General features: G+C 69.3%; 74 protein-coding genes and 1 pseudogene (1 of these 75 cut by a window edge). 66 read left to right on the forward strand and 9 right to left on the reverse strand.

The window, feature by feature from the left end:
- Positions 1-1,015, forward strand: partial view of a protein kinase gene (locus ABZT12_RS02410; RefSeq protein ID WP_356375929.1) — the 3' portion only. The gene continues 473 nt to the left of window position 1, outside the view; the window shows 1,015 of its 1,488 coding nt (coding positions 474-1,488); its start codon lies beyond the left edge, outside the window; it ends in the stop codon at positions 1,013-1,015.
- 17 nt (positions 1,016-1,032) lie between these two features.
- On the opposite strand, the gene ABZT12_RS02415 is transcribed toward ABZT12_RS02410, so the two are convergent.
- Together ABZT12_RS02415 and ABZT12_RS02420 are read right to left on the reverse strand one after the other, a co-directional pair.
- Positions 1,033-2,379 carry a hypothetical protein gene (locus ABZT12_RS02415; RefSeq protein ID WP_356375932.1) on the reverse strand — a complete coding sequence of 449 codons (1,347 nt, stop codon included), beginning with the start codon at positions 2,377-2,379 and terminating at the stop codon, positions 1,033-1,035.
- A 190-nt stretch (positions 2,380-2,569) separates the two neighbouring features.
- A complete protein-coding gene (locus tag ABZT12_RS02420) occupies positions 2,570-2,698 on the reverse strand; it encodes a DLW-39 family protein (RefSeq protein ID WP_356375935.1) in 129 nt (42 codons plus the stop codon).
- Between the two features lie 348 nt (positions 2,699-3,046).
- On the opposite strand from ABZT12_RS02420, the gene ABZT12_RS02425 reads away from it, so the two are divergent.
- Together ABZT12_RS02425 and ABZT12_RS02430 are read left to right on the forward strand one after the other, a co-directional pair.
- On the forward strand, positions 3,047-3,403 hold the full coding sequence (locus ABZT12_RS02425) for a DUF6344 domain-containing protein (protein WP_356375938.1): 357 nt from the start codon (positions 3,047-3,049) through the stop codon (positions 3,401-3,403).
- Between the two features lie 2,055 nt (positions 3,404-5,458).
- A complete protein-coding gene (locus ABZT12_RS02430) occupies positions 5,459-6,076 on the forward strand; it encodes a nuclease-related domain-containing protein (protein ID WP_356375941.1) in 618 nt (205 codons plus the stop codon).
- Here ABZT12_RS02430 and ABZT12_RS02435 read toward each other — a convergent pair whose 3' ends face one another.
- Complete coding sequence (locus tag ABZT12_RS02435) at positions 6,077-6,835, reverse strand: GntR family transcriptional regulator (RefSeq protein ID WP_356375944.1); 759 nt, start codon at positions 6,833-6,835, stop codon at positions 6,077-6,079. It lies immediately after the preceding gene.
- A gap of 191 nt (positions 6,836-7,026) precedes the next feature.
- Here ABZT12_RS02435 and ABZT12_RS02440 point away from each other — a divergent pair, with 191 nt between their 5' ends.
- The 11 genes from ABZT12_RS02440 to ABZT12_RS02490 all read left to right on the forward strand — a co-directional run bounded on the left by ABZT12_RS02440 (position 7,027) and on the right by ABZT12_RS02490 (position 13,562).
- Entirely contained in the window at positions 7,027-7,356 is a 330-nt protein-coding gene (locus ABZT12_RS02440; RefSeq protein WP_356375947.1) for a hypothetical protein, read from the forward strand.
- A gap of 2 nt (positions 7,357-7,358) precedes the next feature.
- Positions 7,359-8,705: an FtsK/SpoIIIE domain-containing protein gene (locus ABZT12_RS02445; protein WP_356375950.1), complete on the forward strand. Its 1,347-nt coding sequence runs from the start codon at positions 7,359-7,361 to the stop codon at positions 8,703-8,705.
- Positions 8,706-8,790: 85 nt separating this feature from the next.
- The gene (locus ABZT12_RS02450) at positions 8,791-9,003 is read left to right on the forward strand and encodes a hypothetical protein (protein ID WP_356375953.1); all 213 of its coding nucleotides are present in this window, start codon (positions 8,791-8,793) and stop codon (positions 9,001-9,003) included.
- Between the two features lie 195 nt (positions 9,004-9,198).
- Positions 9,199-9,837, forward strand: coding sequence for a DUF2637 domain-containing protein (locus ABZT12_RS02455; protein WP_356375957.1), 639 nt, complete (start codon positions 9,199-9,201; stop codon positions 9,835-9,837).
- A 19-nt stretch (positions 9,838-9,856) separates the two neighbouring features.
- Positions 9,857-10,039, forward strand: coding sequence for a mobile element transfer protein (locus tag ABZT12_RS02460; protein ID WP_356375960.1), 183 nt, complete (start codon positions 9,857-9,859; stop codon positions 10,037-10,039).
- 15 nt (positions 10,040-10,054) lie between these two features.
- Entirely contained in the window at positions 10,055-10,330 is a 276-nt protein-coding gene (locus tag ABZT12_RS02465; RefSeq protein ID WP_356375963.1) for a hypothetical protein, read from the forward strand.
- Between the two features lie 93 nt (positions 10,331-10,423).
- Positions 10,424-10,606 (forward strand): hypothetical protein, encoded by a 183-nt coding sequence (locus ABZT12_RS02470; RefSeq protein WP_356375965.1) that lies wholly within the window; start codon positions 10,424-10,426, stop codon positions 10,604-10,606.
- 5 nt (positions 10,607-10,611) lie between these two features.
- Complete coding sequence (locus ABZT12_RS02475; protein WP_356375968.1) at positions 10,612-10,821, forward strand: hypothetical protein; 210 nt, start codon at positions 10,612-10,614, stop codon at positions 10,819-10,821.
- 4 nt (positions 10,822-10,825) lie between these two features.
- Positions 10,826-12,220, forward strand: coding sequence for a replication initiator protein RepSA (repSA, locus tag ABZT12_RS02480; RefSeq protein WP_356375971.1), 1,395 nt, complete (start codon positions 10,826-10,828; stop codon positions 12,218-12,220).
- Positions 12,217-12,405, forward strand: a complete 189-nt coding sequence (locus ABZT12_RS02485; protein WP_356375974.1) for a helix-turn-helix domain-containing protein — start codon at positions 12,217-12,219, stop codon at positions 12,403-12,405. The genes repSA and ABZT12_RS02485 overlap by 4 nt, the downstream gene beginning before the upstream one ends.
- On the forward strand, positions 12,405-13,562 hold the full coding sequence (locus tag ABZT12_RS02490) for a site-specific integrase (RefSeq protein WP_356375977.1): 1,158 nt from the start codon (positions 12,405-12,407) through the stop codon (positions 13,560-13,562). The genes ABZT12_RS02485 and ABZT12_RS02490 overlap by 1 nt, the downstream gene beginning before the upstream one ends.
- A 270-nt stretch (positions 13,563-13,832) precedes the next feature.
- On the opposite strand, the gene ABZT12_RS02495 is transcribed toward ABZT12_RS02490, so the two are convergent.
- The 3 genes from ABZT12_RS02495 to ABZT12_RS02505 form a co-directional block, all read right to left on the reverse strand.
- Positions 13,833-15,023, reverse strand: coding sequence for a site-specific integrase (locus tag ABZT12_RS02495; protein ID WP_356375981.1), 1,191 nt, complete (start codon positions 15,021-15,023; stop codon positions 13,833-13,835).
- A gap of 247 nt (positions 15,024-15,270) precedes the next feature.
- Positions 15,271-15,501 carry a hypothetical protein gene (locus ABZT12_RS02500; RefSeq protein WP_356375984.1) on the reverse strand — a complete coding sequence of 77 codons (231 nt, stop codon included), beginning with the start codon at positions 15,499-15,501 and terminating at the stop codon, positions 15,271-15,273.
- Positions 15,502-15,689: 188 nt separating this feature from the next.
- Positions 15,690-16,118: a transcriptional regulator gene (locus ABZT12_RS02505; RefSeq protein WP_356375987.1), complete on the reverse strand. Its 429-nt coding sequence runs from the start codon at positions 16,116-16,118 to the stop codon at positions 15,690-15,692.
- Positions 16,119-16,341: 223 nt separating this feature from the next.
- Between ABZT12_RS02505 and ABZT12_RS02510 the strand changes: the two genes are divergently transcribed.
- From ABZT12_RS02510 to ABZT12_RS02745, 48 genes and pseudogenes are all read left to right on the forward strand, one after another.
- Positions 16,342-16,848, forward strand: coding sequence for a hypothetical protein (locus ABZT12_RS02510; protein ID WP_356375990.1), 507 nt, complete (start codon positions 16,342-16,344; stop codon positions 16,846-16,848).
- Between the two features lie 51 nt (positions 16,849-16,899).
- Positions 16,900-17,268 (forward strand): hypothetical protein, encoded by a 369-nt coding sequence (locus tag ABZT12_RS02515; protein ID WP_356375992.1) that lies wholly within the window; start codon positions 16,900-16,902, stop codon positions 17,266-17,268.
- A gap of 93 nt (positions 17,269-17,361) precedes the next feature.
- Positions 17,362-18,354, forward strand: coding sequence for a hypothetical protein (locus ABZT12_RS02520; RefSeq protein ID WP_356375995.1), 993 nt, complete (start codon positions 17,362-17,364; stop codon positions 18,352-18,354).
- Complete coding sequence (locus ABZT12_RS02525) at positions 18,351-19,013, forward strand: hypothetical protein (protein WP_356375998.1); 663 nt, start codon at positions 18,351-18,353, stop codon at positions 19,011-19,013. The genes ABZT12_RS02520 and ABZT12_RS02525 overlap by 4 nt, the downstream gene beginning before the upstream one ends.
- Positions 19,010-19,516 (forward strand): hypothetical protein, encoded by a 507-nt coding sequence (locus ABZT12_RS02530; protein WP_356376000.1) that lies wholly within the window; start codon positions 19,010-19,012, stop codon positions 19,514-19,516. The genes ABZT12_RS02525 and ABZT12_RS02530 overlap by 4 nt, the downstream gene beginning before the upstream one ends.
- Positions 19,513-19,752 (forward strand): hypothetical protein, encoded by a 240-nt coding sequence (locus ABZT12_RS02535; protein ID WP_356376003.1) that lies wholly within the window; start codon positions 19,513-19,515, stop codon positions 19,750-19,752. Before ABZT12_RS02530 ends, ABZT12_RS02535 begins: the two co-directional genes overlap by 4 nt.
- Positions 19,753-19,962, forward strand: a complete 210-nt coding sequence (locus tag ABZT12_RS02540; protein ID WP_356376006.1) for a hypothetical protein — start codon at positions 19,753-19,755, stop codon at positions 19,960-19,962.
- 71 nt (positions 19,963-20,033) lie between these two features.
- A complete protein-coding gene (locus ABZT12_RS02545; RefSeq protein WP_356376009.1) occupies positions 20,034-20,627 on the forward strand; it encodes a hypothetical protein in 594 nt (197 codons plus the stop codon).
- Positions 20,624-21,172, forward strand: coding sequence for a hypothetical protein (locus tag ABZT12_RS02550; protein ID WP_356376011.1), 549 nt, complete (start codon positions 20,624-20,626; stop codon positions 21,170-21,172). The genes ABZT12_RS02545 and ABZT12_RS02550 overlap by 4 nt, the downstream gene beginning before the upstream one ends.
- Positions 21,173-21,323: 151 nt before the next feature.
- Positions 21,324-21,548, forward strand: a complete 225-nt coding sequence (locus ABZT12_RS02555) for a hypothetical protein (RefSeq protein WP_356376013.1) — start codon at positions 21,324-21,326, stop codon at positions 21,546-21,548.
- Between the two features lie 23 nt (positions 21,549-21,571).
- Positions 21,572-22,966: a hypothetical protein gene (locus ABZT12_RS02560; RefSeq protein ID WP_356376015.1), complete on the forward strand. Its 1,395-nt coding sequence runs from the start codon at positions 21,572-21,574 to the stop codon at positions 22,964-22,966.
- 37 nt (positions 22,967-23,003) lie between these two features.
- A complete protein-coding gene (locus ABZT12_RS02565) occupies positions 23,004-23,339 on the forward strand; it encodes a hypothetical protein (RefSeq protein ID WP_356376017.1) in 336 nt (111 codons plus the stop codon).
- Positions 23,324-23,734, forward strand: coding sequence for a hypothetical protein (locus ABZT12_RS02570; protein WP_356376018.1), 411 nt, complete (start codon positions 23,324-23,326; stop codon positions 23,732-23,734). The genes ABZT12_RS02565 and ABZT12_RS02570 overlap by 16 nt, the downstream gene beginning before the upstream one ends.
- Entirely contained in the window at positions 23,731-24,105 is a 375-nt protein-coding gene (locus ABZT12_RS02575) for a hypothetical protein (protein ID WP_356376020.1), read from the forward strand. Before ABZT12_RS02570 ends, ABZT12_RS02575 begins: the two co-directional genes overlap by 4 nt.
- Complete coding sequence (locus ABZT12_RS02580; RefSeq protein ID WP_356376022.1) at positions 24,102-24,272, forward strand: hypothetical protein; 171 nt, start codon at positions 24,102-24,104, stop codon at positions 24,270-24,272. Before ABZT12_RS02575 ends, ABZT12_RS02580 begins: the two co-directional genes overlap by 4 nt.
- Before the next feature lie 114 nt (positions 24,273-24,386).
- Positions 24,387-25,325 carry a hypothetical protein gene (locus tag ABZT12_RS02585; protein WP_356376024.1) on the forward strand — a complete coding sequence of 313 codons (939 nt, stop codon included), beginning with the start codon at positions 24,387-24,389 and terminating at the stop codon, positions 25,323-25,325.
- A 161-nt stretch (positions 25,326-25,486) separates the two neighbouring features.
- Complete coding sequence (locus tag ABZT12_RS02590; protein WP_356376026.1) at positions 25,487-25,855, forward strand: hypothetical protein; 369 nt, start codon at positions 25,487-25,489, stop codon at positions 25,853-25,855.
- A gap of 159 nt (positions 25,856-26,014) precedes the next feature.
- A complete protein-coding gene (locus ABZT12_RS02595; protein ID WP_356376028.1) occupies positions 26,015-26,398 on the forward strand; it encodes a hypothetical protein in 384 nt (127 codons plus the stop codon).
- Between the two features lie 184 nt (positions 26,399-26,582).
- Entirely contained in the window at positions 26,583-26,981 is a 399-nt protein-coding gene (locus ABZT12_RS02600) for a hypothetical protein (RefSeq protein ID WP_356376030.1), read from the forward strand.
- Positions 26,982-27,094: 113 nt separating this feature from the next.
- The gene (locus tag ABZT12_RS02605; protein WP_356376032.1) at positions 27,095-27,814 is read left to right on the forward strand and encodes a site-specific DNA-methyltransferase; all 720 of its coding nucleotides are present in this window, start codon (positions 27,095-27,097) and stop codon (positions 27,812-27,814) included.
- 188 nt (positions 27,815-28,002) lie between these two features.
- Positions 28,003-28,302, forward strand: coding sequence for a MerR family transcriptional regulator (locus ABZT12_RS02610; RefSeq protein WP_356376034.1), 300 nt, complete (start codon positions 28,003-28,005; stop codon positions 28,300-28,302).
- 32 nt (positions 28,303-28,334) lie between these two features.
- Entirely contained in the window at positions 28,335-28,598 is a 264-nt protein-coding gene (locus tag ABZT12_RS02615) for a hypothetical protein (protein WP_356376036.1), read from the forward strand.
- A gap of 64 nt (positions 28,599-28,662) precedes the next feature.
- Complete coding sequence (locus ABZT12_RS02620; RefSeq protein WP_356376038.1) at positions 28,663-28,956, forward strand: HNH endonuclease signature motif containing protein; 294 nt, start codon at positions 28,663-28,665, stop codon at positions 28,954-28,956.
- 14 nt (positions 28,957-28,970) lie between these two features.
- Positions 28,971-29,303, forward strand: coding sequence for a hypothetical protein (locus ABZT12_RS02625; RefSeq protein WP_356376040.1), 333 nt, complete (start codon positions 28,971-28,973; stop codon positions 29,301-29,303).
- 233 nt (positions 29,304-29,536) lie between these two features.
- Complete coding sequence (locus ABZT12_RS02630) at positions 29,537-30,979, forward strand: pentapeptide repeat-containing protein (RefSeq protein WP_356376043.1); 1,443 nt, start codon at positions 29,537-29,539, stop codon at positions 30,977-30,979.
- Positions 30,980-31,160: 181 nt separating this feature from the next.
- On the forward strand, positions 31,161-31,700 hold the full coding sequence (locus tag ABZT12_RS02635; protein ID WP_356376046.1) for a helix-turn-helix transcriptional regulator: 540 nt from the start codon (positions 31,161-31,163) through the stop codon (positions 31,698-31,700).
- The gene (locus ABZT12_RS02640) at positions 31,663-33,219 is read left to right on the forward strand and encodes a terminase (RefSeq protein WP_356376049.1); all 1,557 of its coding nucleotides are present in this window, start codon (positions 31,663-31,665) and stop codon (positions 33,217-33,219) included. Before ABZT12_RS02635 ends, ABZT12_RS02640 begins: the two co-directional genes overlap by 38 nt.
- 10 nt (positions 33,220-33,229) lie before the next feature.
- Entirely contained in the window at positions 33,230-33,397 is a 168-nt protein-coding gene (locus ABZT12_RS02645; protein ID WP_356376052.1) for a hypothetical protein, read from the forward strand.
- 3 nt (positions 33,398-33,400) lie between these two features.
- Positions 33,401-34,576 (forward strand): phage portal protein, encoded by a 1,176-nt coding sequence (locus ABZT12_RS02650; protein ID WP_356376055.1) that lies wholly within the window; start codon positions 33,401-33,403, stop codon positions 34,574-34,576.
- Positions 34,573-35,376, forward strand: coding sequence for an HK97 family phage prohead protease (locus ABZT12_RS02655; protein WP_356376057.1), 804 nt, complete (start codon positions 34,573-34,575; stop codon positions 35,374-35,376). Before ABZT12_RS02650 ends, ABZT12_RS02655 begins: the two co-directional genes overlap by 4 nt.
- A gap of 136 nt (positions 35,377-35,512) precedes the next feature.
- Positions 35,513-36,934, forward strand: a complete 1,422-nt coding sequence (locus tag ABZT12_RS02660) for a hypothetical protein (RefSeq protein WP_356376060.1) — start codon at positions 35,513-35,515, stop codon at positions 36,932-36,934.
- 64 nt (positions 36,935-36,998) lie between these two features.
- The gene (locus ABZT12_RS02665) at positions 36,999-37,349 is read left to right on the forward strand and encodes a hypothetical protein (protein ID WP_356376063.1); all 351 of its coding nucleotides are present in this window, start codon (positions 36,999-37,001) and stop codon (positions 37,347-37,349) included.
- Between the two features lie 17 nt (positions 37,350-37,366).
- Positions 37,367-37,657: a hypothetical protein gene (locus ABZT12_RS02670; RefSeq protein WP_356376065.1), complete on the forward strand. Its 291-nt coding sequence runs from the start codon at positions 37,367-37,369 to the stop codon at positions 37,655-37,657.
- Between the two features lie 6 nt (positions 37,658-37,663).
- Positions 37,664-38,266 carry a phage gp6-like head-tail connector protein gene (locus tag ABZT12_RS02675; RefSeq protein WP_356376068.1) on the forward strand — a complete coding sequence of 201 codons (603 nt, stop codon included), beginning with the start codon at positions 37,664-37,666 and terminating at the stop codon, positions 38,264-38,266.
- 8 nt (positions 38,267-38,274) lie between these two features.
- Complete coding sequence (locus ABZT12_RS02680) at positions 38,275-38,724, forward strand: hypothetical protein (protein ID WP_356376071.1); 450 nt, start codon at positions 38,275-38,277, stop codon at positions 38,722-38,724.
- Entirely contained in the window at positions 38,724-38,918 is a 195-nt protein-coding gene (locus tag ABZT12_RS02685; protein ID WP_356376074.1) for a hypothetical protein, read from the forward strand. The genes ABZT12_RS02680 and ABZT12_RS02685 overlap by 1 nt, the downstream gene beginning before the upstream one ends.
- Positions 38,911-39,651, forward strand: coding sequence for a hypothetical protein (locus tag ABZT12_RS02690; protein ID WP_356376076.1), 741 nt, complete (start codon positions 38,911-38,913; stop codon positions 39,649-39,651). The genes ABZT12_RS02685 and ABZT12_RS02690 overlap by 8 nt, the downstream gene beginning before the upstream one ends.
- Positions 39,652-39,726: 75 nt before the next feature.
- Complete coding sequence (locus ABZT12_RS02695) at positions 39,727-40,128, forward strand: phage tail tube protein (RefSeq protein WP_356376700.1); 402 nt, start codon at positions 39,727-39,729, stop codon at positions 40,126-40,128.
- A gap of 29 nt (positions 40,129-40,157) precedes the next feature.
- The gene (locus tag ABZT12_RS02700) at positions 40,158-40,634 is read left to right on the forward strand and encodes a hypothetical protein (protein ID WP_356376079.1); all 477 of its coding nucleotides are present in this window, start codon (positions 40,158-40,160) and stop codon (positions 40,632-40,634) included.
- 13 nt (positions 40,635-40,647) lie between these two features.
- Positions 40,648-41,058: a hypothetical protein gene (locus ABZT12_RS02705; RefSeq protein WP_356376082.1), complete on the forward strand. Its 411-nt coding sequence runs from the start codon at positions 40,648-40,650 to the stop codon at positions 41,056-41,058.
- Between the two features lie 180 nt (positions 41,059-41,238).
- A complete protein-coding gene (locus ABZT12_RS02710) occupies positions 41,239-43,347 on the forward strand; it encodes a phage tail tape measure protein (RefSeq protein WP_356376085.1) in 2,109 nt (702 codons plus the stop codon).
- A 1-nt stretch (position 43,348) separates the two neighbouring features.
- Positions 43,349-46,774 carry a hypothetical protein gene (locus ABZT12_RS02715; protein ID WP_356376088.1) on the forward strand — a complete coding sequence of 1,142 codons (3,426 nt, stop codon included), beginning with the start codon at positions 43,349-43,351 and terminating at the stop codon, positions 46,772-46,774.
- 8 nt (positions 46,775-46,782) lie between these two features.
- Positions 46,783-47,187 carry a hypothetical protein gene (locus tag ABZT12_RS02720; protein WP_356376091.1) on the forward strand — a complete coding sequence of 135 codons (405 nt, stop codon included), beginning with the start codon at positions 46,783-46,785 and terminating at the stop codon, positions 47,185-47,187.
- Positions 47,187-47,432, forward strand: a complete 246-nt coding sequence (locus ABZT12_RS02725) for a hypothetical protein (protein WP_356376094.1) — start codon at positions 47,187-47,189, stop codon at positions 47,430-47,432. Before ABZT12_RS02720 ends, ABZT12_RS02725 begins: the two co-directional genes overlap by 1 nt.
- 59 nt (positions 47,433-47,491) lie before the next feature.
- A complete protein-coding gene (locus ABZT12_RS02730) occupies positions 47,492-48,508 on the forward strand; it encodes a glycoside hydrolase family 25 protein (RefSeq protein ID WP_356376097.1) in 1,017 nt (338 codons plus the stop codon).
- A gap of 3 nt (positions 48,509-48,511) precedes the next feature.
- A complete protein-coding gene (locus ABZT12_RS02735) occupies positions 48,512-48,739 on the forward strand; it encodes a hypothetical protein (RefSeq protein ID WP_356376100.1) in 228 nt (75 codons plus the stop codon).
- Positions 48,736-49,020: a hypothetical protein gene (locus ABZT12_RS02740; RefSeq protein ID WP_356376103.1), complete on the forward strand. Its 285-nt coding sequence runs from the start codon at positions 48,736-48,738 to the stop codon at positions 49,018-49,020. Before ABZT12_RS02735 ends, ABZT12_RS02740 begins: the two co-directional genes overlap by 4 nt.
- 73 nt (positions 49,021-49,093) lie before the next feature.
- Positions 49,094-49,276, forward strand: a pseudogene (locus ABZT12_RS02745) (haloacid dehalogenase); the annotation flags it as partial.
- A gap of 160 nt (positions 49,277-49,436) precedes the next feature.
- Here ABZT12_RS02745 and ABZT12_RS02750 read toward each other — a convergent pair.
- Both ABZT12_RS02750 and ABZT12_RS02755 read right to left on the reverse strand, forming a co-directional pair.
- Positions 49,437-50,288, reverse strand: a complete 852-nt coding sequence (locus tag ABZT12_RS02750; RefSeq protein WP_356376105.1) for a helix-turn-helix transcriptional regulator — start codon at positions 50,286-50,288, stop codon at positions 49,437-49,439.
- 10 nt (positions 50,289-50,298) lie between these two features.
- Entirely contained in the window at positions 50,299-51,048 is a 750-nt protein-coding gene (locus tag ABZT12_RS02755; protein ID WP_356376108.1) for a DUF6879 family protein, read from the reverse strand.
- Positions 51,049-51,219: 171 nt separating this feature from the next.
- Between ABZT12_RS02755 and ABZT12_RS02760 the strand changes: the two genes are divergently transcribed.
- From ABZT12_RS02760 to ABZT12_RS02775, 4 genes are read left to right on the forward strand one after another with little or no spacing between them, the layout of a single operon-like run.
- Positions 51,220-51,438, forward strand: a complete 219-nt coding sequence (locus tag ABZT12_RS02760; RefSeq protein WP_356376743.1) for a hypothetical protein — start codon at positions 51,220-51,222, stop codon at positions 51,436-51,438.
- Positions 51,435-51,830 carry a DUF6415 family natural product biosynthesis protein gene (locus ABZT12_RS02765; RefSeq protein ID WP_356376111.1) on the forward strand — a complete coding sequence of 132 codons (396 nt, stop codon included), beginning with the start codon at positions 51,435-51,437 and terminating at the stop codon, positions 51,828-51,830. The genes ABZT12_RS02760 and ABZT12_RS02765 overlap by 4 nt, the downstream gene beginning before the upstream one ends.
- Entirely contained in the window at positions 51,827-52,612 is a 786-nt protein-coding gene (locus tag ABZT12_RS02770) for a hypothetical protein (RefSeq protein ID WP_356376114.1), read from the forward strand. The genes ABZT12_RS02765 and ABZT12_RS02770 overlap by 4 nt, the downstream gene beginning before the upstream one ends.
- Positions 52,609-53,076, forward strand: a complete 468-nt coding sequence (locus tag ABZT12_RS02775; protein ID WP_356376117.1) for a hypothetical protein — start codon at positions 52,609-52,611, stop codon at positions 53,074-53,076. The genes ABZT12_RS02770 and ABZT12_RS02775 overlap by 4 nt, the downstream gene beginning before the upstream one ends.
- A 561-nt stretch (positions 53,077-53,637) precedes the next feature.
- On the opposite strand, the gene ABZT12_RS02780 is transcribed toward ABZT12_RS02775, so the two are convergent.
- Complete coding sequence (locus tag ABZT12_RS02780; RefSeq protein WP_356376120.1) at positions 53,638-54,609, reverse strand: hypothetical protein; 972 nt, start codon at positions 54,607-54,609, stop codon at positions 53,638-53,640.
- Between the last annotated feature and the right edge of the window lie 128 nt (positions 54,610-54,737).

Consider the following 54,737-nt stretch of genomic DNA (forward strand, 5'->3'; position numbering starts at 1 on the left):
ACCGCGGCTGACGGAGACCAACCTCGTGGTGGGCACGCCCGGTTACCTCGCCCCGGAGCAGATGATGGGCGCCGAACCGGATTTCCCGGCCGACCTGTTCGCCGTAGGCCTGGTGGCGCTCTATCTGCTGAAGGGGGCGAAGCCGGACGCGAAGGCGCTGTTGCAGTACTTCGCCGAGCACGGCACACCGGGTGCGCCCAAGGGCATCCCGGAGCCGCTGTGGCAGGTCGTGGCCACGCTGCTCCAGCCGGACCCCCAGAGCCGCTTCCGTACGGCGACTGGGGCGCGCAAGGCGCTCGCCGCGGCCGTGGAGCTGCTGCCGGAGCCCGGCCCCGACGACGAGTTGATCGAGATCTTCGACCAACTCGGCCCGCTTCCTTCGGGGTTCGGCCCCGAAGGACCACTGAAGCGGGCTTCGGGAGTGGATACGGGGTCCACGACGTCCCGTGTGGAGGCGGGGCCGACGGCGGGCACCGATATGCCTCCCGGCCCGCTGGAACGCGAGAGGGACGAGCGCGGGAAAGACGAGCGCGGGAAAGAGGAAGCTGGAGCCGAGAGGCAGGGCGGAGGGGAGCGGGGCACCGAGGGGGACGGTGCGGAGGGTGGGCTCTCGGCGTGGCCCAGCACGGACTCCGTACCGCTCGATCCGCGTCACGGCGTCGCCCCGGTTCCGCGGCCGGCGTCCATGTCGGAGACGGGCAGTTTCCATCTGCCGCCGCCGCTGGTCGACACGGCTCCTGCGCCGGCACCGCAGGCGTACCGGCCCCCGCCCGCCCACGTCTCCCCCCACGAGGTCACGCACGCCCTGCGCTCCCCGGGGCCGCTCGTCGACTCCCCGACGGCCTCGTACACCGCGCGGGTACCGCAGGAGCCGCCCGTCGCACAGCCGGTCGCGCAGCGGCACGGGCGGCGCGGCCGACGTCGTCCCGGGCCGCCGGTGGGGGTCGTGATCCCGGTGCTCTTCCTGGCCCTGGCGTGCTACGCCGTGGGGTTCTGGGCGCTGTTCCGCGTTTGAGCGGAACCGGGGCGTCCTCAGCGGGCGGCGCCGGCCCGTCGCCGGGCCAGGACCGTCCACAGGCCGAGCGTCGCCAGCAGCGCGCTTCCGGTGCCGATCCCGCTCACGGCGACCACCTTCATCGCGGTGCCGCCGCTGCCGGCGGGGCCCGTCGCCGCCGTCCGCCGGTCCCCCGCCGTGACCTTGAAGACCCCGTGCGGGTCCGACTGCCCGGCGTAGGCGGGAGCGGTCTGTGCGGCACCCCTGACCCGCACCCGCAGCGTGAGCGGGAGCGGCCCCTGGCCGAACGTGTCGGCCACCTGCGCGGCGAGGTGCACGACGAGGTAGTACGACCCGGCGAAGCGCATGCCGCTCACCCGGTCCAGGGCGGAGTAGCGGTTGCGGTATCCCACGGGCGGCAGGGGTTCGAGTCCGACGGAGCTCCGGGTACCGGAGTAGCCGAGGGCCGCCTCCTCGACGTAGCCGCGCACGGGGTTGTACAGCGACAGGTCGAGGGCGCTCACGTAGCCGCTCCCGCCGCTGCTCGAAGCGCCCAACTCGGCGGTGGCGGACAGCTGTTGACCCCAGTCGACCGGGACCTCGTAGAAGAGGGTCCGCCCCGGTCGGACGTCGGTCCGCCAGACGCCCTGCCCGACGGCGGTCGCGCCGGCGAAGCCCGGGCCGCCCGCGCGGCGCCGGGTCTCCCCGGTGAGGGGTTCGGGCGACGCCGAGTCCCACTGCTGCGGGGCGTCGGTGGGACCGGCCGCGGTGAGGCCGGGCTCCGTGACGGCGGTGAGTTCCAGGCCCCAGGGGTGCGGTGAGGAGCCGGTCGCGTCGATGCGTTCGACGAGTACGCGGAACCAGCCGGCGCCCTGGCAGAGCGACCCGCCGACCTGGCGGAAACCGCCGGCCGCGAGGGGGCGGGGGCTCTGCACGGCGCCGAAGGTCGCGCTCTGGTAAGTGCAGGCGCTGCCGCTCGCGTCCTGCATCGACACCCTGATGCCGTCGGTGGCGGCGACGGTACCGCCCGCCTCGGGGACGGCGGTGACGGAGACGTATCCGTTCGTCGTGGCGTCGAGGTGGAGGCGGTAGAAGAACTTGGCGCCCTTCGGCAGCGAACCGCGGTACGTGCTCCCGGGCTTCAGCTGCTGGGCCTTGGCGGCGCTGGTCGCTCCGTCGACGCGCTCGGCGCCGGGCGCATAGGCGTAGGGGCTCGGGGTTCCCGCGGCCGTGGCGAGCGCGGTCTGTCCCGGGAGGGCCGCCAGCGCGCCCAGTACCGCTCCGACGACGGCGACGCGCCGGGCCACGGTGGCCGCCGGGGTCACGGTCGCGGGCTGCCGGCCGCCGCGCGCCCTCCTCCGCCACCACGCCGTACGCCGCCGCATCACGCGTCACCCCTCCTCGTTGCTCCGGACGTGGCCCATCCTGCCCCGCACGCGCGCGTGGCACCCGGGCAATGCGTACGAGCGTCCGAAACGCCCGTCTCCCGGGCGCCTACCCGGCGTTCCGCGGACGCGCAACACAAAGCCCCGACCGCGGGGCGGTCGGGGCTTGCTCTGAATCGGCTGTCGGTACTCAGGAACCCGTGGGCACGGAGTCAGTCGCCTCCGTCCACAGATCCTGCTCGGCGCGATCCGCCTGGATCTGGCGGTACACGACGAGCCCGCCGATGGCGGCCAGTGCGACCAGGAGAAGCTTCTTCACCGCGCGACCTCGTCTTTCCTTGACGTAGGGGACCTCTGGCGCCCGACTATACACACCGACCGAGACCGATCGGTGACCTGCGCCGGGCACCCAACTCCCGCCTGTCACGGCTCAGTAGGACCAGGTGGCGACCGCTCCGATCGGAGGGTCATCACATCTCCACGGAGGGTCACTTTGCACCCTCGACTCCCCCTTCTCCCCTCTTCGGCGCTTTCCGGACCCCTTGCACCCATCCGAGTGGTGTTCATCTGAACATCGACGCGCCATGGGCGTCGGTCCTTCACTTCGCGAGCTCCGTACACATCATGAGGAAAGTACGCAAATCGCCCGACCCGAAAGTGAGGGACCATGACCCCGAACAAGGTCATGAAGCTGTGGACGGCCATCGTCACCGCCTTCATCGCACTCTGCACGACGCTCGGACTCGTCACCACGACCGCTACGACCGCCGCCGCGGCCACGCCTCGCTCCGAGACGACGCCCTCCGGCGCCGCCGAGACCGCGACGCTGCCGACGGTCTGCTCCTGGACCTGGGCGGCCCACGTCAGATCGCTGCCTCCCACGATGAAGCAGCGCATCCGCGCCGAGGCCCACGGCAAGTCCCCCAGCTGCCGCCACCGCCCCCCGGCGGAGACGGACGAGATCACCGACGCCGGCCCCCTGCACGAACCCGCCGAACCACCGAAGGTCCCCCTCCAACGCTGACAGCGGCGGCCCGTCCCGCCCGCGGCACCACTGCCCCTCACCGACTTCTCTGACGTAGCGGCGAACTTGCGTACAACGCGCGACAGAACAGACCGAAGACCCCCGGCCACCCCGGCCGGGGGTCTTCGCACGCCCACGCTCACCGGGCCGTGGACGAGCGCAGGCCCGGCCATCCCCCTTGTCATAGGCCCGGCCCCCGGAACACCGAAGGCCCCCGACCGCTACCGGCGGGGGGCCTTCGTACAGCTGGGGCCAACAAGATTCGAGGCTGTGCCTCATCTGTCAGACATCAGTGACTCGCCCGATGGTCGTCCTGGCCAGAGGGTAAGGGCACTGCTCAATCGACGTCGCCGGCACGACGGGCCTTGGCGAACACTCCAGCTCGGATCTGCAGCACCGCACCGAGCACGACGAGCCCCATGGCAACAGCGGAAACAACCAACCCCACTCCGGACGAGACGCCGAGAAGTCTGGCTCCGCCATCCAGAACGAAGCCGCTCCCCATCGCTATCCGACCCCAACCAGACCCACGCGACCGCGCTTGCGGTGCGACTCCCCGGCCGATCAAGGCCAACACGCCCACGACTACGACAAAGCAGCCGGCTCCCAAAGAGACCCACCCGGACATGGCACTCCTCCGCGGGCCGGCTACTGCACGGGCGTGACCCGCGACATGGCGGTGCCGCCGCACATCACCAGACGGGTGTTCTGCTGTGCCTGCCTGATCAGCACGCCGACAGCACACAGGGCGTAGGCAAGCCCCGTGGAAACCCGTAACAGTTCACGGCCGATACGGGCCTTGGCGCTGATCGCGGCTCCGCGGTGGTCTTGCAGAGAGGTAGGCGCAGGGGGGCGCGGTGCATCCGCTACCGAACGATCTAGCGGCGCGGACATGGACCACCTCGCCATCGGTCCCGTCGGCGTCTTCTCCATCAACTCCAAGCGCCACCGAGGAAAGAAGGTCTGGTACGGCGACACCGCCGTCCGTCCGGACAGCACTCATCGGCTGATGTCAGCCGTAAATGTCAAAGGCCCCCAACCGCTACCGGTTGGGGGCCTTCGTGTCTGGTGGGGCTAACAGGATTTGAACCTGTGGCCTCATCCTTATCAGGTCGGTCAACGGGCACCCTGCACCTCGGCAGGTTCAGACTGGTGCTGTGCCGACCTGCCGCCTGTGTACGGAGGGGTTCGCCAACGATCGGCCTTGTTGGTGTCAGCCGCTGGTGTCACGCGGGACGGTGCCCTTGACAGGAATCCCTGGAGCTCTACCGCTCCCGCGCGCCGAGCCGCCGGACAACAACTACGGCGAGAGCTGCGATGGCCACCACCGTGACAGTTATGCCGATCATGGCGCCCGCACTCATCGTTGAAAACATTTTGTCCCCTCATCCCAACGGCCGCAGTCAGCGACCCAAGATCATGTCCCGCTCAGAAATCAACATGACAGCCAGTCGTCGGGAGGGGAAGTGAAGCGGAAAGTCTTGAGCACCATCTGAGCTTGGCAGTTGGATGCCGGACCACGCCCACCCTCCTCAACTCACCACTCACCTCAGCTTCCATCCCGTCCGCCGTCGACCCACACACCGTGGAGCGGGCGTGGTTCAGGGCGTCAAGGTGGAGCGCGCCACTGTACGAACGACCTTGACGCCCTGGGCCGCGTCTGCTCGGCTCTGCCTGGGTCGATGGTGGACGGGATGGAAGCTCCCCGCGCACGCCACACTCGGCCGGCACCCGCGAACGGCGCCCCCTCCATCCCAGAGTCGGAGCGCCCCCGCCGGAGGCACCTCTGTGACCGTGGCCGCGTTCGTACGGTGATCGCCACCCATCAGACTGGCCTATCCACGCGTGGGCGCGCGTCGGCGTCGGCAGCGCCGAGCGGGCCGAAGGCAGGAGCGCGGGCGCAGCCAGAGCCGGGAAGCGCGCCCGGCGGAGCGGAGCGCAGCCGGACTTGATGAAGTAGAGAAACCTGTAACAGCTCATGGCCGATCCGGACCTGGGCACGGAAGCCGTCTCCGTGGTGGCCTGGCAGTACAGCCAGATATAAGGGGGCAGGGCGTGCAGCCGTTGGCAGATGACTTGGCTCGGAACCATCCGGGCGACGCGGTGCGCCGCAAGATCCAGGAGTTACAGCCGAACCCTCTGTTGAGGATGATCGACCGTTGGCGGCCCAAGACGGAGATCTACAGCTGGGCCATCGGTCTCCGAGGCGAAGTGCTCACCGCTCGGCGGCTCGCCAGACTCCGTGGCCACGGCTGGCGCGCCCTTCATGCGGTCCAATGGGCGACGGGCACGGACATCGACCACATCGCCATCGGTCCGGCCGGCGTTTTCTCCATCAACTCCAAGCGGCATCCGGGCAAAGCCGTCTGGTACGGAGACAGAGAGATCACGGTGAACGGCAGCACCACCCACCACATCGCGGCGAGCCAGTCCGAGGCACGTCGGGTGTCCCGCGCTCTCTCCAAACACTGCGGATTCGTTGTGCCGATCCGCCCCGTGATCTCAGTCGTGCATGCGAGAAAGCTCGTCGTCAAGAACGCCAACACGCCGGTTCTCGTGCTCAAAGTCGATCAACTCGACCGCGTCCTGTCCGGGTTGGCGCCGACCCTGTCAGCCGACCAGGTAGCCCACATCTACGGCATCGCGCGGCGGTCTCACACCTGGTCCGCCTGATCAGGCGTCGAAGTCGTACTCAAGGATGTAGGAGGCCGCGTCAAGCGTCATTTCGTTGACCTCGACGGGAAGGCCCTCGTCAGCGAACGCCGTTCGGCAGATCAGGATGACCGGCGTGCCCGCGGAGATGCTCAACTGCGCCGCTTCTTCCTTCGTAGGCATGCGTGAGCGGATCTCTTCACGGAAGTGCACTGGCTTGTACCCAAGTTCGGCCAGACGCGCGTACGTTCCGCCGGGGCCTGTGTCCTCTCGGGTAATCGCTGAGCCTGCGACTACCGACGTCGGGAGATAGCTCGTCGCGAGAAGAACGGGCTTCCCGTCCAGGATGAACCGCCGACGTCGCACGCAGACGGTCTCCTCATTCGCCAGGCCCAACACCTGCCCTATCTGCTCAGGCACGGTCTCCTCCGACACCGTGAGCTGATCCACCACAAGCGCGCGGTTCTCGATATCTGCAGACCAGATGGACTGACCGCTGCCCCACTGCTCTTGGGAAAGCCGCTGGATGCCTCGACGCCTCAAGGGGCGGAAAGATCGGACGAAGACGCCGGCGCCCTTGCGAGACTCGGCAACCCCCTCATCCTTGAGCACGCTCAGGGCCTGACGAGCGGTCATGCGGGCCACGCCGTGCGCGGCCATCAGGTCGTTCTCTCCCGGAAGCCGATCACCGGGACCGTACTCGCCCGACTGGATCGCCTCACGTAGAGAGTCCGCGATCCGCTGGTACTTCGGCCGACGGTCGTCGTCGGTGGTGGTCATTCGGGAGCCCTCCCTTCTTCTCTAGACAGCCTAGGCCATAGGTACGGCGCCCGCTCTGTCGCGTGTCCACAATCCCGCCCCTTCAACATCTCTATACAGATTCCCTTGACGTCTCTAGAGACGTGGTGTCTACTGGAGATGTCTAGAGAGGTTGCCAAGGGGGCAGCTTCCAGGAACTTAGGGATGCGCTCATGCCGTCGTTCAAGATCGACGTTTCGACCGCTGTGGTGTTCGTGGCGACCGCGCCCGTGCCGAAGATGGTCAACCAGAAGACCGGTGAGCGGGCCGTGGACCGGGAGACGGGTGCCGGTCTGTCGACGGTGGGCCTGCTGATCTCCGACGAGGGTGAGGGCAACCTCTACCAGGTGACCATCCCCGAGACGGGCTACCCCGAGGGTCTGGCCCCGGGTGCGCCGGTCCGGGTGATCGGGCTGAAGGCGCGTGATTGGGAGAACGAGTTCAACGGCCAGAAGCGCCACGGCATCTCGTTCCGCGCGGTCGCGATCACGGCGGCGGCCTGACCATGACCGACATCACTGCCTGGCTGGAGCTGGGAGGTGTCGCCTCCGGTGCTGGCGGGCTCGGCTACGCGAAGGTCCGCGCCCCGCGCGTGTACTGGTCGCTGGTGGGCCTGCCGGTCACGTGGGGCCGGTTCACCTGGACCTACCGGGACACGATGGAGGTGTGCGGCCTGACGGTGCAGCCGTCCGGTTTCCGCGCGTTCGTCAAGCGCAACCTCGCCCACTCCGAGGTCCGCCCGGCCCCGCCGAAGGTCCGCCGGGTCCGTGGAACGTCTACCGGACTGCGTGCCACGCTCCGGCTTCCCGCCGGTCTGGAGCCCTCCGACCTCTCCGCCGCGACCGAACGTCTGCGCCACGCGTGGGGCGTTCACTCCGTGACCGTGACAGAGACCAAGCCCGGGTACGTCGAGCTGCGCATGACGGGCTATGACGTCCTGAAGCGGGTGCGGATGCCGCGTACGGCCCGCCCTCGTGACCTGATCGTCCCGGTCGCGGTGCGGGAGGACGGCACGGTCTTCGAACGCAACTACCGCCAGCTCCCCATGGCTCTGACGCTGGGCGCCAACCAGTCCGGCAAGTCGATGTTCCAGCGCAACTTGGTCAAGGGCCTTGCTCAACTGCCGGTCGGGCTGGTCGGAATCGACTGCAAGCGCGGTGTGGAGCACTCCCGCTACGCCCCGCGCCTCTCGGCCCTGGCCACCGACCGGGCGTCCGCCGGCCGCTTGGTCGACGCGCTCGTGCAGGAGATGGAGGACCGCTTCGATCTGCTCTCCCTCTACGGCGTCTCCGACCTGTGGGAACTGCCCGACGAGGTGCGGCCGGTACCGCTGATCGTGCTGATCGACGAGGTGGCAGAACTGTTCCTGGTGACCTCCAAGAAGGAGGAAGCCGATCGCGACCACACCGTCATGCAACTGGTGCGGCTTGCGCAGATGGCCCGAGCAATCGGTATCTACCTGGAGATCTGCGGGCAGCGCTTCGGCTCTGACCTGGGCAAAGGCGCGACCGCGCTACGGGCCCAGCTCACCGGCCGCGTCGTGCACCGCGTCAACGACAAGCAGACGGCGGAAATGGGCCTGGGCGACATCGCCCCGGACGCGGTGGTCTCCGTGACCAGCATCCGGGCGGACCGCCCCGGGGTCGCGGTGGCCGGCGACGCCTCCGGCTACTGGTCCCGAATCCGCACCCCCGAGATCACCCCGGCCGAAGCAACGTCCGTCTGCCGCCAGTTCGCGCACATGACCCCCAACTTGCCGTTCCTGGAACCGTTCCGCCCGGTCGCGCGGATGGTCATCCCACCGATGCCCGCCGAGCCGCCGCTCGTGGAAGCCCTGCCCGCCGGCGACTGATCCTCCCCCTGCGTTCCCCGGTCGGCGCGACCGCTTCGCGCCCGGTCCCTACCCGCGCCATGCCGAAAACCGGAAGGGAACACCTGTGAATCACGAGCACGAGCACGACCCGGCCATGGCCGACGACGTCAACCGGCTCGGCTACCTGTACGAGACGTTCGTCAACCACCTGCGCTACCACGACGAGCGGGACGCCTTCACCTTCGTGCTGGCCGGCGCGTTCGCCGCCGAGTTCGCCGGGATCGAGGCCGGTGCCTACCCGCCCCCCGGCCACGGCTACCCCGGCCTGGACGGCTGACCGCCATGGCCCGGCCGAGGACCTCCGCGCCCCAGCCCGCTCCCTGCCCGGTTTGCCAGGGCACCGGTGAGGTCTCCCGCACCGTCGCGGTCGGCCGCAAACGCCGCCCGGTCGGCAAGCAGACGGGGTTCTGCCTCAACTGCCTCGGCTCTGGCGAAGCCCCCGCCAACTAGTCCCCGAAAGAGGTGGAGAGCTGTGTCCCGTTCGATCCGCGTTGACGCCGTACTCGTGCAAGCCGTGATCGCGGGTGCGCTGTCCTTTGCCCACCTGCACGACCTTGCCGCCGCTGCCGGACAGTCTGGCTGGAAGGCATGGGCCTACCCGGTCTCGGTCGACCTGCTCCTTGTCGCCGCGTGGCGTCGACTGCGCACCGCCCGCCGGGACCGCTCCGCCTGGACCTGGTTCGTGATCGCCCTGGTCGCCTCGCTCGGCGCGAACGTATCCACCGCCGGCCTCCTCGACCTCCATCACGTCCCCGCCTGGCTGTGCATCCTCGTCGCCGGCTGGCCCGCCCTCGCCTTCCTGGGCGGCACCCTGCTCGTCCACACACACGCCGACCCCACACCGGACCCGGCACCCGCGTCCGTGCCCTGCCCCGCGCCGGTCATCGACCACCCCGAGACACCCGAACCCGCCCCCGTAGTCCCGGAACCCGTCCCGGAGTTGCCGGCCGCGCCCGCTGTGAGCGTGCCGCCGGCCCTGGTCGACCACGCCCGCAAGGTCGCAGCCGACCACCGCACCCGCACCGGCAACGCCATCGACACCGCGACCCTGCGCGCCCGCCTCGGCATCCCGGAAGACCTCGCCGGCGCCATCGCGGCCCAACTCGCCTGACAGACAAGGAGGTTCCACCGTGCGCCCCAACCGCTACTACGACGTGATCCGCATCGGTCCGGTCAAGGTCGCCACCTTCAACAACGGACGCGGCCAGACCCGACACACCGCCGCGTGCACCGCCCCCAACTGCGGCTTCTCCACCGAGCACCGTGACCGCTCCGCCGCCGAACTCGTCGCCCGCACCCACCGCTGCACCTGAGAGGAGGACACAGCCATGCAGCTCCCCGAGGACCAGATGCGCGCCGGACACATACCTGCCGACATCTACCGGCAGATCCCGCCCGGCACCGACGTCCGCCGGGTCGTGATCGTCCAGCAGGCGCCCCGCTCCTACACGGGCCCGATCATCCTGACGTTGGTCATCGCCGCCGGATCCGTCGCGGTGCTGCTGGTGATCGCCTACGTCGTCCAGGTCATAGCCGCCGCTGCTGTCGCGGTTATCTCCGCGAGCGGCGGGATCAGCTACACGGTCAACCGCCGCCACAAGTAACGCCCGCCCGGGGCGGCCTCTACCGCCAAGTATCCGCCGCCCCGGACGGCCCACCACTTCCTGATCTTCCGATCCGAAAGGGCTCTGTCCATCATGCCTGCCCACACCCGGAACCGTCCCCCCTGCCGGCACTGCGACGGTTTCGCCGCCGCCGCGATCACCACCGGCGCACGCCACCCGGACGGCTCCCGCGCCACCCTCCGCGTCACCTGCCCGACCTGCAAGGGCACGGGCCTCACCGCCCCCGCCGCCGTCTTCGTGCCGGCCGGGAGGTGACCGCCATGTTCCGCAAACTCCCCGCCGACCTCACCCCGACCGAGGAAAGCCCCGGCCTCCGCGTCAAGGCCGGCACCCGCTACAGCAGTTCCCAGGGCGACTACCGGTGCGGCGGCTGCGGCGCCGAGGACCACGCCAACGGCGATCGAGACGTCACGGCCCTGGTCGAGGACTACAGCGCCAACCACGGCCCCGCGCACCGGAAGGGTCGGTGAGCACGTGACCGACACCGCCACCTTGGCGGGTCTCGACTCGGCCACCCTCGGCGACGTGCTGAGGGTGGCCGGTTCGGCTGACTTCGACCGCTGGCAAGACCAGATCCGCCGTACCGGAGGCTGCTCCGACCCCATCCGGCTGACCGGTGGGACCAAGACGATCGACCCGACCACAAAGACCGTTCTGCACTACTACGACACCGATGACGAGCCGGGCGGCACGCTCCGCATCGCCTGCGGCAACCGGCGTGCCTCCCGCTGCCCGGCCTGCGCCTGGACCTACGCCGGCGACACCTACCACCTCATCCGCGCCGGCCTCGTCGGCGACCCCGCCAAGGGCACCCCGCACACGATTCGGGAGCACCCGCGGGTCTTCGCCACCCTCACCGCCCCGTCGTTCGGCCCGGTCCACAACCGCCCCGGGGTCCGGCCCTGCCGCTGCGGCACCCGCCACACCGAGGACGCCCCCGAACTCGGCACCCCCCTCAACCCGACCGCCTACGACTACACGGGCGCAGTCCTGTGGAACAACCACGCCTCCGACCTGTGGCGCTACTTCACGATCTACCTGCGCCGCGAGATCGCCAAGCGCGCCGGCCTCACCCAGAAAGACGCCCACGAACAGTCCCGTGTCGCCTTCGGCAAGGTCGCCGAATACCAGAAACGCGGCGCCGTCCACTTCCACGCCGTGATCCGCTTCGACGGACCGGACGGGCCTGACAGTCCCCCACCGGTCTGGGCCACCCTCGACCTGCTCGACGACGCGATCCGTGCCGCTGCTGCCCGCGTCGCGGTCGAGGTCGTCCCGGCTGGGGATGAGCCGGCCCGCACCCTGCGCTGGGGCACCCAGCTCGACGTACAGCCCATCGGCGCCTTCGGCCACGGTGAAGAGATCACCGAACAGGCCGTCGCCTCCTACGTCGCCAAGTACGCCACCAAAGCGGCCGAGACCACAGGCACGGTCGACCGCCGCATCGGCAACAAGGAAGCCCTCGTCCTCCTCGACGTGCCCGACCACCCCGCCCGGCTCATCGCGGCCTGCCTCGACCTCCACCCGCTCTACCCGGACCGCAAGCTGCGCGACTGGGCCCACATGCTCGGCTTCCGCGGCCACTTCTCCACCAAGTCCCGCCGCTACTCCACCACGTTGGGCGCCCTCCGCCAGGTCCGCGCCGACTACCGCGCCGCCCAGCAACGCCAAGCACTCGGCCTGCCCGACCCCGACGACCACCCGGAGGCCACCACGCTCACCCTCGCCCACTGGACCTACGCCGGCCACGGCCACACTCCGGGTGAGTCCTGGCTCGCCGCCACCATCCACCGCGACATCCAACTCAACCGCGAGACCGCACGCGAGGAACTACCCGCCCTGCTCGAACTGGAAGGAGCCGCCACGTGACCACCCCAGCGCCAGAACTGCTCAAGGTGCCGGAGGTCATGGCACAACTCAAGGTCGGTCGTTCCAAGGTCTACGACCTGATCCGTACGCATCGCCTCGTCTCGATCAAGATCGACGGATGCCGACGGATTCCGGCTGACGCCGTGCGGGACTTCATCGACGGTCGTCTCGGGGAAGGTGCCTGATGACCAAGAGGCGCCCCAACGGCGGGGGCACGATCTCGAAGCGAGCGGACGGCCGATACATGGGCCGCGCGTACGTCACCGACACGGACGGCAACCGGGTCCGTAAGACCGTCTATGGCGCCACGTGGGACGAGACCAACGAGAAGCTGGGCAAGCTCCAGGACCAGGAGCGCAACGGCGTCCCCGTGCCGTCCCGTGCTTGGTCGCTCGGCGAGTGGTTGGCGTACTGGCTGGAGCACATCGTTGAGCCGGACTCCGAGCACAACACGTACGTCAAGTACGAGTCCAAGGTCAGGCTGTACCTGGTGCCGCACCTCGGCAAGAAGTCGCTGGTCAAGCTGACCCCTGCCCAGTTGCGTGCCTTCATGGCCACGTTGAAGCGGGACAAGGTGCCGGCGCCCACGCGCTTCGAGGTGCTCCGCGTCCTCCGGAACGCACTGAACCGGGCCATCCGCGAAGAGCTACTGACGCGCAACGTCGCGCTGCTGGTCGACATGCCCAAGGTCAGCAAGGACAAGGGGAAGGCGTGGACCGCCCGCGAGGCGATCACCTTCCTGCGGACCGCACGCGCCCACCGCTTCTACGCGGCCTGCGTCCTGGTCCTCGTCCTCGGGCTCCGCAGAAGCGAGGTGCTGGGCCTGCGCTGGCAGGACATCGACTTCGAGAACCGGCAGTTCACACCGACCAAGCAGGTGCAGCGAGAGAAGGGGAAGGGCCTGATCCTCAAGGATCTCAAGACGGAGTCCTCCACGGCCGTGCTGCCGCTTCCGGAGTTCTGCGCCCGCGCCCTGGAAGAGCGCCGGGAGCTGCAAGACCTTGAGCGGCAGATCGTCGGTGACCAGTGGCGGCAGGAGCCGGACCATGACGTGATCTTCTCGTCGGAGCGCGGCGGGCTGACCGACCCCGTGGGCTTCTCCCGGGCCTTCAACGCCCTCGTGAAGCGGGCCGGCGTGCGTCGGATCACGGTCCGGCTCGCCCGGCACACCTGCGGGACCCTGCTCGCCTTTCTGAAGGTGCATCCCAAGGTCGCTCAGACGATCCTCCGGCACAGCCAGATCAGCATGACCATGGACGTCTACACGCACGTGGTGGGCTCCGACCAACGGGAAGCCGCCGCGATGCTCGCCGATCTCCTGGAAGATCCGCTCATCGGCTGACCGCCGCCGTTCACCGCCGTTGGTGTCAACCGGTGGTGTCAAAAGACCCCCAGCCTGATCGGCTGGGGGTCTTCTGGCTGGTGGGGCTAACAGGATTTGAACCTGTGGCCTCATCCTTATCAGGATTCAGGACTAATTAGATGATCATCGCAGGTCGGCGAACAGGCTGGTCAACGGCCTGTCTACACGCTTCTACATAGCTCGCCCCTGCTCCGCCCTCGCCCAACGTACGCCTCTGCCGGGGTAGATCCGGGGTAGTCCTGGGGTAACTCACGCGGCCGTCACAACCCGGAGCCGTCGCCCCGGCCTCCTGCTGAAACCCGGTTTCCCATCCTCCAGCGCCGCCAGGACTTGGCCTGCGTAGTCCGCCGCCGCATGCGTATAGATCCACGTCACCTCGCCCGCCCGCTCGTGCCCGAGGATCTCCTGTGTGATGACCTCCGGTACCCCGCGAGCATGGAGCCGAGACGCAAAGGCGTGCCGAGTGTCGTGAAAGTCGGGCCACCAATCCGTGCGCTCGTCTTTCACAGACCGGGTCCGGCCGATCTCCTTATCTACCTTCTGCACTGTGACCGTGCGGACCTTCTTCCGCACGACGCCGGCCTTCTCGATGGCATCCGTCCACAGTCGCCGAAACGCAGACCTACGAAGGGGCGCGCGGTACGCCTCCCCCACACCGTCGACCTCCTTCGATCCGCGGCGGACCTTGTTACGGCCGTGGAACACCAGCTCTTCTTCACACAGCCCGTCCTTCGGTTCGGACACGGCACGGCTGGCACCCGGCTCATCCATCCACAACTCGCGCAGCATCCGCGAAGCGAGACCAGTGAGCGGCACCGACCGGAGACCGGCGTCGCTCTTCGGGTACTCCTTTCGCTTGATCTTCCCGCGCGGCTCCACCAGGACCTCACGGACGTGGATACGCCGGCCCTCGAAGTCCACGTTGCACCAGCGGAGCCCGGCCAGCTCCTGGAAACGGAGCCCTGTCTCCTGGGCAACGATTAGAAGTGCGTGCATGTACTCGGGAAGCTTCTGTCTGATCAGCCAGAGCTGGGCGTAACTCGGGGGCCGCCGCTCTTCCGGGTGCTGCTTCTTGATCGTCGGCAACTTGACGCCCTCAGCCGGATTAAAGGGGATGCGACGGTCCCGCTTGGCATCTTCGAGCATGCGGTCCAGGACCTGGAAGCACTTCGTCACCGAGGAGGCCGCCAAGGGGCCGCCGTTCTCGTCGTGCAGCGCGTTCACCCATAGCTGGGTCTCGCGCCACGCCATCTCGTACAACTTGACGCTGGCGAACTCGGGCGCGATGTGGTTGCGCCACATTCCCTCGTCCCGGAGCTGAGACTGCGTCCAGTGCTCGATGCGGGGCTCCCCCTTCGTCTGGGTCGGCCACCACAGGGCCCACCATGCATCGAGGGTGATCTCACCGCGAGCCGGGTCGACCCATGTCCGCTGCCGCATTTCGGTGCGGGTCTGCTCCAGGAAAGCGACCGCTTCCCCATGCGTGGGCTTGGTCTTGCTGCGGTCTCGGCCTGAGGGGTCTGTGTATCGGGCTTCCCAGGATCCGGTGTGCTCGTTAGTCGACGGCCGATCGCCTGGGTACTTCTTCAGGCACGGCGGGCAGCCGCAGCGCATGGACGGATTGGGGCGTGGGTTAGTGGTGGCCCTGGGCTGGGCCGTCTTGCGCACCATTCGGGCGTGCTCCTGATCAAGACGTCGGTGCGCCAGCCTGCGCGGAGCGCGACGCGACCTCAGCGGGGAGTTCTACGCCTGCGCCGCAGAAACAGGACAGGCCTGCACCTGTGGATGGTGCGCCGAGGTCGATCGTCAAGATCTCGTGGATTTCTCTCACCACGTCGTACAGGTGGGTGCCCAGCCGAACGAAGATCGTCACTTCGTCCGGATCCCACAGCGCGATCTCCGAGAGATCGTCGGCCACGGCGATACGTACGCACACAGGAATTCCCCCAGGGCAGGACCAGTTGCCAAAAGCCCGCTCCGGGAGAACAGCGGTGGTTCGGTGGCTGACAGTACCTGTGCGTGTTGATGTTGTGAAAGTCGTTTGGAATATGTGAAGCGTGTTTGTTTCTGACCGAGAAAACGAGACATGTGTCCGGCTCGGGAAACCTACCCGGGACGCTCATGGGAGCGGATCGCCGTATCCAGGTCTTCTGCCACCTTGATCAGAGTTCGCTGCTGCTTCGCGCCGAGACGGCGGAAGACCTTGATTAGGTGCTGCTCCCTCTCCTCGTCGGACGGGCCCGGCACGGGCCGACCCGCAGCTTCGAAGATCTCTCGTGGCGTGACGCTCGAACCCCAGCTCCTGAGCGTCGAGGCCAGGGCGCGCAGCCGTTCCGGGGGAACGCGGGACGTTCCGCGCGACCCGTTGAGCCACGCGTACAGCGTCGCGTACGGAACGGCGGCGACCTCGGCGAGCTCCTTCGGCGCCCTGTCCACGGCATGAAGATGACGCGTGAGCAGTTCCCCCAGATTCTCGCCCCGAGGGGCGGGTTCCTCGGCAGGATGCTCGCCGGGGTGGTTCTGGCGGCTCGTCACAGGCAAGAGCATCGAGCATCTACATCTACATGCGCAAGTAGATCCACGCACGATGACCCGTACTTGACCATGCATGGGCGTCTACACCGCCCTCGTGAACCCTTGTGCGACCCAACGGCAGCAGCATCCAACCCTTGCTCAATCTACATTTACATGCAAACGTAGACGGCGCAGGTCGGAGAAGCCTGTTCACCCCTATTCGGCCACGCGCCGGAGGAGCACCATGCGACGACTGGCCAAGGGAGCCCCCCTCCGGGACGCCATGAGGGCATCCGGACTGGACATCCCGCGCCTCGCCGCCCGAACCCGAGAGATCGACACCGAGGGCGCCGGCCTCTCCAAGGCATACGTCGGCTTCATCACGGGAGCCGGGAAAACAGCCCGTGAGGACTGCAGCGACAGAGCAGCGGAATTGATCGCGCTCGCTCTCGGCCGGGAGGTCGCCGACCTGTTCGAGCCGACCTCTTTCCCGCTTCAGGATTCTACATTTACATGCAAACCGAGAATTCGGAAGGCGGGGTTGAAACCGCTTCCGGGTCAACTGATGGACCAACGCGAGTTGGCCGCCTTCCTGCGCAAGTCCATGTCCTGGATCGATCAGCAGATCCAGCAATGGGCGCTCGAACACGACCCCGCCGACCCATGGCCCGGCCTGCACTACGTCGGTCGATCTCGCCGATTCGACCCACAGGCCGTCCTGGAAGGGCAGCGCCAGCAACGCGTCGCCTAGCGACCAGTCCTTTCGGATCGAGCCACCTCACCACACAACGAATGAGGAACCGTGGAACAGCCAGCTGTGAACGCAGCTCCGGCCCGCCTGCGCAAGGGGGAGACGACCCGCTCCCTCTTCCAACAAGGGATGCGCATCAGCGGCATGAACCCGCATACCCGCCTGCTGGCCCTGACTCTCCTGGGCCACGCCAACTTCCGCTCGGGCGTCATTTCGCCGCAGTTTCAGCCATCCGACGAGGAACTGGTCGCGGAGACGGGACTGACGCTCGCTCAGGTGAACGTGCAGCTGAGCGTCCTGCGCTCCCGCGGGTGGCTCGTCCAACACGTCTCCCGCAACGACGGGGCCACGGACGAGAACCGATGGCGCCTTGCCGTTCCAGAGCATGTCCTTGCGCGTCTGCGCACGACCCGCCGCTAGCGCATAAGCGGGCAGGGCCGCGTCCGGGCTGGACCCCGGAACTACGGCCCCTAGGCCCATCCACACCCAAACCTCAACCAGGAGTGGATCAGCTTGAACACAGCATCTCAGAATTCCGCCGGGGTCCTGCCCCCCGAGTACCCGCCCTCCGCGACACCGGAGCAGGCAGCCCAGATGTTCGCCGCGTACGGACAGGTGCTGCCCGTCCCGCTCGGCTCCTCGTACGTCGACCCCGTCCGGGCGGCGGCGGGAGTCATCACCGCGGCGATGGCCGACGGCGCGGCGACCGCGCAGGAGCTGGCGCAGGCCGAGGCCGACGCCGGCCTTCTCTTCGACCCGCAACGCGCCCAGGACATCGCGGCGGCCTCCGCCGAGCAGGCCCACGCCGAGGATCAGGCGGAGATGGCCGAGCGAGGCCGCCAGCTCGCCCGCATGGCCGGCGCGCAGCGTCAGGTCGAGGCGGTGGGCCGGCTGATCGAGGGCCGCCCCGGTCATCACCATCTGCCGGTCGCGGAGATCGCGGCGGCCATCGAGTACGCCAAGACGGCGCACGACAGCAGCCCCCCGATGACGCTGACCTGGACCGGACGTGTCCAGGTCCCCGAAGCGGGCAGCCCGTACGAGCGGGCCGTTGTCGAGTGCGTCTCGTCGTACGGCGGCCGTGCTGACCTCGTCGTCGTCAGCGGTCAGCGTGCGGCACCCGCGAGCCTGGTCGACGCCGAGGTCCGCGACATCCGAGCGAAGTGCCCCACCCCGAACTGCGGCACCGATCACGACCTGGACGCGTCGGACCTGTTCGGCTGGTCGCGGCTGGAGATCGCCAGCCTCGGTGACGGACCGCGCTGGTTCTGCAGCGACGTGTGCGTGGTCGACGCCCTGGCCCGCGCCGGGCACGAGATCGCCGCCGCCGACCGGGCCGCCGCCGTCGCCCACGACGCACAGGGGTACGACGAGGCCTCCTACCTCGACGAGCGCTACGGGGTCGGTGCGTCCGACGAGTACGCGTTGCAGGTGGCCGAGGCGACGGAGGCCGGGTTCGAGGACGAGCGCGGGGACGTCGACGAGGCTTCGGGGGGTGCGGTGTGACGTCGGCACTCGACAGTTACCTGGGCTGGGAGAAGCCCGAGCACCTGCGCGACTGCAAGAAGCCCGCGTGGGACGTCTCCTTCCGCACCGAGGAGAACAAGTACCGGCACACCGGCTACGGCGAGGAACGGCCCAAGCACGAGTGCGCCGACAGCGAGTACTGCGGGCACGGCAACTCCTTCGACCAGTCCGTGGTGCGGATCGTGTGCCGCTCGTGCGGCGTGGCCCGGGTGATCACCGGTGAGAAGACCGAGGACACCGGCGAGACGCATACCAGCACCAAGTGGCTGGGGTACGGGATGGCGCCCCGTCAGGTGGCCGGGCTGCTGCTGTGGCCCGGTACCCCGTGGCTCGATGTCGGTCGCTTGCGGGAGGCCGAGCCGCACGACTTTGTCGTCACCCGCCTCAAGGTCAAGGAGGTCACCGCGGCGACCGTGGTCGGGCAGATCGGCCAGAGCCGCGGCGACCGCGGGGGCATCGTGTGGACGGCGCTCGCCGTGCCCAGCCCCGACGGCCAGTTCGGCTACGTGCAGCAGCTGCGCTTCGAGCACTGCAACGACGGCCGTGGCCGGGGCGGGCGTCCGCTGCGCACGGTGAACTCGGCCGCACGCTGGATCGGCGAGCGGCTGGCCGGCCAGCCGGAAGCGGGTGCCGCGTGAGCGCCATCGAGGAGACCGGCACCGCCGGGCCTGCGAAGAGCACCCGAGGCGGCAGCCGGCCGTCGGTGGGCGAAGCCACCCAGGCCCTGATGTATTTCCCTCATCTCCCCTACGGCGACGCGGTGTTCGCCGAGATCGTGGCAGGAGACCCGCACCCGCCCACGCTGATCGAGGCAGGGGTGGGACACAGCGAGGAGCGCGTCTTATTCCTGCGCGTGGTGTGGGTGCCCGGGCACCCGGGCCTGGGCGCTGGCGTGCGGGCGGACGGCCTGACGCTGCGCTGGTCGCCCGTCGTCGGCTGGTCGGCACACACCCTGTACGACTCCCGTCGGCTGCTCATCGATGAGCTGGCCGCGCCGACCGTGCTCGCGGATGCCGCACTGCATCTGTGTGAGCACGGTCTGGACTGCGAGTGGGAACCGGAAGACCGGCTCGCCCGCTGGGAGTTCGCGCTGGAACTCGACATCGCCCTCGTCACCTTCGACGAGCGGGGGCCGTCGTGACCGTTGAAGCCTGGCTCGTCAGCGCAGCCCTGGGCGTGCTCGCCCTGTGGATGGTCGCCAGTCTGATCGATGCCGTCGGCGAGCGGGAGCCGGCCACCCGGATCGTGCAGCCCCCGCGCCAGCCGATTCGGCCCTACCCGGAGCCCTCCGCGCAGGCGCCGTGGCATCCCGAGTTCGCCCTCACCCGCGTCCGTCATGTCCGTGCGGCGCGCTGCCGCGACTACCTGGAGGACTGAATGCCCCGTACCGGCATCGTGGTCGAGGCCGCGGTCGATGTCCTGGCCGCCGCCCTGTCCGTCGAACTCCACCTGGACCAGAGCGAGTTGCGGCGCATCGCCGCCCGCCAGGCCGCCCAGCTGATCGCCGTCGGGTTCTACGTCACCGTGCCGGTCGAGGCCCTCGCCACCACCGCGCGCCGCCTCAAGGCCGAGCGCACCACCACCTGATCTCCAGCCGGGCACGGCGTGCCCTGACAACCGCCGTGCCCGGCCGGGCAAACCACCGAAGGAATCGCATCATGCGCCGTACCGAGGCGTTGAAGATCATCACCCGTGTTCTCAAGCAGCCCGTCGAGGACGTGCCGGCCGCCGACCTGATCTACGGCCGTGCGCTGCCCCACCTCGAGGCGCCCGGCCCGGAGGCTCCGAAGCCGTGGGCCATGCAGGTCGATGTCCTCGCGCTGCGGATCGTCGCCCAGCTGCCCCTCACCGATGACGAGCAGCGCAGTCCGCTCGCCCGGGCCGAGGACGCCAAGCGCGCCCGGGACATCGTCGCGGAGGTCGGCATCCTGATGTCGGCGGGCGCCGACCTTGAGTCCGCGCCCTGGTACCCGGTGCGCCCGGGCGACCTGGTCCACGTCCACTACGAGGCCGGCGGCCTGTCCGACGCGTTCGGCGAGACGTACATCGTCGCCGCAGGGGCGCACGGCTTCCTGTCGATGCAGCTGCTCGCCCACACCCTGCCCGAGAGCGAGGACACCGCGGGCCTGGTGGGCTGCTTCGCCGTCGAGGACGACCCGGACCCGCTGATGGGGCTGTGGTTCGAGGCCGGCCCGCACCGGCTCACCATCGTCCGCGACGGCCGCCCCGTCCACATCGGCGGCGCGCGGTGACGCGGGCCGACCGGCGCACGCTGGTGCGCCAGCTGCGCGGCGAGGGGATGAGCCAGCGCGCCATCGGGCGGCGGCTCAACGTCTCCAAGGACACGGTGCGACGCGATCTGGGGAAGGACGCGCCGGACACCGGGCCGGACGGTGCGACGCCTGGTGAGCCGGACATGGCGGATGAGCCGCAGGCCAGCGGGGTTGATGCCGCCGAGCCTGCGCCGTCCGGCGCGCCGGACGATGCGCCAGAGGCGAGGGCAGCGCTGCCGCGCCGGTTCCTGGCCGATCCGCTGGCCGGTATCGACGTGAGCCGGGCGCCAGCGCTGCGCCGCGACCTCGCGGTGCTGGCGCAGTCCGGGATGTCGGCGGAGGCCCTGGTGCACCTGGGGGTCGTCAGCCTCGCGCACCAGTACGCCAAGGAGCTCGCGGCCGGACGGATCAAGGTCGGGCAACGGTTCGTCGTCCGCTCCATGGACATGCGCCCGGCCGGACCGACCCCGCCCCCGGCCGCCAGCCCGGCCGGGACCGCCGGGCCGCCCGCGGCGGCCGTCTGAGACCGGGTCCGGCCGCCCGGCCGCTCCCCTCACAAAGGGGCGGCCGGACCCATCTAATCGAACTTCTGAACGAATACCGGAGGCTGGCGTGTACCGGATGTGGCTGCTGCTCGCACTGCGGGCCATCCTCGGCCCGCTCGGCGCGTAGGCCATGCCCGTCATCGACGAGCTGCCCGTCGCCGGGTCCTTCGGCCTGTGGGTCGACCTCGGCGACTGGCACACCAAGCGCGGCATCTGGCTCGCGTACCCGGCCGCCCGCTTCACCTGCCGGTGGGGCTGCGTCCTGGAGGCCTCCGGCCCCGTCGACGTCGCGAACTTCACCGCGCACCTGTCTGAAGACCACGCCCGGATCTGTCCCGGGCCACCCATCGCCTGAACAACGACACCAGCTAGGACCCAATGCCCAACGCCCGTGCGCTCACTGCCGAGCCCTGCCACAGCCGTGGCGGGGCCGGTGGCGCTGCCCGGACGCGGGGTGCGGACGGACGCGGGCAGGTGTGGGAGCGGCGGCCCATCAGCGGACGGTCGCTGCGGCTGCTCCTGGAGGGAGACACCGAAGGCCGCTACACCGGGCGCGACGACGCCGACTCCGGCTACCGGCTGACGATAGCCCTCGCCGTGGCGTGCTCACAGCCGGACCGTGCATGGACGCCGGCCGACTTCCACCAGGCGCTGATCTACACGCCCACCGCTGGGGGGTGGTGGGCGCGCCGGCTGCGTGAGCGCAAGGGCGCCGAGTACGCCGAGCACAAGCTCACCGCGATGCTCACCCGGGCGGCCGAGTTCGTCGGCCGGACCGGAACGGTCACCGGGCGCCAGGACGCCGTCGAGAAGGTGGGCGAGGTCCGGCGAGCGGTGGAGTCGCTGGCGTGGGCCGCGCGCGGCGGGCGGGCGGTCGACCAGAAGAACCTCGCCGCCCGCCTGCGGCTGTGCGAGTCGGCGGGCGGCCTGGACCACCTCAGCGCGGTGCGTCCGCTCGCCGAGCAGATGGGCTGCGCCCGCTCCACCGCCGAGGCCAGCAACGCCCGTCTGGCACGGGACGGTTGGCTCGTACTGCTGGAGCGCGGGAGCGGCCGGGAGCGGCCCTCACGGTGGCGTCTGGCCATCCCCGCCCACATCAGAACACTCCTGTCCCGTGCACGTCCGGGACAGGCATTGCCCCCCCAAGGCCAGCGGCTGGCGACTGTCCCGAACGCGCACACCACCCCCACCGCACGCGACGGCGCCGCGGTCGACACCGTCGCGCTGGCCTCGGTGATGGCCCACGACGCATGCCACCACTGGGCCCACGGCACCAGCGGCGCCCGCATCCTGGCCTGCCTCGACCCCGTCGAAGGCATCAGCAGGGCACAGATCCAGCAGGCCACCGCCCTGCACCGCACCACCGTCGCCCGCCGCCTTGAGCGCCTGGCCGCCGACGGTCTCGCCAACGAGCGCGAGGGCCTGTACTACCTCGCCCCCGAACTCTCCGGCCACGTCCGCCTGCACCCCGACGAAGCCCTCCTCGCCCACGCCGCCGACCAGCGCGGAACCTCCGGCCTCGCCGCCCGGCGCCACCACCGCCACGCGGACGAACGCGCCGCCTGGGAGCGCCACCTGGAAGAACGCTCCCTGTACCGGACCCTGCACCAGCCCCGGTTGCGCCTGGTCCCCGAAGGAGTCCTCAACCCGCACACCGGCGAACTCCTCGACGAACGCTGGCACGGCTGGGACATCTCCGACCCCCACCGCCCCACCTGGCACGGCAGCGATCTGCGGCCCTGGCGCGGCCCACCCGCAACCGCAAGCGCCTGACACCCACCGCACGCCCCGGAAGGACACCCGACCTGACATGTACGACAGCACCGCCCGCCGGACCACCACCGGCTTCGGCAGATGCGATCTCTGCGGGAGAAGCGTCCTGTACGCCCTCACCACAAGACACCGCCAGATCATCGCCATAGACCCGCCCGAGGACCCCACCGGCAACCAGGCCGTATCGATCAGGGAGGCCATCTACTGGACCCGCCAGCTCAGCAGCGACCGCCCCTCCGCCGAGGAACGCGAGGTCCTGCGCCAGCCCCACATCGCCAGCTGCCCCGTAGCCCGCACCCGCGCATCCGCCGCCCAACGCACCACCGGCCGCGCCACCCAAAGCGTACGACCCACCCCATGGCGCACCCGATGACCCGCAGCGACCGCGAGGGCCTGGACGACGAGATCGCCGGCATGCTCCGCGACGGCGTCACCCACCAGGACATCGTCAGCGTCCTCAGGGTCGGCCAGTCCCGCGTCGTACGCGTCCGCGCGGAGCGGCGCATCCCCCTGCCGCCCGACCGGATCAGACTCGCCCCCGCCGAGCGCCGAGCGAGAGAAGAACGGGCCACCGCCATGCTCCGCGCCGGCGCCACCTACGAGCAGATCAGGAAGGCCACCCGCCTCCAGTACAGCCGCATCAGCGAGCTGCGCAAACAGCACTCCATCCCCGTCCCCGACCGACGCCCCAAGCGGCCACCAGCAGTCGGCCCTGACCCCATCGACGCCCTGTACACCGCGATCTTCGGCCCCGGAGCCACCTCATGACCCACCACTCGCCCCAGTCCGTCACACCCCAGGAGGCGATAGCCGCCGCCCTCGACGACTACTGGATCACCACCGACCCCGCCGGCCCCTTCCACACCACCGAGGCCGCCGAGCACATCGACCACAGCCTCCACGGATACGGCTACGCCATCACGACCCTCGCTGCGGCTGCCGCGCGCCGCTGCACCTGCCCGCCCCCCAGCCGCGCCAACGTCGCCTTCACCGCACTGCTCGCCCTCGCCTGCTTCTTCGCAGGCCTCGCCTGCCTCGCACATGGCGGAATCGGCTGGGCCGTCACCGCCCTCGTCGGCGCCGCCGCGCTCGCCCACGAGACCACCACCGACCACCGCACCCGCCGGGCCCGCAGATGAGCAGCAACGGCGCCCTCGTCGTCGAGGCCCTCACCACCCTCGCCGTCCTCGTCCACGCCTACTACGGCTGGATCATCGCCTTCGTCGCCACCCTCACCGTGCTGCTCCTCGCCCTCGTCGGCGTCCTCAACAGCCTCTACGACCGATGCCGCCGTCCCCCGGAATGACCCACGCTGCGCGCACACGCATGCGTTCACGCGCGCGCAACCGCAGACGCGCGAAACCGCCGGTATTACTTTCCAGTAGCCATGGCCGGACAGCCCCGGCCGGAAAGAATGATCATGAGCAACGGTTGCCCTGTCTGCCCGCGCACTGCACCCGACGGGCAACACCTGTGCCAGCTGCATGCCGGGGAACTGCGCGGCTGGCTCGCCGAGATCCCCGCGCAGGCCCGCCTGCTGGAGGAGTTCGTCGCCGCCGGCGGACGGCCCGCCGAGGGCCGCCTCGGCGGCACCGGCCGCGCGCACGCGCCCCTGCCCGTAGACCTCCGCGTCCTGGTCCTCCTCGGCCCCGGCCACCCCGTACCACCCGGACCCGTCGACCCCGACGAGGACACCACCGTCCCCATCCTGGCCTTCCTCGGCAGTTGGGCCGGACACATCGCCTACCACTACCCCGCCACCGGCCGAGACCTGTACGGCACCGCCCACACCCGCCCCTGCGAACAAGCCGTGCCCCGGCGCGGCGAGAGCATCCCCGGCTGGTGCGGCTGGCTCATCGCGTACCTGCCGCTCGCCCTCACGCTCCCGATCGCCCCGGAGTTCCACCGCCAGGTCGGCGACCTCGTCCGCCGCATGCGCACCCTCACCCACACCACCCCCCAGCAGCATCCGCGCGCCGCCCCGTGCCCGGTCTGCGACCTCTGCGCACTCGTCCGCACCGACGGCCGCTGGCACATCCACTGCCTCAACTGCGGCCACCAGCTCGCCCCCGGCCAGTACGACCAGCACGCGGCCCGCGTCCTCCTAGAGACTCGGACTGCCACTCACGAGAGGACCCACCCCATGACCGAGCGCGTCCCCGTCCGCGTCCTGCTGCTCTTCGGCGACCAGGCCGAGATCGTCGCCGACGTCCCCACCGAAGAACGCGCCGAGCCCGTCCGTTACCCCGCCGCAGACATCGCGGCCGCGACCGGCGTACCTGTCGACCAGCTGGCCGGCCAGCGGCTCACCGCCGAGGTCGGCACCGATGACCAGCTGTCCGGCTGGCGCATGGCCTAGGGCGGCAACAGCCCCCGGAACGCACCGAGTTCCGGGGGACGTTTCCACACCCGAGGTGTTGCAATCATAGAATCAAGTGCTGTAAAGTTAGACGTGTCGGAACGGGGGGTGAGAGCCCCGGACCGGCAGCCAGTTGAAAACTCCAGAGAGGACAACAGCCGATGGCTGACCGCGAAGACGAGATCTTGGCGACACTCGCCCACTCGATCTCCCTCGTGTACACGCAGCTGGTCGACGTCTGCCAGGCACTTCCCGTGCCCGTCACGATGCCCATCGACCCGCACATCCCCGCCACCGACGCGCTCCCCGCAATCCAGCGCGTGGCCGCACTCGCCAAGGATCAGCCGATGGGCGAAACCCAGGAGTCACAGCTCTTCAGTGGCTGCATCCACCTCCTGGCCGCCATCGACCTCTATGCGCTCTGCGCAACGAGGTACGAGGAGACCCGGGCCGAAGGGGTTGGCGCCAATCTGCTTCACGCAGATGCCTCACTAAGGCCCCTAATGGTCTGGCTCCTGACCAACGGCTGACCCACTCCGCCCCCCGGCATCCAGCCGGGGGGCGCTCCCATTTCCCCACCTGGAGGTGTTGCAATATTAGACGCGAATGCTGTAAAGTTAGACGTGTCGGAACGGGGGGTGAGAGCCCCGAAACCGGCAGCCAGTTGAAAATTCCAGAGAGGAGAAGCCATGGCAGACCATGGCGACAAGGAGCGGCTCCGCGATCTGTCGGAGGTCGTGATGGGCATGCTGGTCTACTTGCAGCACATGCTGCACGACCTTCCCATCCCGGTCGTCATCCCCCCGATTCTGGGGGAGGCGGGGCCCAACCACGATGCGATCTTCGCGCTCGACAGGGCGCGCGACCTCATCGAGGACGAGCCCTTGGCCGAACAGCTCAGGACCGCGTACGGGATGCTCATCCTGGAGTGGTTCACCGCGTACGAGCTGATCGTCATACGGCAGATGGCCGGACCCGCACCTTGGCGGCTCGACGCGGCCCAGCTCGCGATCGACCGGTTCTCGACCGTCGTTGAGGCGATCGAGGACGGAGGACTGGGCGACCAGTCCTAGCCGCACCGCCCGCCCCGAGCACCCAGCCCGGGGCGGGCCCTCCTCCTGGAATTCCCGACGGCTGGCGCGCCCCACCCGCTCTCACAGCACAGCAAAAGGGGCCGACGCTGTCCCCCGGTCGCCCGGGGGGTGAGAGAGCGTCGGCCCCACCAGTTGAAGACTCCGCAAAGGAGAATCCGAAGCCATGGTAGACCGACCGGGCATGATCGCTCCCGAGATCGCAGAGACGTACGGGGTGAGCATCCACACCGTCACCAAGTCCTGGGCCCAGCATCCCGCCTGGCCGGCCCCGGCAGGGAAGCGCGGCCGATACAAGGAGTACGAGGCCGCCAACGTCGCCGACTTCATCCGTGACCACGTTGAGCGCCAGGCCGTCACCCTCGAACCCGAACGGCTGTACACCGCCCAGGACCTGGAAGCGGCCGGTGTCGGCGTCAAGGCAGGCACCATTCGCGCCGACCTCGCCCGGGGCCGCTGGCCCGAACCCGACGACACCGACAACGGCGTCAACCGCTGGTACGGCGCCACCGTCACCCGCGCGCTCGACAGACGGCGCGGCTACCGCCGCGCGTCGCCGGCGTGACTGCGCCCCGGAAATACCGGATAGAACTCGTGTTCTATTAGACACTGGGTGGGCAGTGCACCGACTTGCTCGCCACCACCGTGGCGTACGCAACCGCACCGGAAGGGACCAACATGCCTACCTGGACCCTGCACCGAGGAGACGCGCTCGCCCTCCTGCACAACCTGCCCTCTGGCTCAGTCAGCGCCACGATCACCGACCCGCCCTACAACTCCGGCGGCATGACCGCCTCGCAGCGCACCAGCGACACCGCCCGCGGCAAGTACGTCAGCGGCGACGCCCAGCACCACCTGCCCGACTTCGACGGCGACACCCGAGATCAGCGCGGCTACACCGTGTGGATGACCCTCGTCCTCGGCCAGTGCTACCGCATCACCCAGCACGGCGGACCCCTCCTGGTCTTCACCGACTTCCGCCAACTGCCCGCCACCTCCGACGCCCTGCAGGCGGCCGGATGGACCTGGCGCGGCATCGTGCCCTGGCACAAGCCCATCGCCCGCCCATGCAAAGGCGGTTTCAAGCGGGCCTGCGAATACGTCCTGTGGGCCACCAAAGGCCCCGTCGACGCCGCACGCAACCCCATCTATCTGCCCGGCCTCTTCAGCGCCAGCCAGCCCCGCGGCTCCAACCGGCACCACATCACCCAGAAGCCCGACGAACTCATGACCGAACTGGTCAAGATCTGCGTCCCCGAGGGCACCGTGCTCGACCCCTTCTCCGGCTCCGGATCCACCGGCGTCGCCGCCCTCGCCTCCGGCCGCTCCTTCGTCGGCATCGAGCTGTCCGAACAGATCGCCACGACGGCCGGTGAGCGACTCGCCGCAGCCGCGTAGGCGGCACCGCACCGGCCGCGGACCATACCCACTGGACAAGATCCCTACGTAGCGTGAACATGGTGCCAGCACCACACGTGTGCCCATTGGACTACACATCGCCGCAACCGCCGGACGTCGCGCACCGGCCCGCAGCCCCGGACCGCCCAGGCCGGGGGCTGCGGCACGTCCCCAGGGAGGTGGCACACGTGACCCACGGGAACCTCTACAACGGCGCCCAGGCCGCCGTCCTCGCCACCCAGTGGCGGCGCACCGTCAGCGCCACCGCAGCCGCCGTCACCCGCTCCGCGATCTGCAACTGGGTCACCCGAGGACACCTCAAGGTCACCGGCCTCGACGACCACGGCCACCCCCTCTACGCCCTCGCCGACCTCGCCCTCGCCGAGAAAGCAACCCGCAACCGCGCCCTGCGCCTCGTCGACATCGGCGCCCCCTCGTCACAGAACAGTCACACTCCCGTGGACGATCACCCTGTGCTGACACCCTGAGCCCCACTCATCACCGTGTCCCAGGGGGAACCATGGGGTTCATCAACAACGCCAAGGCCGGCAAGGCCACCGACGAGGCAAAGAAGGCTTACGCCGAAGGGCGATCCGTCCTGGTCTACAAGTTCATCGAGGCGAACAAGACCAGCGCGACCACCGCACCGATGGCCGGCGTCGGCGAGCAGATCGAAGCCGTCGAGGCCGAGGGCTGGGCCCTGGCCAACATGGCCGCCGCCGAGTCCAAGACCCTCGGCGGCGAACGCATCGGCCTCGTCTGCCTGTTCCGCCGCAGAGTCTGACAAGCCACCGCCTGGCCCGGCCCGCACCCCGCGCGGCCGGGCCTCGGCATGCCCGGAGGTGGACGTGGCCACCGACCGCAGCGAACTCGCCGAATACGAGTACCGCAAGATCCGCGCCCAGATCCTCGCCGCCTCGGACATCTGCATCATGTGCGGCCATCCCGGCTCCGACGCTGCAGATCACGTCATCCCCGTCAAGCGCGGCGGCGCCCGCAAGGACCCCGGCAACCTCGCCCCCATCCACGGCGTCGAGGGCTGCCCCACATGCGGCCGCAAGTGCAACAACGACAAGGGCGACAAGCTGCTCAGCGAGGTCAAGCACCTCGTCACATCCGTGGACTGGTACGCCGGACCCTGACCGAACGGAGCCCTGTGACCACCACCGAGGAGACCTCGGCCGCCGGGCTCACCGCCCGCCACGACCGTGCCTGTCAGGCCGCGCTCGGCTGGGCCGAGCGAGCGACTGCCGAGTACGGCAAGGCCATCCGGCACGAGGACGACGCCCGCGCCCGCCAAGTCAGTGACAGCGCCTGGCAGCGCGACCGCATGGCCGACGATCGCCGCCTGGCCCAGTTCCACGGCGTACGGTCCACCGAAGCCCTACGTCTCGCCGAGATGTGGGCACGTGTGGCCCGCGTCCTCACACCACCGCTGGAACCCGTGTGGTCCACGTTGGAGAGCACCGATGCCCAAGATCACCACTGAGCGCTACATGCTGCAGCTCCGTTGGCGAACTCGCCCATTCTGCTACGTGCAAGAAAGGGACAGCCGCAACCGAACACCGCCAGATCGGCATGTACGGAGTCATGAGAACACCGCGCTTCGTGCGCTCCCTCCGGCAGCGGCATGGGCGACGCCGGAGCAAATGGCTGGCTATGACAGAGCTGGAGCGGCGCAGGGCGCGAGCCCGCCGAAAGGAGCACGCCCGACGGTGGGGCATGATCGCTCTGATTGTGGCCGGAGTGCTCGTGTTACTCCTGGTGCTGCCCTGGCTGGTCTGGCGCGGCCCCTACATCATCGACGCCAAATACATCGACCGGACCGAGCTGGCCAAGGGATCTGCGGCCCTCGTCACCGGCCTGCGTACCGCCGTGGTCGCCTTCACTGCCGCGCTCGGCGCCGGCATCGCCCTGCTCTACACCGCACGCACCTACCGCCTCACCCGACGCGGCCAGATCACCGACCGCTTCACCAAAGCCCTCGAACGGCTCGGATCACCAGAAATCTATGTACGCATCGGCGGCATCCTCGCCCTCGAACAGATCGTGCAGGACGCCCCCGAACAAGCCGCCACCGACGCCGCCCGCGTCCTCGGCCACTTCATCCGCCACCGCGCCCCCAAAACCGCACCCACCCCAGACCCCGACAGCGCCAGTCGCGACGATCCGGCTCCCCACAACAGCGATTTGCCCGCCGAGCCCAGTGCCGACGTGCAAGCCGCCCTCACGGCCCTCACCCGCACCGAATCACGCACCCACGTCGACCCACGCGAAAAACTGGACCTCCACGGCCTCCACCTCGCCGGCGCCCTCCTCGCCGGCGCCGACCTCACTCAGGCCGATCTGTTCGGGGCGACGCTCACGGGTGCTGACCTGCGCGGGGCGACGCTCACGAAGGCCAACCTGAGCGGGGCGACGCTCACGGGTGCTGACATGCGCGGGGCGACGCTCACGGAGGCTGACCTGAGCGGGGCGACGCTCACGAAGGCTTACCTCCACGGGGCGACGCTCACGAAGGCTGACCTGAGCCGGGCGACGCTCACGGAGGCCTCCCTGTACATGTCGACGCTCACGGAGGCCGACCTGTACATGTCGACGCTCACGGAGGCCGGCCTGGGCCAGGCCACGCTCACGAAGGCCAACCTGAGCCAGGCCACGCTCGCGGAGGCCAACCTGAGCGAAGCGACGCTCACGAAGGCCAACCTGAGCGGGGCGACGCTTACGGAGGCCAACCTGAGCGGGGCCACGCTCACGGAGGCCAACCTGAGCCAGGCCACGCTCACGAAGGCCAACCTGAGCGAAGCGACGCTCACGAAAGCCGACCTGTTCAGGGCGACGCTCACGGAGGCCAACCTGAGCGAAGCGACGCTCACGGGTGCCAGCCTGCTCGGGGCGACGCTCACGAAAGCCGACCTGTTCAGGGCGACGCTCACGGAGGCCAACCTGAGGCAGGCCACGCTCACGGAGGCCAACCTGAGCGAAGCGACGCTCACGAAGGCCAACCTGTTCAGGGCGACGCTCACGAAGGCCAACCTGAGCGGGGCTGACTTATCAGGCGTCCTGTCCCTGACGCCACAGCGGGCGACCTCAGCGGTAACAGACAAAGACACCAAGATGCCTGCCAGCTTCTACGTCTCCGTCGGAACACCTGCGGCTTCGTGACAGTCCGATGCGTCCTGCGGTCGGATCGAGGTGACCAGACCGAATCGATCAAAGGATTCCTTGATTTTTTAGGGAAGATCGCCTTCGCAACCCCGCGCCCAGCTTTTATTTTTCTCCCCGCGGCCTTCCCAGGGTGCCGCCATGATCGCGGACCGGTGTCCGGCGTATAGGGGAGGCGATCATGGCGGCTCGGGCGATCGAGATCGGCGAGGCCGGCGAGCACGTGGCGGCCACCATCGCGAAGTACCGCCAGGGTCGCGGCTGGGACCAGCGGTACCTGGCCGAGCTGGTGACCGCCGGCGGGCGACCCATGAGCTCGTCGGTGCTCGGGAAGATCGAGTCGGGTGCCCGGCGCGTCGATGTCGGGGACCTGGTGGCGATCGCCGCTGCCCTCGACGTCCCGCCGGCCCGGCTGCTGCCCGGCGACGAGACCACAGAGCCTGATCCCGTCTCGGCGACTGCCGCCCCTGGGGCGGTGCGCGCCCAGGTCCTCGACGACATCGCGGCCCTCGGTGACCTTGAAGTCCTCGACGCCACCGCGCCCACTCTGGCCGCGATCGCCGTACGGCTCGCTGCTGAGGTCGACGCGCCTGTCTCGCTCGGCTCCTCTCTGCAGGGCCTGTCCAAGGAGCTGCGCCAGGTCCTCGCGGAGCTGCGCTCCCTCTCGCCGGAGGAGCCGGACGATGACGACGACCTCGCCGATCTGGCGTCCCCCGACTGAGTTCACCGAGGACCTGCGCGAGCGCTACGGCCTCACCTGCCCGCCGGTGTGGGGTACGCCGCGGCGGCCGGAGTTCCCGACGCTGGGCGGCAAGGTCGCCAGGGTCATGGAGCGCCTGGGCTACACACCCATGCCGTGGCAGCGGTACGTGTGGGACGTCTCCATGGAGCTCGACCCGGCCACCATGCGGTTCTGGTACCGGCACGTCGGCCTGTCCGTGCCCCGGCAGCAGGGCAAGACCCAGGGCCTGTTGGCGGTCAAGGTCCACCGGGCGCAGGCCTTCAAGCGGCAGCGGATCATCTACGCCGCGCAGAACCGCAGCATGGCCCGGGAGCGCTGGGAGGACGAGTTCTGGGCGACGATCGAGGTGTCCCGCCTCGCGCGCCGGTTCGTCATCCGGAAGGCGAACGGGCACGAGGCGATCATCAGCCGCGCGACCCGCTCGCGGATCGGCATCACGTCCAACACGGAGAAGGCCGGCCACGGACCGCCGTTGGATCTCGGCGTCATGGACGAGTACTTCGCCGCCGAGGACGACCGCTTGGAGCAGGCGTTCTCTCCGGCGATGCTGACCCGGCCCACCGCTCAGCTGTGGTGGGCGTCCGCCGGCGGCACGGAGAAGTCCGTGCCGCTCAACAAGAAGCGCCAGGCCGGGCGCGAGCTCATCGAGGAGCTGTGGCGTGAGGGCCTGCTGCCGCACGACTTCCCGCACACGGCCTACTTCGAGTGGTTCGCACCGGACGACCTGGACCGTGCCGACCCGGCGACCTGGTACGCGACGCTGCCGGCGCTCGGCTTCACCGTCACCGAGGACGTCATCCGGCACGAGCTGAACACCATGGACCCCGGGGAGTTCGACCGGGCCTACCTCAACCGGACGCGCAAGAAGGCGCCGCCCCCGGACGCCAACGTGCCTGCCGCGGCATGGCCCGCGCTGGCCGACGGGGAGTCGATGCCGAACCCGGAGCTCCTCGCGTTCGCGGTCGACGTCTCGCAGGACCGCGCGTACTCGTCTATCGGCGCCGCCTCGCAGCGCGAGGACGGGCACATGCACCTGGAGCTCCTCGACCGGCGCCCGGGCACGGACTGGGTGGTGCCCGCCCTCATCCGGCTGTGTGCGCTGTGGGACCCGCTGGTCGTCGCGATCGGCTCGACCGGGACCCCGGCCGGATCGCTCATCGACGACCTGGTGGCCGCCGGTATCACCACGCCGGAGGACAAGGACGAGCCGCACCGCGGGCACCTCGCGGTCGTACGGACGAACGACGCCGTCGAGGCCTGCGGGCAGATGGCCGACGCCATGAACCAGGCCACCGCCCGCCACCGCGACCAGGCCGACCTGACCGCAGCGGTGAGCGGTGCCCGGTCGCGGCGCGTCGGCGACGCGTGGGTCCTGGACCGTACGGCGTCGCTGACGGACGTCAGCCCGTTCGTCACGGTGACGCTCGCGCGCTGGGCGCTCGTCTCCAAGGGGCCGCACGTGCTCGACGACTACGACCCGCTGGATTCGATCTATTGAAGGGGGCGCAGTGCGCGAGCGGATGACGACCGTGCTCGACACCGCCGGCCTGCTGCTCGTCGCGGCCGGCGCGGGAGCGGGAGCGTACCGGTGGCTGGGGTGGGCGGCCGTGGCCGTCAGCGGCGCGGTGGTCCTGGCCGGTTCCTGGCTGGCCGCAGGATCGGGGAGGAAGGGGTAGGACGTGAGTCTCTTCCGACGCGACTACGCGGGCGCGAGCGCCGACCAGCTGATCCCGCCTCGGCCCGGCACGGGCGGGGGCGCCGCGCTGGTCACCAACGAGACCGCGCTGAGGAACAGCGCGGTGTGGGCGTGTCTGCGGCTGCGCGCGAACCTCATCTCGACGATGCCCGTAGACCTGTTCCGCAAGGTCGACGGCATCCAGGTCGAGGTGCCCAAGCCCGCCGTCCTGATCACCCCGGGCGGGGACGAGGTCGAGATGCCGGAGTGGATGTACTCCAGCCAGTTCGGCCTCGACCGGTCGGGCAACTCCGTGGGCCTGATCACCGCCAGGGACGGGCTGAACCTGCCGGCGCGCATCGAGCTGGTGCCGTCCAGCGACGTCACGGTCCGGATGCGCAAGGGCAAGAAGACGTACCGCATCGCCGGCACCACCTACCAAAAAGACGAGGTCTGGCACGAGAAGCAGTACACCGTCCCGGGCCTGCCGGTCGGCCTCTCGCCGGTGGCGTACGCCGCGTGGTCGATCAGCGAGTACCTGTCCATCCAGCAGTTCGCCATGGACTGGTTCCGCAACGGGGCCGTCCCCTCGGCCCATCTGAAGAACACCGCGAAGACGATCACACCTGCGGCGGCCGACGAGACGAAGCAGCGCTTCAAGGCCGCTGTGGCGGGCCGCGACCTGTTCGTCACCGGCAACGATTGGGACTACGAGATGATCCAGGCCGAGCAGGCGGGCGCCGACTGGATCGCCGCGAAGCAGTTCGGCATCGGCGACATAGCCCGGTTCTTCGACTGCCCGTCCGACCTGATCGACGCGTCGGTGTCCGGCAGTTCCGTGACCTACGCGAACATGACGCAGCGCAACCTGCAGTTCCTCGTCATGTCCCTGGGGCCGGCCGTGAGCCGCCGCGAGAACGCGCTCAGCCGCCTGTCCTCGCGACCGCGGTTCGTGAAGCTGAACCGCAACGCGCTGCTCGCGATGGACCCGCAGTCGCAGGCCTCCGTCCTCAAGACGCGCATCGACTCCCGGACGCTGACGCCGTCCGAGGCCCGCGCCTTCTACGACCAGCCGCCGTTCACGGAGCAGCAGATGGCGGAGTTCGACCGGCTGTTCGGCAAGGGCACCACCCCGACGCCCACCACCGCGACCCCGCAAGCAGGAGGCACACCCTCATGACCGACATGGCGACCCTGCGGCAGCAGGCTGCCCAGGCCCGCGCCGGCGCGGCGGGCTCGACGGCGATGGCCGTACCGCGCGACCGGCCCGAGACACCCGAGGTGCGGTTCAGCTCCCAGCTGCGCGCGAAGAAGGTTCAGCGCGATGACGGGATGGAGTGGTACCAGGTCGAGGGTTACGCGTCCGCCTTCGAGCAGGGCTACGAGATGTACGACTTCTACGGGCCGTACACCGAGATCGTCTCGGCGGGGGCCGCCGACCGGACGCTCGGCGCGGACCCGGAGGTCGTGTTCCGCTTCAACCATGCGGGCACCCCGATGGCCAGCACCCGCAACAGTCGGCTGGAGTTGTGGGCCGATGCTCAGGGCCTCGGCGAGCGCGCCTACCTCAACCCGAAGCGGTCGGACGTGCAGCTGCTCGTCCAGGCCATCGAGGACGAGGACGTGCGCGAGCAGTCGTTCATGTTCCGCATCACCTCGGGTCAGTGGTCCCCGGACTACACCGAGTACCGGATCATGGAGTTCGACCTGGAGCGCGGCGACGTCGGTCCCGTCACCTACGGCGCGAACCCGCACACCTCCATCGCGGCCCGCTCGGGCGAGTTCCTCGACCTCATCCCCAACCTGCCGCCGCTGCTGGCACGCGAGGCCCTCAGCCGCCTCACGCAGCGCGGTGACCTGAGCCTGCCGCCCGTACCGCCCGCGCCGCAGATGCCGGCGCGTGCGACCGCCCCGACCGCCACCGGGCGGTCGATCTCCATGCTCCGCACTCAGCTCCTCGTCCAGGCCGACGAGGACTGAGTCTTTCCTGACACAGCGCGCGGTCCGGCAGATGCCCGGACGCGCAGCCCTGTGCCGCCCGGCAGATGACCCGGGTTGGGCCGTGGCCTCGCTGTAGCTGCACCCAACGACCCATCTGTACGGAGGGAACACACCCATGCCCGGAACCATCGACGACCTGATCGCGAGCATCGAGGTCGAGCTGGAGGCCGCTCAGAAGCGGCTGAAGAAGTGCGGCGCCGAGGTCACGCTGATCCTCAACAAGGCGCAGGAGGAAGGCCGTTCGAACCTGAGCACCGAGGAGGACGGCCGCGTCGCCGAGCTGTTCGCCGCGCGCGACCAGGCCCGTAACGACATCGTCGGCATCGAGAGCAAGCTGGCCACCACGAACAAGCTGAAGGTCGAGGAGCAGGAGCGGGAGGCGAAGCAGAAGGAGTTCCGCGAGACGAGGACCCGCACGCCCGCCTACGACCAGGTCGCTCGCGTCGGCCGCGAGGAGCGGACCTACCGCAAGGACCAGGACCCGCTGGGCAAGAACTTCCTGATGGACGTCTCCCGTCAGTTCCTCTACCAGGATGTCGAGGCCTCCTTCCGGCTGGCCCAGCACATGCAGGAGGAGCGCGTCGAGCGGGCGGAGTACCTGCAGCGAGCGGTCGGTACGGGCGCGTTCGCGGGCCTGACCGTGCCGCAGTACCTCACCGACATGTACGCGCCCGCCGTCGCGAACCTGCGGCCGTTCGCGGACACCTGCAACCCGCACCCGCTGCCGGAGTCGGGCATGTCGGTGAACATCTCCCGCATCACCACGCCGTCCAGCGCCGCGCTGCAGGCGTCGGAGAACTCGAACGTGTCCGAGACCGACATGGACGACACCCTGCTGACCGTCCCCGTGCAGACCGCGGCGGGCCAGCAGACCGTGTCCCGGCAGGCGATCGACCGCGGTACGGGCATCGAGGACGTCACGATGCAGGACCTGATCAACCGGGTGAACACCAACCTCGACTCGACCCTGATCAACCAGGCGACGACCGGCCTGTCGGCGATCGCGCAGGCCGTCGCCTACACCGACTCCTCCCCGACGGGCGCCGAGCTGTACCCGAAGATCCTGGGCGCAGCCGCCGGCGTCGAGCAGAACCTGCTGGCGATGGGCCGCCCGTCGCACGCGGTCATGCACTCGCGGCGCTGGTACTGGCTATCGAGCCAGATGCAGTCCGTATGGCCGATGATCAACTGGTCGAACCTGCCCGTGCAGGCCGCGGGCAAGGCCGACGCCGCCAGCTCCTACAACTCCGGCCCGCGCGGTGTGCTGCCGTGCGGCCTGGAGGTCATCGTCGACAACAACATCCCCACCGGACTGGGCGGCGGCACGAACGAGGACGAGCTGTACGTCGTCCCGCAGTCGGAGTGCCACCTGTGGGAGGACGCCAACGCTCCCATGTTCATCCGTGCCGAGCAGGCCAAGGCCGCGAGCCTGGGCGTCCTGCTGGTCGCCTACTCGTACTTCGCCTACACCTTCGGCCGGTACACCAACGGCATGCAGAAGGTCGGCGGCACGGGCCTGGCCCAGCCGACGTTCTGACCCCGTCCGGGCCCGGCAGACCGCTGCCGGGCCCGGCTCCGTCACGCACCGAAGGAGATGGGCCGTGGGGCTCAGGAACGTAACTGCCGACGTCGCGCTGCCGTCCGCCGCGCGGGGCGCCGGCACCTTCACGAGTGGTCCGGTCGCCGCGGCGGGCGGCGCCGCCGATGTCGTGCTGGCCGTGCACTGCACGGCGGCCACCGGCCCGCCGACACTCGATGCCTCGCTGGAGGAGTCGGCCGACGGCAGCAGCTGGACGGCGATCCCGGGCAGCGCCATCACACAGCTGACCGCGCCCGGCAACCGGGTCGCCTACGCGGCCGTCACGAAGAACTACGTCCGCGTCACGTCCACCGTCGCGGGCACCACGCCGAGCGCCACCTATAGGGCGTCCGTCTGGATCCGCCCCGAGTAGCAGGAGGAACCGCAGTCATGGCACGAGACGAGAACATGATCGCCGCGCTGAAGCGGGAACGCGCCGTGTACGTCAGCCAGGGCGACGGGGACCGCGTCCGCCAGGTCGACGAGTCGCTCAGGCACTACGGCTACGACGCCGAGCAGGACGGCCCGCAGGACCGCACCACCGCGCCGCAGCAGATGGCCGACGCCGGCACCACACCGGCGAGGCCGGCGGCGAGGAAGTCGACCGCCAAGAAGGCCGAGGCCAAGCCTGCCGAGGCGACGTCCTCGACCGAGGCGCAGTCCACGCCGCCGGCAGAGTGATGACCGGTGGCCCACGAGTACGGCAACCTGGCCGCGCTGAAGGAGCGCCTGGGGATCGAGGCCAGCGACACCAGCCGGGACGCCCCGCTGATGTCGGCCCTGGGCGCCTCCTCGCGTGGCATCGACAAGGTGACCGGGCGCCGGTTCTGGCTGGACGACACCGCTACCTCTCGGGTGTTCCGCCTCGCCGGCCGGGTCGTGTGCGAGGCCGACGGGGACCTGCTCCTGGTCGACGACATCGGCGACATCGGCGACATCGGGAACCTGGTCGTGGAGACCGGGAGCGGTACGACCTGGTCCCCGGTCACCGGGTACGAGACCCAGCCGGACAACGCGCTCGCCCAGGGGAAGCCGGTCACCGGTCTGCTCCGCCGGGGCAGTTGGGGAACGTTCGCCTCGCGGGTGCGGATCACCACGAGGTGGGGCTACCCGGCTGAGCCGGAGGACATCACCGAGGCATCCCTGATCCAGTCCTCGCGGCTCTACAAGCGCAAGGACTCCCCGGAGGGCATCATCGGCTCGGCCGAGTGGGGCGTACGGAACCTGTCCCGCCGTGACCCGGACGTGTGGGCGCTCATCGAGCCGTACTGCTTGCCCGGCTTCGGATAGGGGGCGGCGTGCAGATCTCACCCATCAAGGACGCGATCGCGGATGCCGCCCGGGTCATCGTCCTGCCGGCGGGCGTTGGGAAGCTCACGTGCACCGGCTTCGTGCCGGACGCGGTGGTCGCCCCGTGCTTCTTCGTCGGCGAGGTCGAGGTCAACTACGACCAGACCATGGGCCGCGGTACCGACGAGCTGCTCATCACCTGCCGCGTGCTGGCCGGCCGCGCGGATGACCGCTCCGCCCAACGCATCCTCGACGCGATGCTGTCCGGCTCGGGCGAGGCCTCGCTCAAGGCGGCGTTCACGGCGGCCCGCGGCGCTCCCGGTGAGCTCGCCCTCGGCGGCCTGGCCGACGACATCCACCTGCAGCGCGTGCAGGGCTACCGCTGGTACGAGCACGCCGGATACAGCTACGTCGGCGCCGAGCTGGCCGTCAGGGTCATCGGAGACGGGAGGACATGATGCGCATCCGCATCACCCAGCAACAGCCCGAGGGCGCGGTGCTCAACGGCGAGCCGTGGCCCGACGAGGGCAAGGAGGCCGACGTCCCGACGGCGCAGGGCGCGCACCTGGTCGCCTCCGGCGTCGCCGAGGCCGTCGACGACAAGCCCGCCCCGCGCGCCCGCAAGACCCGCAAGGGAGGCGACGATGGGTAAGACCGTCCTGACCAACGTGCGGTGCTTCGCCGTCGGCGTCGACCTGACCGGCAACTCCAACAAGATCGAACTGTCCTCCGAGGCGGAAGTCAAGGACGCCACGAACTACGGCTCGCAGGCGTGGAAGGAGGTCGTCGGCGGGATCGCCTCGGCGGAGATCTCCGGCGAGGGACAGTGGGAGGCCCTGGACGTCACGAAGGTGGATGACGCGTCCTGGGCGCAGCTCGGCGGTATCGGCCCCTGGTCGATCAGCGCCAACAGCGGTGCGGCCGTGGGTGACTTGGCGTACTTCACGCAGGCCATGCGCTCGGACTACAAGCTTCTCGGCGAGGTCGGCGAGATCGCCCCGTGGACGGGCACCGCCAAGTCCGCGTGGCCTTTGGTGCGCGGCCAGTTCGCCCACCCGCCCGGTACCGCGCGCACCGCGACCGGCACCGGGACAGGCCTCAACCTGGGCGCCGTGGCCGCCAACAGGCGGATGTGCGCGGCGCTGCACGTCCTCTCGGTGGCCGGCACCGCCACGCCGAGCATCACCGCGCGCGTCGAGTCCTCCGTGGATAACACGTTCGCCAGCCCCACCACCCGCCTGACGTTGGCCGCGGCCACTGCGGTGAGCGGGCAGACCCTGCGCACTGCGGGTACGGCCATCACGGACACCTGGTGGCGGGTGGCGTGGACGATCTCCGGCACCACGCCCTCGTTCCTGTTCGCCGCGGCGCTCGGCATCCAGTAACACCCTGCCCACCTCGTACCCGGCCCGCTCCCGGGCCTTTCGTCATGCCCTGAAAGGGGGCCCGCCGTGCCCAAGATGGTTCTGCTCGCCGAGTACCTGTCGATCAACGCCAACGTCCTGAACACCTTCACCAAGAAGGCCGAGTTGTCGGTCGAGGTGGAGGAGAAGGACGTCACCAACTACGCATCTCTGGGCTGGAAGGAAGTCATCGGCGGCCTCAAGTCCGGTGAGCTGGGCTGCGACTTCCTGAACGACTTCGCCGCCGCGCAGCTGGACGCCATCATGTGGCCGCTGCTGGGCACGGTGGTGCCGTTCGAGGTGCGCGCCGACCAGGGCGCCCGTTCCACCTCCAACCCCGCCTACACGGGCAGCATCCTGATCAACGGCTGGAACCCGATCACTGGGTCGATCGGCGACGAGGCCACCGTGTCGATGAGCTTTCCGACGTCGGGGGCCGTGGCCCGGGCGACGGCCTGATGGCCGACGGCCCGCCGTTCTCTCTCGGTGTGGAGACGCACGACGGGCTGGCGGCCCTCACCCGTGCCCTCCGCGCGGAGGAGGACGGCAAGCAGCTGCGCAAGGAACTCGCGGCCAACATGCGCGACGCCCTGCGCCCGGGCGCGCAGCAGGCCAAGGACTCGATCATGGGCATGGTCTCCCTGCACGGCGCGCAGCCCGCGCTGCGCACGTCGATCGCCCGGAAGATCCGGCCCGAGGTCAAGCTCGGCGGACGCTGGTCCGGCGCCCGGGTGAAGGCCTTCAAGACCAAGAACATCCGCGGCTTCGCCAACGCCCCGAAGCGCACGAACAGGGCGAGCGGCTGGCGCCACCCGGTGTACGGCAACCGCGACGTGTGGACGCACCAGCGCGGCAAGTTGGAGTGGTTCGACCGCGCGTTCCGGGGCCGCGAGGCCCTCTACAAGGCCGCCGTAGAGCAGGCGATGGAAGACATGGCCCGGCGCATCGCGAACCGGGCCCGATAGGAAGCGAGCAGCCGTGTACCTCGTCTATCAGCCCGAGGGCAGCGACGAACCCAAGCGCTGGAAGTACCAGCCCAAGAAGCTCATGAGCCCCGAGCGGGAGATGCTGGAGCGGTTCACCGGCAAGAACTTCACCGAGTTCACCCAGGACGTCCTGAAGGGCAACAGCAGATGCCGGCGCGCGCTGCTGTACCTGTACCAGAAGCGGGAGCACCCAACGCTGAAGTTCGACGACGTCGACTTCGCTTGGGAAGAGCTGACGCTGGAGCACTCCAGGGGCGAGCTGCTGCTCATGCGGGAGAACGTCGCCGAGTCGGTGCCCGCCGACCAGCTGGCGGCCGTTCTGGAGAAGCTGGACCAGGAGATCGCCGAGGCCTACGAGGACCCTGACGAGCAGGGAAAAGCCCAGCTGCCGATCGCCGGATAAAGCGACTCGGCGACGCCGCGCACCTGCTCGGGATCGCTGGCAGGGACTGGGACACCTTCACCGTCGAGGAGACGGACGCCTACCTCGACTGGCTCGACGCCTACGTGAAGGCCCAGCAGGAGGCCAACGAGAAGATCAAGTCTGGGCGCTGACCGCCCGCTGCCCAGGAGGGAGGCGGGCGTGAGCGATACCTCCCTCGTGTTCAACCTGGTCGCGCGCGAACAGGTCTCGGAGACGCTGGGCAAGGTCAAGGAGAAGTTCGACGCGGCGGCCACCGGTATCGCTGCGGGTGTCGCCGGCGCCCTGGGTGTCGGGGTGGCTGCGTCCATGGACATGTCGGCGGCCAACGCGAAGCTGGCCGCTCAGCTCGGTGTCGGCCCGGCCGAGGCAGCGAAGCTGTCCAAGGTCTCCGCGGACGTCTACGCCAACAACTGGGGCGAGTCCACCGAGCAAGTCGACGAGGCCATCAAAGGCGTCTACCAGAACATCGGGGACGTCTCCAAGGCCAAGGGCGGGCTGGAGGGCGTCACCTCCAAGGCCCTGGCCCTGGCGAGCACCTTCGACCAGGAGGTCACGCCCACGACCGCGGCCGCCGGGCAGATGATCAAGACCGGTCTGGTGAAGAACGCCGACGAGGCGTTCGATGTCCTGACCAAGGGTTTCCAGAACGGAGCCGACAAGGCCGGGGACCTGCTCGACACGTTCAACGAATACGGCGTTCAATTCCGGTCGCTCGGGCTGGACGGGCAGATGGCCATGGGGCTCATCTCCCAGGGACTCAAGGGCGGTGCCCGGGACGCCGACCTGGTCGCGGACTCGTTGAAGGAGTTCAACCTCCGGGCCCGCGACATCACGTCGACAGCCGGGGCGGGCTTCAAGTCGCTGGGCCTCGACAGCCGGCAGATGGCCGCGGACGTAGCGGCCGGCGGCCCCAAGGCCACGGCGGCTCTCCAGAAGACCCTCGACGCGCTGCGCGAGTACCCGGACACCAGCCAGAAGGCATCCATCGCGTCGAACATCTTCGGCACGCAGTCCGAGGACATGCAAAGGGCGTTGGAGTCCCTCGACCCGTCGACCGCGGTGAGTGCGATGGGCAAGGTCGGCGGGGCCGCAGACCGGATGTCCAAGACCGTCAGCGACTCCCCGTCAGCCGCCCTGGAGACCTTCAAGCGGCAGGCCACCGTCAAACTCGCCCAAGTCGGCGGCATCTTCGTCCAGTTCGCCATGGACAACAAGGGCGCCTTCGGCCCGCTGATCGGGATCCTCGGCATCGTCGCGGGCGCCATCCTCGCCGTCTCGGTCGCCCAGAAGATCTACGCCACCTACACCGCGATCGCCTCCGCAGCCCAGACCATCTGGAACGCCGAGATCTGGGCCTCCACCGCGGCCCTGCTCGCCAACCCGATGACGTGGATCGTCCTCGCGATCATCGCCCTGATCGCCGTCATCGTGATCATCGCAACCAAGACCACGTGGTTCCAGACCGTCTGGTCGACCGTGTGGGGCGCCATCGTCGACTTCACGAAGCTGGCGATCGGCGGGATCGGCGACGCCCTCGACTGGCTCGGCTCGCTGCCGGGCAAGTTCGCCGGCTGGTTCGGCTCCGCCAAGGACTGGGCCATCACGAAGATGACCGAGCTGATCGTCTGGCAGGCAACCCTTCCGGGGCGGCTGTGGAACGCGCTGGCCGGCCTGGCGGGCACCGTGACCTCGCGGGCGTCGGGCGCCTTCCAGTCCATGAAGGACGCGGCCGTCACCAAGGCAACGTCCATGATCAACTGGGTCAAGGGGCTGCCCGGGCGCCTGGCCGATGGTCTCGGCGATCTGAACGGGCTGCTCTACAACAAGGGCCTGGACATCGTCTCGGGCCTGTGGAACGGCATCAAGGCCATGGGCGGCTGGCTGAAGGCCACCCTGGTCAACTGGGCCATCGACACCATCCCCGGCCCGATCGTGAAAGCCCTGGGCATCGGGTCACCGGCGAGGGTGCTGGCGGCGGAGGTCGGGCACTGGATCCCGCCCGGCATCGCGATGGGCGCCGAGGACAACCGCGACGTCCTCGACAAGACCATGTCCACGCTCGTCAGCCCCGCCGTCTACCGCCCCACCGCCCAGTCGATGGGCGTGACCCCGTTCACCGGCGCGGCCTCCACCCTCGGCGCCGGCCAGGGCTCGGCCCCGCGCCTGGTCTTCGAACTGCGCGGCGGGTCGAGGGCGTTTAGGGAGTTCTTCCAGGAGTCCGTACGCGTCACCTCCGGCGGTGACGTGATCAAGTTCGCGGAGGGGTGACATGCCGAACCTGCCCCCGCCCGTGTGGGCGGAGCTGTTCTACAGCGGCGCCTGGAACACCATCACCGACGACGTCCGCGTGGCGACCTCGGCCGTGACCATCACCCGGGGTCTGTCGTCGGAGTCCGCGTCGGACGCCGAGCCGACCACGGCCGCGTGCGACCTGGACAGCCGCGACAACCGGTACGCCCCGCGCAACCCGACCTCGCCCCTGTACGACCTAATCGGCCGCAACACTCCGATGCGGCTCGGCTACACGGCCGGCTCGCCGTGGGCCGCCATGGCGGGCGGTCTGGGCAGCGACGCCCTGGAGACTCCGGACGCCGCGGCCTTGGACGTCTCCGGCGACTTCGACCTGCGCCTCGACCTCGCCCTGGAGAGCTGGGCCGAGTCGCAAATGCTGTGCCTGCGCTACATCCCGGGCAGCGCCGAGCTGTGGGCCCTGGAGATGATCGACGGGTTCCCCACCTTCATGTGGTCGCCCGACGGCACCTTCGCCAGCCGTATCACGCAGACCTGCACCGAGGAGCTGAAGGCCTACAACGGCCAGCGCCTGGCGCTGCGCGTCGTCCTGGACATCAACAACGGGGCGGGCGGCTACGAGCTGCGGTTCTACACCGGCCGCACGGTCGACGACACCGAATGGAACCTGCTCGGGGCCCCGATCGTGGGCGCGGCCACCACCTCGGTCTTCCCCGGTACGGCGCCGCTGGAGATCGGTTGCGGCACTGCGTTCAACGCGCTGCCCAGCGGCGGCGTCCTCAACCGGCTGCGCGGCAAGGTGTACGCGCTGAAGCTGCTGGACGGCACCACCACCAAGGTCAACATGAAGACCAGCGCGGCCACCGCGGGCGGCACGTCGTTCGTCGACGCCACCGGCCTGACGTGGACGAACCAGGGCTCAACGGTCCTCACCAACAGGCACATCCGGATGGCCGGCGAGGTGCCCGCCTGGCCGCCGACCAGGGACCTGTCCCTCAAGGACAACTACGTCAGCGTCACCCCGGCCGGAGTGACGCGCCGCATGGACGCGGGCAACAAGCCCGTCGACTCCGCGCTGCTGCGGTTCATCAAGTTCCACGGCCCCGTCGAGTGCTGGCCGCTGACCGACGGCCCCGCCTCCCTGGGCGCCCGGTCCATGGTCGGCGGATCGGACATGCGCCAGGAGATCGTCATCGGCACGGACACCGCCGCCGGCTGGTCGGAGGGCAGGCTCGCCGACTGGATCGAGCCCTGCCTGTCCCTGAAAGCGAACACCTCCGGGGACATCCGGGGCACCTGCCGCCGCACGACGGGGACAGACGCCTTCTGGTCCCTGGACCTGTTCCTCTCAGGCGGCGGCACCCCGTCCTCGGGACAGTTCACCGTCTACGACCGCGGGGCGGGCACCGACGCCGACAACCGTGTGCAGATACAGATCATCTTCACCGGCAACCTCGACCGGCTCACGGTCATCCGCCAGTCCGACGCAGACACGACGTCGAGCTTCGCCCTGCTGGCCAACATCGACGGCGTGGGGATCTACAACGAGAACCCTCACCACATCCGGCTGTCCATCGACCCGCAGGCCTCATCCACCCTCTGGTACCTGTACGTCGACGGCACACTCCTCGCCAGCGGCACCATCACCAGCATCGTGATGAAGTCCGTGGCGAACGTCCTCCTAGGCTGGGGCTACCTCACCCTCGCCGGCGTCACGATGACCGACAGATCGTTCGGCTACCTCACCTACTGGGACGGCAACGGCCCCTCCGCCGCCGACATGTACACCGCCTACATGGGCTTCCAGGGCGAACGCGCCGGGGACCGTATCGAGCGCCTGGCGACCGAGACCGCCTACGTGGCCAGCACCGCGGGCGAGTCGGTCTACCAGCAGCCCATGGGCATCCAGGGACGCAAGAAGCTCCTGCAGCTGATGAACGAGGCGTCCGCCACGAACTTCGGCTACCTCCTGGACCGCCGGGACGCACCCGAGGTCATCCACCGCGGGCAGTCGACGCTGTGGAACCAGCCGCCCGGCCTGACGCTGGACTTCTCGGCCGGTCTGATCTCGGCACCGTTCAAGCCGGTGGACGACGACAAGCTCACCGAGAACGACGTGTCCGTGCAACGCGAGTTCGGCTCGTCCCCGGCCCGGGAGGTGTTGGAGGACGGCGCCATGTCCGTCCAGAACCCCGAGGACGGCGGGGTGGGCCGCTATGACCAGGCGTACACGTACAGCGTCGAGACCGACGCCCAGGCCGACCAGGTGGCCGGCATGCGCCTGCACCTCGGCACCTATGACGGGGTGCGCTACGCCCGCCTCACCCTGAACCTGGCCAACGCGCGCGTCTACGCCCTGATCGACGACATCCTCCGCATCGACTGCGGCGACAAGATCCGCCTCACGAACCTCCCCGCGGACCACGGCCCCGACCCCGTCGACGTCCTGGTGACCGGCTACTCCGAGGAGGCCGGACCCAACGCCTGGCTCATCACCTTCAACTGCGTACCCGGCGAACCGTGGAACGCCGGCGTGGTCGGCTCCAGCACCTACGGCACCGCCGACACCGGCGGCTGCCAGCTGGCGGAGGCCCTGGACTCCACAGAGACCGCCGTGGACGTCTTCACCACGGGCCTGGCCTGGTGGGTCGACTCGGCGACCTACCCCACCGACTTCCCCTTCGACGTACGCACCGGCGGGGAGGTGATGCGGGCCACCGCGTGCACCAGCGCGGTACAGGACACCTTCACCCGCTCGGCGAGCAGCAGCTGGGGAACGGCGAACGTCGGCGGCACCTGGACGAACACCGGCGGGGCCACATCGGACTACAGCGTGACCGGCAGCGTGGGCGCACACAGCATGACGACGATCAACGTCTCCCGGCACAGCGTGATCCCCGCCCCGTCCGCAGACGTCGACCTGGTCGTGGACGTGGCCACCAGCGCGCTCGCCACAGGCGGATCCCACTACGTGGGCGCGCTCGCCCGGCACGCCGACGTCAACAACCACTACTACGCGCGGGCCACCTTCCAGACCACCCAGGCCATCTCACTGGTGCTGCAGAAGCGAGTAGCCGGAGCCCAGACCGACATCACGACCGTCACGGTGCCCTACACGCACGCCGCCGCCACCTTCTTCCGCATCCGCTTCCAGGTGATCGGCTCCACCCTGCGCGCCAAGGTGTGGCCCGTGGGCGGCCTGGAACCAACGACCTGGCAGGCGACGGCCACTGACACCTCGCTGACCGCCGCGGGCTCGGTCGGGGTACGGGCCATCCTCGACTCGGCCAGCACCAACACGCTGCCTGTCACGGTGTCGTACGACAACTTCGCCGTGCTCAACCCGCAGACCCTCACCGTGACGCGCTCGATCAACGGCGTGGTCAAGTCCCATTCGGCCGGCCAGGACATCCGCCTGGCCAGCCCCGTCTACGCGGGAATGTAGGAGCGCCGATGACCGCATGGCTCGCCGGTATGCGGATCACCGCCGACCGGCTCAACGACTACTCCCTGGACGACGAGACGACGTCGGGCTTCGTGATCGGCACGGGCTGGACCCTGAACAACTTCTGGGCCAACCGCCAGGGCGGCACGGTCGAGATGAACATCTACGTCAACCGGATCGGCGCCACCATCACCGCCACCACCGGCAACATCACCGACACCCTGATCGGCACCGCGCCCGCAGGATGGCGGCCCAACAGCGCCTCGACCGTCAACGGCGCCTGGGACGACGGCACTTCCTTCGGCGGCTTCGTCCTCGGTACCGACGGCGTCTGCACGATCCGCACGGCCTCCAGCGACATCGTCGCCGGCCGCAACCTGCGCCTGCACGTCGTCTTCAACAAGGAGCCCTAATGCCTCTCGGCACCCCGGAAGGCCCGACGGCGAGCCAGTGGAAGATCGCCGCCAACAGCGTCGACTCGGCCGGCGACTACCCGGTGACGTTCGATGTGACGGCCACGACCGACAACCCCGACGCCCCCGGCGTGCCGGCCATCGTCCAGAAGTTCGTCGACATGATCGACGCATCACCGACCTTCCGCCTGATGTCGGCGAACCGCTCGTACTCGTACTCGGACCCGATCACGCCCACCGCGTGACCGCCTGTCACTGGACGCCCCGCGCCAACCGGCCGGGGCCTTTCTCATGTGGAGGTCTCATGGCCACTTGCCGCGGCATCGACGTGTCCGCGTACCAGGGCACCCAGGACTGGGCCAGCCTCAGGAAGGACGGCCTAGTCTTCGCGTTCGCCAAAGCGTCCGAGGGCCAGCACTCGCGTGACGGCTCGTTCGACAAGCACATCGCGGGCATCCTCAAGGCTGGGCTGGTCGGCGGCGGCTACCACTTCGCCTGGCCCAACCAGGACGTCAAGGCCGAAGCAGCCAACTACATCAGCGCCGTCAAGCCGTACGCGAAGCAGGGGTTCACACACTGGCTGGACCTTGAGCGCTACTCCGACGGCCGCAACTACTCCGGGCGGAGCACGGCCCAGATCCGGACGTGGGCCGCCGCCTGGATCGCCGCTGTCCAGGTCACGTTCCCCGGCCAGCGCGTCGGCATCTACACCAGCGCCTCCGACCTGTCCGCCGGCCACGTGCCCGCCGGCGTCCCGCTCTGGTACCCCGCCTACCCCTGGGGCGCCGCCGCCTACAGCAAGGCGGAGGCCGCCGCCCAGCCCAAGCCCAGCGGGCGAGCCCCGCTGATCTGGCAGTTCACCAGCCAACCGGTGGACCGATCCATCGCCTACCTGTCCGAGGCCGCGTTCCGCGCCTGGGCATCCGGAACTACTGAGGAGGACTCTGTGGCCCTGACCACCGACGACATTGCCAAGGTCGCCGACGCCGTAGTCGCCAAGCTGCTCGCCGGCGGCGGCGCCCTGGAGAACAGCGACCTGGACCGCATCTGGGAGCGGGACGTCATTCCGGCCGCACGCCCGCCGTACAACAACAGCGATTACTACGCGGCCGACGGCAAGACCATCGCGAACGACACGTGGACGGCGACGTACGCCACCCAGACCACTGTCGAGGGAGTGCGCGAGACCCTCGCCCGGGTCAAGGCGGTACAGACCGCGCTCACCACCGGCGGCCTTTCCGCAGCGGAGATCCAGGCCGCCGCCGAGGCCGGCGCCACGGCCGCGCTCGCCCAGCTCGGCGACAAGCTGCAGGAGGACTGACCGATGAAGGAGACCACCAAGCGCACTGCGCGTACGGTCTTGCAGACTACGGTCGGTGTGGCTGCGGTACTGCCCGGGATCGTCAATGCCTCCGGTATCCCCGCGTCCCTGCCCTGGGTGGCGGGAGCGCTCGCAGTCGCTGGCGGGCTCGCCCGCGTGATGGCCCTGCCGAGCGTTCAGGCCCTGCTGCCGTCGTGGCTGCGGACCGACGACACTGCGAGCAGACAATGACTGTCCCGGAAGCCTCGGTGGCCGTCGAGCTGGAGCGGCTCCGCGGTACGGTCGCAACAGGGTTTGCCGAGGTCAAAGGTTCGCTGTCGGTGCTTGTCGAGCGTTCGGACCGCAACGAGCAGGACGTCAAGCAGTTGCGCCAGGACACCGAGAAGGACATCGGTGAAATCCGCCACGACGTCGAGGCCTTGAAACGGAACCGATGGCCCTTGCCCGCGATCGGCGCACTCACCGGCATCGCCGGCGCGGTGGCCGGCATCCTCGCCCTGTTCATCCGCTGACCACGATGCCCCCTGTACGGCCCGTCACGGGCCGTACAGGGGGCCTTTCGTCGTGCCCGGATACGCTGCGGCCATGATTCGTGCAGTGATGTTCGATGTCGGTGAGTGCCTGGTGGACGAGACCAGGGAGTACCGGACCTGGGCGGATTGGCTCAGAGTGCCACGGCACACCTTCCACGCGATGTTCCGCGCGGTCATCGCGCAGGGCCGCGGCTACCGCGAGACGTTCCAGGAGTTCCAGCCGGGCTTCGACCTCTAGGCCGAACGTGAGCGCCGTGCGGAGGCCGGGAAGCCGGAGTACTTCGGCGAGGACGATTGCTGTGCCTTGGTATCCGTTCATGGACTCAGGATCGCTGGTGTAGGCGTAGCTCGCACTGTCGGCGTCGTAGCTCTCCACACGCAGATCGCGATCGTGTTCAGCGCGGATTCACCGTCCGTTGAACTCTGCTGATCAGGTTCTGCGCGTCAGGCCCGTAGATCGCGGAGTCCCTGAGCGTGTTCCACACCTTCTGGTAGGTGGCCACGTTGTCGGTGTCGTCCAGCCAGATCTCTGCGTGCCAATCCTCTGCGACGACCAGACGGTCGTCCAGGATCCAGAAGCCGTTCGCGGTGGGGATCTTGAGTGATGCCCCGAGGGGGATGATCCCCAGTTCCATGGTGTCCATCCCAACCATGCCCGCGAGACGATCAAGTTGGGCGGCGAGAACAGACGGGGTGCAGACCAGGGCATGGAGGGCTGCCTCCCAAATCAGTGCGTGGAAAGTGTGGCCGCCTTGGTGGAGCCATTGCTGGCGCAGTATGCGGATGCGGACGGCCTCCTCGGTGTCGCGCACCGTGCCGTACAAGTCGGCGTACCGCAGGAAGATCGCCCGAGCATAGTCGGCGGTCTGGAGCATGCCGGGGATCACTGACTCTTCCCAGGCGTAGATGGTCTTGGACCGGTCGACCTCGATGTTCCAGATGTCTTGCACAGGGCGGTGGCCGGCGGAGAGCTGGCGGCGCCAGGATCTGATGTGGGACTCGAACCCCTTGAGCCTGGCGCGCAGTTCGTCGTAGACGTCGGGTTGTCCGACCGCGTCGGCCCAGGCGCGTAGGTCATCGGAGGTCGCGGTCTGTCGGCCACCCTCCAGTTTATAGATCTTCGAGTGCGGCCAGCCGAGGCGCTCGGCGAGCTGCGTGCCGGTGAGCCGGCCACCCGGGCCCGAGAGGCGTAGTTCTCGGAGCCGTGCGCCGAGGGCCTCGCGGGCCTGCTGGTAGTCCGTACTCACCGGCAGCTCGTCAGGTCGTGCGTAGTTGCGCGGCGAACTCGCCGCACAGCGTGGCGCCGTGGGCCGCGACGTCGCGCAGCTGGCAGTAGCGCAGAACCTCGGCGGGCTCAGTGATGATCTCGACGTCGTGGAAAACGTCCTGGTCGTCGAAGTTGAGCCGTGCGACTAGGCGGCTGTCGAAGATCCAGAAGTCTTCGCTTCCCAGGAGGCGGGCGTCGGCTTCCCTGCGAGGCAAGCAGCGGATGTCTTCGCCAGCGGCCGCGCCGCGGGGCGAGTCGGCCAGTAGGAAGAGTTGGCCTTCGGTCGGGGGCTCGTCGACGATGCGGACGCGGCCGACCGTCTTCCCGGCGATGACCTGGCGGCGGATGTTGCGCGACCAATCGTCGTCGTAGTCGAGGGTGATGGCGCCGGTCTCGACGAACTCAAGGTAGGTCGGGTCTTCTCGGTCGGAGGCGTAGCCGCGGCGGGTCTCCAGGCGCCAGGCCGTGTGCTCGAAGGTCTCGAAAAGGCGGCCGAACTCCTCCAGGTCGATGGTCTTCGGCACGCGGGTCATCTCCTTCGGGCCGTGGTTGACGAGTAGTTCGCGCGGCACGACGACGGCCGCATCGTCGGGTCCGAAGTGCTTAAGTCGGGCGAGGTCGTCGGGGTCAGTGAGCGGCGTCCCTTGCACGATGACATCGCCGGTGGCGGTGTCGGTGTGGACGGCTGGGCACCCGCCGTTCTTGCTGTCCGTGCCGTTGAAGACAAGCTGTCGTGCCACGGTGCCTCCCTTGGGTGGGGCTGGTCGCACTCAGCATGGCCAACCGGGTGGTCCTGTTCCATGGCGTTCCGGCCCCCGCAGGCGACCATGCGGGAACATCTCAACCAGTAACTAGAACATTCGAGAACATTGGCTGGCTGGTGTCAACGGCGCCTTCCTACCGTCCTGTTCATGACCTCCGCATCCGAGTTGCACGACGCACCCCGCGTCGATCCGTTCACGGCGATGCAAACACTGCGGGCTGCGCTCGACCAGGCCGGCATCGTCCTGCCATCGCTCGCTGTCGACCCGCAACCGTCGGCCCGAGTCCGGCTGGTCGAACTCGGCCGCATCCGCCCCGACGTCGCCATGCGGCTAGCCGACGCACTCCAGCGAGGAGCAGCAGTATGAGCACCACGGCGCCCACCATGCCTCCGGACATCAGGGCGATGCGCGCCAGCATCGCGCTCGTTCTCGGTGCGGACATCCCTAAGGCGGACCCCGGCGACCCTGAATCCCGGGACGCGCCCGAGCTCCGCTTCACTGGCGCCGAGCTGGAGACGCTCGCCGGCACGTACCGAGGGCACATCGAGACACTCATCCCTGCCGTCCAGGGCCTGGCTGAGCAGCTCCCTTCGGGCCACCCCAACCGCGTATCGGCCCTGCTGTGTGTCGGCCAAGCGCAGATGTACCTGGCTCTGGGGCCGGGCGACACCGACGCCATCCGAGGGTCGATCGCATCCCGGCTGGCCCGCTCAGTTCGGACTCTGTGCGGCCACTACGACAGGCTGGTGCCGCGATGACCAGTGCCTCGCCCACGACCGTCGTCTACGACCCGGCGGACCCGATCCGCACCGCCGCCGCCCTCGTCAACCACCAGCTCGACCAACTCGGGCTCGGACAGCACTGGGTGCAGACCGGCACACAGAACGGTCGGCGGATCGTCGACCGGCAGATCCCGCCAGGACACGGCTGGTGCCGGGCCATCGGCCTCCACCAGGCTCTCTGGCCGGCCACCGCCGACCTGTGCGTCGAGGTCGACTGGTACCCAGACGACGACATCCCTCCATCCGAGCAAGACGACCACTGGCAGACCCGGCTGGCAGCGGTCACGGCCGGGCTCGAATCCCTCGGCTACGCGGTCCGGACGCCCGGACCGCGCCGGACACCAGGCGAGGACCGCTACCAGCCGCTGATCGCAGCTCGGCTGCCGGTCGGTGCGTCTCTGGCGCCCAGCCCGGCCGACGGCTGGGACCACCTGAAGGTGCACCCCATCTACAAGCCGCCGGACCGTGATCCGATCTGGCGGCTCCAGAGAACGCTGGAGGACAGCGGCCTCACCAGCTACGGCGCGCGCACCCTGGAGACCCACCACTGGCCGGCTTATGCCACGGGTGCCTGGATCGTCCTGTGGAGCGGCGCGCCCCGGGCCTCCACCGCGGACGAGTGGCACAGCGCCATCGCCCGCGTGCGCCGCGTCCTGCGCATCGCCGGCTACGGCCTCCTGGACCACCGACGCCTCTGGGACCCCGCCGTCGACCAGAGGCCTTACGTGATCGCCTACCTCCGCGAGGTCCCCGAGTGACCGTCGCTCTGGCCGAGGAGATGTGGCGAGGGCACACGCTCGCCATAGGCCAGATGGGCCGCATGTCGGATGCAGCCACCGTCGGCGACCACTGCATCTGGTGCGACCGGCCTCCCGGCGACGGCGCCGTGTCCCTGCTGCCAAAGGCGCCGTGGCGGGCGTGCTGCCGCTGCTACCTGAAACGCCTCGCGGCAATGATCACGTGGTGCGACTGGCACACCCACATCGCGCGATGCACACCCTGCAAACACGGCGCGAGGTGCCTCGTGGCCCGCGGCCGACGCCGTCAACACCAGGAAGCCGCTGCCCTACTCGGGGAGCCGCTGCGCTGCTTCCCATGCCACGAGGAGATCGCCGACCGCGACCTGGTCGTCGCCGTCATCTGGGAGGGGGACTCCAGCCCGCATCCCGGATACGCGCACGTCCTGTGCCTTACCCGCCACTCGAAGGGAGTCCGGCTATGACGACGACCGATACCGCGAAGGCAATCCTGGCCAAAGCCAACGGCTCGGGCCTTCGGGCGGCCGGACTGTGCGGGGCCTCGCACCCCAGCGGTGCAATGTGTACCCGGAGACGCGGCCACGCCCCCGGCCACGCCAATCCGTACGTGCGCAAGTCGCCCACGGACGCCGTCGGCCTTCGCTGGTGAACGTCCGGTCCCTGGCCTCACCGACGTCCAGGGACCGGATCCAACGGCCGCCCCGATCCCCCGTCGGGGTGGCCCTCCATGGCGGAGCCGCGTGATATGCGTCCGCTGGCTCCGCAAGTGCTCGCCGAAAGGCTGAGCGCGGCCGCCCCGTCCTCCGTAGTGGAGGGCGGGGCGGTTTACTGCTTTGTGACGCCTCCGCCGAATCACGCGGCGGGGGGCGTCCTTCCGGCCGGGAACCTCCCGAGCAACCCGACCGGGTCCGTCTGGGGCTATGCGTCAGGCGGCCGGAATATACAAGTCCGCCTCCCCTGCCTGCACTGTACTCACAGTGCAGACTGATCTACAGCCTGTAGACGCGCATGGGCATGAAAGCTCCTCAACCCATGCGATTCCCGGTGTGGAATCGCCCGTACCAGGCCATCACCTGGTATGTGGAGGCGAAGCCGAGGGTGTCGCGGATGGCGGCAAGTTCCTTGTCGACGGCGCGTCGGCTGAGACCGATGCGGGGGCCGACCTGTTGTTGGGAGTAGCCGGCCTCGAGGTCGCGGAGGATGCGCCACTGTCTCTCGGTGAGTGGGTTGTCGTTGGCGGCGAGGGCGAGGTCCTGCCATCTGGTGGCGTGGTCCCAGAAAAGATCGAACGCGGCGCGGGCCCAGGACACTGCGGCCCTGTCGAACAGGTGCCAGCCGGAGTTGTGTTCGGCTCGCTCTATGACGTGGTTGTCGACGAATGCGTGCTGCCGGTCAATGATCACCAGGCGTGGCCCGGGGAGGGCTGAGGCTCGCACTTCGGCGCCATCCGCGATCATCTGGGCGACGTAGTCCCGGGTCTGGTCGTGTTCATGGGCGCTGCGGTGGTAGATCGATCGGACCTGAACGCCCCTCCGCAGAGCGGAGCGGGTGCGCTCGACGCCCAGGCGGAGGATGGCGGGGTCGCGGTCGGCCGGCTCGCCGGGCTGGATGGAACAGAACTCGGTCCTGGCGTTCCCGCCGGTCTCGCCAAGGCGGGCATTCATCTGGGCCGCAGTGGCAAGGAATTCGGAGCCGGGGCCACCGTAGAAGCGGTGCGGGTCGAAGTGCGCTTGCAGGGCTTCCAGGGCGGGGATCTGGGACACGCGGTGGACCAGTTGCTCCAGTTCGCCGAGAACGGTCACTGTGAGGCCGTGTACGGCCGTCATGGGGTCGTTCGGGATGTACCCGCCGGAGGCGTAGGGGTCTCGGTCGATGAGGCGGAGAGCGAGGAGTCTTTCGGGGGCGTAGCCGGGTGGTGGTGGATGGCCTGCTGCTATCTGGCGGTACGCAGCGAAGTCCTGCTCGGTGAGCCGCAGTTCGGTACCTGGAGTGTCCAAGTCGCCCATTTTCGCCCCCTGTTACGCGTGTGGAATTCTGCATATGCAGTTTTCCGCACAGCCTGCCGCTTGGACCGGATGGATCGCCCATGTAACTCTGACGGCCGGAGTCAAAACTCACACCATGT

Source organism: Streptomyces sp. NPDC005423, from assembly GCF_040606415.1.
Taxonomy (GTDB): domain Bacteria; phylum Actinomycetota; class Actinomycetes; order Streptomycetales; family Streptomycetaceae; genus Streptomyces.

Coding starts and splice junctions, on each gene's coding strand:
- ABZT12_RS02540 (WP_356376006.1), top strand. CDS start 19,753: ATGCCCCGTACCGGCATCGTGGTCGAGGCCGCGGTCGATGTCCTGGCC.
- ABZT12_RS02595 (WP_356376028.1), top strand. CDS start 26,015: ATGGCAGACCATGGCGACAAGGAGCGGCTCCGCGATCTGTCGGAGGTC.
- ABZT12_RS02585 (WP_356376024.1), top strand. CDS start 24,387: ATGAGCAACGGTTGCCCTGTCTGCCCGCGCACTGCACCCGACGGGCAA.
- ABZT12_RS02655 (WP_356376057.1), top strand. CDS start 34,573: ATGACCGACATGGCGACCCTGCGGCAGCAGGCTGCCCAGGCCCGCGCC.
- ABZT12_RS02580 (WP_356376022.1), top strand. CDS start 24,102: ATGAGCAGCAACGGCGCCCTCGTCGTCGAGGCCCTCACCACCCTCGCC.
- ABZT12_RS02730 (WP_356376097.1), top strand. CDS start 47,492: ATGGCCACTTGCCGCGGCATCGACGTGTCCGCGTACCAGGGCACCCAG.
- ABZT12_RS02435 (WP_356375944.1), bottom strand. CDS start 6,835: ATGACCACCACCGACGACGACCGTCGGCCGAAGTACCAGCGGATCGCG.
- ABZT12_RS02445 (WP_356375950.1), top strand. CDS start 7,359: ATGACCGACATCACTGCCTGGCTGGAGCTGGGAGGTGTCGCCTCCGGT.
- ABZT12_RS02635 (WP_356376046.1), top strand. CDS start 31,161: ATGGCGGCTCGGGCGATCGAGATCGGCGAGGCCGGCGAGCACGTGGCG.
- ABZT12_RS02600 (WP_356376030.1), top strand. CDS start 26,583: ATGGTAGACCGACCGGGCATGATCGCTCCCGAGATCGCAGAGACGTAC.
- ABZT12_RS02685 (WP_356376074.1), top strand. CDS start 38,724: ATGCGCATCCGCATCACCCAGCAACAGCCCGAGGGCGCGGTGCTCAAC.
- ABZT12_RS02545 (WP_356376009.1), top strand. CDS start 20,034: ATGCGCCGTACCGAGGCGTTGAAGATCATCACCCGTGTTCTCAAGCAG.
- ABZT12_RS02425 (WP_356375938.1), top strand. CDS start 3,047: ATGACCCCGAACAAGGTCATGAAGCTGTGGACGGCCATCGTCACCGCC.
- ABZT12_RS02575 (WP_356376020.1), top strand. CDS start 23,731: ATGACCCACCACTCGCCCCAGTCCGTCACACCCCAGGAGGCGATAGCC.
- ABZT12_RS02495 (WP_356375981.1), bottom strand. CDS start 15,023: ATGCGGCAGCGGACATGGGTCGACCCGGCTCGCGGTGAGATCACCCTC.
- ABZT12_RS02570 (WP_356376018.1), top strand. CDS start 23,324: ATGGCGCACCCGATGACCCGCAGCGACCGCGAGGGCCTGGACGACGAG.
- ABZT12_RS02770 (WP_356376114.1), top strand. CDS start 51,827: ATGACCAGTGCCTCGCCCACGACCGTCGTCTACGACCCGGCGGACCCG.
- ABZT12_RS02565 (WP_356376017.1), top strand. CDS start 23,004: ATGTACGACAGCACCGCCCGCCGGACCACCACCGGCTTCGGCAGATGC.
- ABZT12_RS02660 (WP_356376060.1), top strand. CDS start 35,513: ATGCCCGGAACCATCGACGACCTGATCGCGAGCATCGAGGTCGAGCTG.
- ABZT12_RS02555 (WP_356376013.1), top strand. CDS start 21,324: ATGCCCGTCATCGACGAGCTGCCCGTCGCCGGGTCCTTCGGCCTGTGG.
- ABZT12_RS02690 (WP_356376076.1), top strand. CDS start 38,911: ATGGGTAAGACCGTCCTGACCAACGTGCGGTGCTTCGCCGTCGGCGTC.
- ABZT12_RS02735 (WP_356376100.1), top strand. CDS start 48,512: ATGAAGGAGACCACCAAGCGCACTGCGCGTACGGTCTTGCAGACTACG.
- ABZT12_RS02760 (WP_356376743.1), top strand. CDS start 51,220: ATGACCTCCGCATCCGAGTTGCACGACGCACCCCGCGTCGATCCGTTC.
- ABZT12_RS02695 (WP_356376700.1), top strand. CDS start 39,727: ATGGTTCTGCTCGCCGAGTACCTGTCGATCAACGCCAACGTCCTGAAC.
- ABZT12_RS02725 (WP_356376094.1), top strand. CDS start 47,187: ATGCCTCTCGGCACCCCGGAAGGCCCGACGGCGAGCCAGTGGAAGATC.
- ABZT12_RS02765 (WP_356376111.1), top strand. CDS start 51,435: ATGAGCACCACGGCGCCCACCATGCCTCCGGACATCAGGGCGATGCGC.
- ABZT12_RS02640 (WP_356376049.1), top strand. CDS start 31,663: ATGACGACGACCTCGCCGATCTGGCGTCCCCCGACTGAGTTCACCGAG.
- ABZT12_RS02670 (WP_356376065.1), top strand. CDS start 37,367: ATGGCACGAGACGAGAACATGATCGCCGCGCTGAAGCGGGAACGCGCC.
- ABZT12_RS02615 (WP_356376036.1), top strand. CDS start 28,335: ATGGGGTTCATCAACAACGCCAAGGCCGGCAAGGCCACCGACGAGGCA.
- ABZT12_RS02440 (WP_356375947.1), top strand. CDS start 7,027: ATGCCGTCGTTCAAGATCGACGTTTCGACCGCTGTGGTGTTCGTGGCG.
- ABZT12_RS02630 (WP_356376043.1), top strand. CDS start 29,537: ATGATCGCTCTGATTGTGGCCGGAGTGCTCGTGTTACTCCTGGTGCTG.
- ABZT12_RS02490 (WP_356375977.1), top strand. CDS start 12,405: ATGACCAAGAGGCGCCCCAACGGCGGGGGCACGATCTCGAAGCGAGCG.
- ABZT12_RS02720 (WP_356376091.1), top strand. CDS start 46,783: ATGACCGCATGGCTCGCCGGTATGCGGATCACCGCCGACCGGCTCAAC.
- ABZT12_RS02470 (WP_356375965.1), top strand. CDS start 10,424: ATGCCTGCCCACACCCGGAACCGTCCCCCCTGCCGGCACTGCGACGGT.
- ABZT12_RS02465 (WP_356375963.1), top strand. CDS start 10,055: ATGCAGCTCCCCGAGGACCAGATGCGCGCCGGACACATACCTGCCGAC.
- ABZT12_RS02715 (WP_356376088.1), top strand. CDS start 43,349: ATGCCGAACCTGCCCCCGCCCGTGTGGGCGGAGCTGTTCTACAGCGGC.
- ABZT12_RS02590 (WP_356376026.1), top strand. CDS start 25,487: ATGGCTGACCGCGAAGACGAGATCTTGGCGACACTCGCCCACTCGATC.
- ABZT12_RS02605 (WP_356376032.1), top strand. CDS start 27,095: ATGCCTACCTGGACCCTGCACCGAGGAGACGCGCTCGCCCTCCTGCAC.
- ABZT12_RS02560 (WP_356376015.1), top strand. CDS start 21,572: ATGCCCAACGCCCGTGCGCTCACTGCCGAGCCCTGCCACAGCCGTGGC.
- ABZT12_RS02415 (WP_356375932.1), bottom strand. CDS start 2,379: ATGCGGCGGCGTACGGCGTGGTGGCGGAGGAGGGCGCGCGGCGGCCGG.
- ABZT12_RS02510 (WP_356375990.1), top strand. CDS start 16,342: ATGCGACGACTGGCCAAGGGAGCCCCCCTCCGGGACGCCATGAGGGCA.
- ABZT12_RS02740 (WP_356376103.1), top strand. CDS start 48,736: ATGACTGTCCCGGAAGCCTCGGTGGCCGTCGAGCTGGAGCGGCTCCGC.
- ABZT12_RS02475 (WP_356375968.1), top strand. CDS start 10,612: ATGTTCCGCAAACTCCCCGCCGACCTCACCCCGACCGAGGAAAGCCCC.